Here is a 42787-nt window from a genome sequence, read left to right as displayed (position 1 = left end):
CTCCGTCTGCATGCGGAAGGCGAGTTCGAAGGACTCGATGCGTCCCCTATCGCGTGGAGGATTCTTCTCATGCCGTACAAGACCAAGCCATCGCGGCCGCGTCTCAGTCCGATGAAGACATTCCAAGTGCTCGCCGTCGCAGCACTCCTGGCCTTCACCGGCGCCTTCGCTCAGGAGGACGCGGCCGGCGAGGACATTCTCACACCCGAGGTAATCGGCACCGCCGCCCTGCCGCTGAGCGAAAGCGGCGCGGTCGCGCTTCTCGTCGACGAGCGCGTCGCGTGCGTAGCCGATTCCTACGAGACGCGGGTCCGCTGCGTGGATGTAGAAGGGACCGTCGTGGGAGTCTTTGGCCGAGAGGGGGAAGGTCCCGGCGAGTTTGAGAGCCCAGCCTACCTCGCTCGCGGCGCGGACGGGACGGTTGGCGTCCATGACCCCGGACTGGGCCGCTTCACGGTGTTCGAGCCATCGGGTGCTCATGTATCGGATGTGCCGGCACCACTACTGGATGTGACCTTCCGGTCATTCGGCACAGTCCTCTCGGGTGTGAAGGTGGACATCATGATGATGCTCGGCCGCGCGGTTTCCGGTTCGCTGATGACCCGGTACGACATGGACATCGCCACCGGGGAGGTCGTGACGGAGGAAGCGTCACCGGAGGGGCCTTGGGGTGTCGCGTGCGGGGAAGTCACCTGGGGCATCCCGGACCGGACTGGGGGTTGGGTTTTCCTAGCCTGCGAAGGTCATCTGATCTTCGTCGGCAACACCGGCAATGCCACAGTGTTGCGTGCCCCGACGTACCTCGCGGACCTCCCCGACGAACGGGACGTGGCCCGCTACGAGGAATCGCTCATGGCCTTGAACATTGCGAATGGGTTCCCGTCCTCCACGGATGTTGACAGGAACCTGGAGAGCTATCGAGCCACGCCGAAGAAGTATTTTCTGAGCACGGCCGACCAGTTGTTCGACTCGGCCAACCGCTACTGGGTCGCCACGCAGCGCGACACGCATGAATGGTCCTATCTGGACGTGTACGAGAACGCCGCGTACGTGGGGTCGGTGAAGGTCAGGGACCGCCTACGGGGCTTCGACGTCCTGGGCTCGACTCTGGTGGTGCTGGTTGAGCGGCAGGTAGGCCCGAATGATCCCGACGGGATTCCGGACCGGGCGCTGGACTGGTACGACGTCGGGGAATTGGGGTTGGGGCGCTGACGTGCTGCCGGATCCCGCGCCCCACGGCTCAGCCGCCGCTGGGGCTCTCCGCGCGGGACCCCAGCGGTAGCATGATCCCCGCTTGAACGAAGATGTGCTTGGTCTTTCTACCGTCGATGTCAATCTCACCCAAGCCAGGGGCCCAAATCAGGTCCGCGGCTAGCTTGGGCAAGCCGCCGATCCCAACCTCGAGCGCGACGCCCGCGGCGATGCCGTAGTCCATCGACTTGACCGCGGTAGCGACGACCACAGGCGTGCCTACGCTTCCTTCGCCCTCACGCAAACAGATCGCATTCAGCTCACCCTCGTCCGGCGCTTCGGCACTTGCCGAGCAGGAGAGCAAATGGCCGGCCCATGGACCGGCGAGCAGGCTGACCGCGACACCCTGCGACTGGATCGGCGTGCGCAGCCTGATGAGCGCACTCACCTGCAGGTAGTCGAGCCGTGCGCCGACAACAACCCGTCGGCGATCTCGAACGCTGTTCGAGCCTTTCTGCGCAAATGACCCGCCGAACCGGAGCCCCAAACTGGGCGTGAGTGCGAAGCCGAGTTCGGCCCCGGCTACGACTCCCGTGCGCGGGGAGGTCACAACGCCCGCCTCATCCGTGCCGAGCAAGGCGCGGCCGAGCCCGCCCTTTACGGCGAGCGTGGCCTGACCAGCCAAGGGTGCAACAGAGACCAATACGAGCGTGATGACGGTGAAAAGAACTCGCATGTGAGACCTCCCTTGGTTTGGTCTGGCTTGAAGGGCAGCTAACTCGGATCCGCGAACATTGACGGCTACGAGAACTGTCGTCCCCCGTGCGATCGGATGGCGTCACCGCACGTCGCATGGTTCATACGGCCGCATAAACTATCGGATGGGGTCGCGCGCTTCGAGGGCACCGAGAACGCTGGCTTGATGAACCGCGGCGTGAGAAGATATTGCGGACGGCGAGCTACCTTTCGAAGAGGGCTCGTTGCGCATCGAGTTGCCACCTTTGCGCACGCTTCGCCTGTCACGAGAGGCAAGCGCACGCAGGAGCGCCGGACGTGGCGAGGGGGCGTCCACTCGATCGCTTACGTCCGATGACGGTCACCGAGGGCCACGGGAATCCGGTTCTTCCCGGCGGAAATATTGGTGGGAGCAATGCCGCCGATACGACAGTAAATCATTTATTGAAAGCGGTTTACGAAAAACATCCAAGCAGTCCGCGGGAACGTTCAAACCGGATCGAGCGGTTCAACGGACCCGTCCGTAGCGGTCCTCGAGGCGCACCAGGTCGTCCAGTTCCGGCGTGCTCACCTCGAGGATGACGCTGTCCTCGAGCGCCTCCATGCGGTGCACGTTCCCGGGCGGGATCGAGACGACCTCGCCCGGGAGCCACTCGAAGACCGCATCGTTGAGCGTGAAGCGCATGCGCCCGGACTGAAGCAGCATCGTCTCGTGCTTCACGAGATGCTTCTGCAGCGAGAGGATGTGCCCCTTTTCGACTTCGAGAACCTTCCCCGCGTAGCGGTCCGTGCGGGCGTACCACACCTCGCGCCCCCAGGGCTTGTCCACAATGCGGGGCTCGCCGCGGCACGCCGGTTCTCTCTCCATGGCGGACATGATACGTGGGTGGGACGGAGGCTGCCGGATTTCAGGACAGGTCGGTCTCGAAGGAGTCTAGGGGAGCGATCGGGCCACGCGGAATCCGTAGTACATGTCCCGGCTGTCGGGGAGATTCATGGACCGGTTCGCGGACCGGAGGAACCACGCGCCGATGAACCAGGAACCGCCGCGGAGGACCCGGCGGTCGCAGTCTCCCGACTCCCGGGCGCTCCCATCCGCCGGAGCGCCCCGATGGCTGTCGTTCCAGCAGTCCTGCGTCCATTCCGACACGTTCCCCAGCACGTCGTACAACCCGAACGCGTTCGGCGCGAAGGACCCCACCGGCGCCGTCCCCCCGTACTCGTCGTTGCACGGTGCCGCTCCGGTCTCGATGCCGTACCCGCGGCTGAACCGGAGACCCCGGAACGACCGGGCTCTGGACCCGCCCCCGGCTCCGTTGGCGTAGCGGCACAGGTCCGATACGCCCTCGCCCCAGTACCGGGCGGTCACCGTTCCGGCCCGGGCCACGTATTCCCACTCCGCCTCGCTCAGAAGGCGGTACGGCTGCCCCGTCAGTCCGGAAAGCCAGGACACGTAGGCCTGCGCATCCTCCCAACTCACGTACAGCACCGGACGACGTTCCCGACCCCAGCGCCGGTCGGCCGGCGTGTAGCGGCAACCGCCCATCTGCACGCACGCGTCCCACTCCGCGAACGTGACCTCGTACGCGCCCACCGCGAACGGAGCCCCGATCGTCACCGAGTGCTGCGGACCCTCGACGGCTCCCCGGAACTCCTCCGACTCCGGGGAACCCATCGTGAACGTCCCCGGCGGCACCACGACCATCTCGGGACAGAACGCGCAGTCGCGGAACACGCCGAACACCTCGAACGCCGCTGCGGCCCGATCCGTGTCCCCGGGCGCCACCCCGTCCTCCACGACGCCCCAGCTTTCCCGGGCGACGACTTCGTAGCCGCCCCCATCGTAGTACCTCGCGAAATGGTCGTTGCCGGTCGTCGCGTTGGCCTCGGCCGCCGCCGCGCTCGCCCCGAACCCCACGGCGAAACGCCGGTACGCCGAGCCGTCCGGATCCGATGTCGGGGAGAGACGGACCGACGACGTGTAGCCGATGATCGCCACGTGACGGTCTCCCCGGTTCGACCAGGCGCACGAAGCCTCCGCGTGGTCGCCGAGTTCCGAGCGCAGGGCCCGTTCCACGCCCGGCCGGTCTGCGAGCGGGACGCCGACCCGGTAGGCCAGGGCCACGTCGGACCGATAGACCACGGTGATGCCCTCCCAGCCGAACCGGCGGTCGGGATCCGGAGTCCGCGGCGTGGACAGCTCGCTCCCCACGCACACCACCGCCCCCGGCGCGGACGGCGACGCGTCGGACTGCGCGGCGGCTGGGATGCTCGCCGAGAGCAGCGCGAGGCCCGCGACCGCGTGCGCCGCGGTGACGGCGACAAGGGTGCGTCGCGGCCCATTCATCCGGTGCCTCCCTGTACTCAGCGGTATTCGGCCTCCCGTTACATGATACACCGGTGGCGCGCCCTGGGCCGGACTGCCCCGGACTGACGGTGCGGAGCTCTCGACGCGCGGAGGAGAACCTGTGGGCGGCCGAGGGGTATGTCCTGGAGTCGAACCGCCAGCCGAGGAGGGCTCCCATTCGTACACGACGATCCGCTTTCTTCTTTCTGCCGGCCCTGGTCGTTGCCGGGTGCGGCGGTTCCGTGGGACCGGGCGAACCCGCGTACGTCGAGACGCTGGAGGTGACCGTGGGCCCCACGCTCGCCAAGTGTTACGGGGTGGGCGTGCGAACGTGCATGGTGGTCAACGGCGGGCTGTTCTACGACGGAATCGAGGGATTCGAATACGAGGCCGGCTACGACTACCGACTTCGCATCGGCAAGTACGATCCCTGGGGCGGGAGCGAACCGCCGCAGGATGCCGGCCGGTATGCGTACCGTCTCCTTGAGCAACTGGAGAAGACCCCGGCGCCATCCACTCCGGCCACCCTGTCGGCAGGTCCGGCGCGGGTCGTATGCACCCGGACGGACGACTTCTGCATGGTGCTGGACGGCGCGCCGTATGACGACATCGTCACGAGCTTCGAGTACGAGGCCGGCTACCACTACACCCTCGAGGCCGACCGGTACGCCGATGGCCGGTATGTACTGGGCGAAGTCGTCTCGAGAACCCGGGCGGCGGGCACGGAGGAGGAGATCGCCATCGATCGCCACCGGGTCGAGTGCGACGACGGCTATCCCGGGTACTGCAAGGTCGTCAACGGCGCCCCTTACCGCGGCGAGATCGTGGGCTTCCAGCCCCGGCACGAAGTCGACTACCGCCTGCGCGTCGAGCGGTTCGACATGTTCCCCGATGGCATGACCGGATCGCCCAATGTGCCGGCCTACGGCTATCGCTGGCTCGAAACGCTCGAGGCCACCCCGGGCACCTAGCGTCGCCAGCCGATTGCGCCGCCTTCATCAACGGCAGCCGCCGCCGCGGCCCCAGCTCATGGTGGGGGGCGGGTCGCGTCTGAGCGCCTCCAGGTACGCGAACGGGTCGGGCTCGGCGAGCCGATCGGTCGTGGCCGGGACCACCGTCCCGTGGCCCGGGCGGAGTTCGGGGCTCAGGCGCAGCGGGTACACGCCCCCGGCGAGCACGTTGTACGTCGCGCCGTCCTTCTGGAGCGTGCCGTCGATGTAGAGGAAGGGTTCGAGGCGGATCGCGGCGCGGCATTCCCGGTACACCTCGGGCCTCACGATCGCGTTGACGGGCCCGAATTCGTCCTCCATGAGGATGAAGATGTAGCCGCCGGCCGTGTGCGGGCGCTGGCGGGCCACGACGATTCCGGCCACCCGCACCTCGCTCCGGTTCGGAAGGTCGGGGAAGCGGGCCGAGGAGACGGTGCGCTCGGGGAGGTGGTCGCCCACGAGCGCGAACGGGTGGTGCTGAGAGGCGGCAAAGGAGAGGAGGCGGTACTCCGCGATCAGCTTCTCCATGTCGTGCGTGCCCGCGAAGCGGAGATCCGCGTAGGGATCGTCCAGCGCGAGTTCGGTCTGGCCCTGGTCCGAGCGGTCGGCGCTTCGGCGGCCCCGTACGGGGGGCGGCGCGTCTCCGCCCAGTCCCGCGGCGCTCGTCGCCAGTTCGCGGCGGCGGCGTTCCGCTTCCGTCTCGGCCTCCGGGCCCAACCAGAGGCCCGTCTGCCACAGCAGGTCACGGCGTTCGATCCCCAGCGAGTCGAGCCCGCCGACCCAGATCAGGTTCTCGATCGCATCCCGCTTGAGCGCGGCCGGGGTACGGCGCAGAAAGTCGGGCAGCGACGCGAACGGCCCGTCCCGCTCGCGCTCGGCCACGACGAGTTCGGCCACCTCCGTCCCCCAGTCGCGGACCATGCCGAGACCGATGCGGACGTCGCCCTCCTCGGCGGTGCAGGCGACCTCGCTGAGGTTCAGATCCGGGAGCCGGACGCCGACCCCGTGCCGGCGCGCGTCGCGGCCGATCGCGTCGAGCGAGTAGAACCCCATCGGCTGGTTGTTGAAGAGCCCGACGTAGTACTCGGGCGGGTAGCGGTCGCGGAGCCAGGCGGACTGGAAGGCGAGGAGCCCGAACGCCACCGCGTGCGACTTCGGGAACCCGAATTCCGAGAACGCGACGACCTGCTCGAACACCTTCTTCGCGGTGGGGCCGTCGACCCCCTTCGCCGCCGCGCCGTCCCGGAACGCGGTCCAGTACCCCAGCAGCGCCTCGCGCGAGCGCTTGCGGCTCATGGCGCGCCGCAGCCCCTCGGCCTGGCCGTCGCTGAAGCCCGCGAGCGCCCGGCACACCTGCAGCACCTGGTCCTGGAAGATGATCACGCCCAGGGTCTCGCCGAGCGCCTCCTCGAGCAGGGGGTGGTCGTAGGGGACGACGTAGTCCGGGTCGTTGCGCAGCTTCTCGCGCCGCCGGACGTAGGGGTTGACCGCCCCGCCGACGATCGGGCCCGGCCGCACGATCGCGACCTGGACCGCGAGGTCGGCCAGGTTCCGGGGCCGCACCCGCCGCAGCATTTGGATCTGCGCGCGGCTCTCGACCTGGAACAGCCCCACCGTATCTCCCGAACAGATGCGGTCGTAGATCTCCTCATCCTCGTAGTCGATGCGCGAGAGATCGGGAACCTCGCCGTGGCGCAGATGAATCGTCTCCACCGCCTCCTCGACGAGCGACAGCATCCCGAGCGCGAGGAAGTCGATCTTGATGAAGCGCGCGTCGTCGCAGGAGTCCTTGTCCCACTGGCAGAGGACGCGTCCCTCCCACGCGGCGGGCTCGAGCGGGACGATCTCCACCAGCGGCCGGCTCGAGATGATCATCCCGCCCACATGCTGGGAGATGTGCCGCGGGAGTCCCTTGATCTCCCCCGCCAGTTCGGCGAAGACCCGCCAGATGCGCGAGTTGGCGCGCGCTTCGAGGCCGGGGATGCGCTCGAGTTCGGCCATGAACCCGTCCTCTCCCGGCTCGGCGAGCTTGGCCAGCTTCTCCACGTCGCCGGCCGGGAGACTGAGCGCCTTGCCCAGTTCGCGTACGATCGAGCGCGTGCGGTAGGTGGGGAAGGTGCACACGAGCCCGACGTGGTCGTACCCGTAGCGCTCGTAGACGGCGAGGATCAGTTCCTCCCGGATGTCGCGCGCAAAGTCGATGTCGATGTCCGGGACGCTCTCCATGGCGTCGTTCAGGAACCGGCCGAGGAAGAGGTTCGTCCGCACCGGGTCGACGTGGGAGAGTCCGATCAGGTAACAGAGGATGGAGGAGACCGAGGACCCGCGTCCCCGCCCCGGCGGGAGCAGTTGGCGCGGCATCGAGTCGCCCCGCACGCGGTGCGCGACCTCCCGGGCCAGTTCGAGGATGTCGTGATAGACGAGGAAGAACCCGGCCAGGTCGTGCCGGTCGACGAGCGCGAGTTCGGTGGCGAGCCGCTCCTCGGCTTCGCGGCGGTATCTGCTGCCGGGGGGATAGCGGATCTCGAACGCCCGGCGGCAGACGTGGTGCAGGACGCGCATGGCGGGGGCGAAGCCGCTCCCCTTGAAGTCGGGGAAGCGATAGCCGAGGTCGGCCGTGAGATCGAACGCCCGGCAGCGCTCGGCGATCGCGCGCGTGTTGCGGAGCGCGTCGGGCCGTGACGCGAAGCGCCACGCCATCTCGCGGGGCGAGGCGAGGTGGAAGCAGGCGTTGGGGCGGCGGAGTTCGTGCGAATCGTCGACCGTCGTCCGGTTCCGGATCGCGACCAGGACGTCCTGGAGACGGTGCCGGTCGGCGACGTGGTAGTGGACGTTGCCCGTGGCCACGACCGGGATGCGGAGCCGGTCGGCCAGCGCGCCCAGCGCCCGTCCGCGCGCGAGATCGCCGTGGACCGCGTTGTTCTGGAGTTCGACGAAAAGGTTGCCGGGGCCGAACGCGTCGCGCAGGCGAGCGGCCAGCCGCTCGGCCTCGTCCGTCCCCCGTTCGAGCGCCGCGAGGAGGGGACTCCGGCGGCACCCGCTGAGGAGGATGAGCCCCTCGGGCCGCTCGAGAAGCGCGTCGAGGTCGAGCCTGGGCTCCCCGCGCGGACTCTCCATGTGCGCCCGCGTGATGAGCCGGCACAGGTTCGCGTACCCCGTCGCGTTCTCCGCCAGCACCGTGACGTGGCAGTCGCCCGTTTCCGCCCCCCGTTCCGCCGGCGCGCGGCCTCCGGACGTTCCCGCGGGAACGTCTCCGGCGGCGGCGAACGGCGAGGCGAGGGTGAGTTCCGCGCCGGTGATCGGCTGCAGCCCGTGGGCGCGGGCGAACCGCGCGAACTCCATCGAGCCGTACAGACCGTCGTGGTCGGTGAGCGCGAGCGCGGGATAGCCCAGTTCGAGCGCGCGCGCCGCGAGTTCCTCGGGCCGCGACGCTCCATCGAGAAAGGAGTAGGCCGAGTGCGCGTGCAGTTCGACGTAGTCGGCCACCGGCGGCTACTCCGGCTGCAGGAACCAGCGATCCAGCATCAGATCGTGGTACGCGGTGAGGTGGGCGCCGTTTTCGAGCACGATCGAGAAGTAGGCGCGCGAGATCGGTTCCCTCCACCACTCGTCATCGATCCGCCACTGGTCGGGCACGTCGCCGATCCGTCGCCAGCGCCCCCGGATTTCGAGGCTCACGGGCACCCCGGCGGCGCCGAGCCGGACCCGCACCGGACGCGGCCGGTTGAGCGGGCGCAGCTTCCCGGCAGGAGGTTTCGGCCTCGGCGGTCTCGGCGCCGCGCCGGGTTTCGCCACAGGCTGCTACGCAATTTCCATGAGCGCGTGCCGGCGCTCGGGAATTCGGGAGTTCGGCTCCAGTTCGAGCACCCGGAACAGCGCGGCGCCTCCCAGCCGCAGCCGCAGCAGGCGCGCCGCGCGGCGGAACGCGGGCAGGAGTTCGCCATCCTTCGTCTCCAGCGAACCGAGGACGCGGGCCGCGCCTTCCCTCGGGTCGAAGAGCCCCGTCTGCGCGCTCGCCGGACCGAAGCGGAAGAGTTCGAGCCGCAGCGTCTCGACCGCGCGCCGGGGCCGGTCGAGCGCGATCCGCGAGCGGAGGAACGCCCCGAGCCGTTCGGGCTCGCTCGTGGGTTCCCGGGCAACCGCGCGAATGGACCAGGAGCCGCCGTCCTCGAGGCTCGCCGACACCCTGAGGCCGCGGACGCTCTTGCCTCGCCGCCGCGGATGCTCGAGCGCACGACCGATGAGCCGGTCGAGCGCGGCGTGCAGCAGTTCGAGCTGTCCGATCGGGCTCGGAAAGTCGAGCGCGACGCGAATCGGCCGGGCCGGCGCCTCCGGCCGCACACGGTCGATGCGCGTCCCCCGCGCCCAGGCGAGCGCCCGGCGCCCATCGGCCCCGAACTGCGACACGAGCGCCGGCTCGGGCATGCGCACGAGCTGTCCGAGCCGGCGGACCCCGAGCCGCTTCAGCCGCCCGGCCACGCGCGGCGACACCGGCAGCACATCGACCGGCTGCGGCGCCAGAAACGCAGCGAGGTCGGCCGGTGCCACGCAGACGGCCGCGCCCGACCGACCGGAGCCCGCCGACCCCGTCGACCGGGCAGACCCCGCGGACCGCGCCGCGACCCAGGCCGCGAATTTCCCCGGCGCGCAGCCGATCCGGGCGCTCGCCGCGAGCCACGGCGACAGCGCCTCAAGCCGCGCCCGGAGCCCCGCGATCTGACGCTCCGGCGGGCCGTACAGGCGTTCGAGTCCGTCGACCCCCACGAAGAACCGCCCCCGATCCACCGACCGTTCGACGACCGGACTCCAGCCGCGGAGGACTTCCGCGATCCGGTCGCGCGCCGCGTCGTGAAAATCCGGATCCGGTTCGCAGAGGACGAGCGAGGGACAGAGCGCGATCGCCTGCGAGACGATCATGCCCGGTTCGACTCCGAAGGAGGCCGCGAGCGCGCACCCCATCTCGATGCGGCGGCGGTCTCCCACCGTCGGCAGCGCGAGCGGCGGGTCCGCGAGCGACGGCGTCCGGATCCGCTCCAGTTCCAGCTCGAACCCCGGCCACCAGAGGCAGAGCGCCCTCCGGCTCCCGCGACCTGCGTCCATGCGACCTTTCTAAACCCGAGAAAACCGAATAAAGACCGAAAATCGGGTCGGCTAACCTAGCGGATCACGGATGGGATGCAAGGGGGGACATCTTCCGTCAACGGACCTCCATCACCGCACCAGCCTCGGGATCTCCCAGCCGCTGACGCACATGCCGAAGCGTCTCGGCGTAGAATCGCCCGAGCTCGTCCTCCCTCTCCCGAACGTCGCTCAGCATGACGCCGAGGTAGATGACGGCGCCGGGCTGGTCCGTGGCCGCGAAGAACTGAGGTTGGATGATCCCGGCGGAAACGATCCGGTCGTACTCGTGGAGCGATTCCTGAAGGGCGTACGTGAGGGAGAGCGTGGAGAGAATCGGCAAATCGAAGTGCCGCACGGCTTCGGTCACGTCCTGGGTGAACGAAGCGTCGCAACGCCAAGAGGTTGAACCATTAGGTGTTCGCGGTCGTGCAACAAGAGGGCGGGTCGCGCGATGCACCGCCCGACGCCATCCTTGCGGCCGGACTCGAAATGAAGAGTGGAAGCGACCGACATGGACGACAGCAAACACTGCTCGGGCATCACCCGGCTGGAGGCGACGGCAACCGCAGTCGGCGGGACGGGGCGCTGATGCTGGTGAGCTGGCGGCCCAGAGGCCGAGGAGCTTGCCAGCGACGGCCCGGCCACCTCAGTCCGGGGCGGCGCGCAGAAGAGTTTCACGGAGTTTCACTAACGGCTGCCCGTCTTCCAGCCGAGAGCGTCGGCCGGCTATCCTCGCTTGGACTTGACACCGATCCTCTATCGGTGCTTGGGCGAAACACCGAGATTCCGCCACGAACCGACCAGTAGCCGATCCTTGTTTCAACACCAACCTCTGGAGGAGAATCGATGCGTGCCCGTCGCTGTTTCGTTATTCTCTGTCTCGTCGCCCCGGCGCTGACGGCCATCCCCGCCGCCGCCCAGGTCGAGGACCGTCCCATGCTCACCAGCGCCGCCGCCATGACCATGATTCACGGCTGCCTGACCAAGGCGGAGGAGGAGGGGTGGCGCATGCACATCGCCATCATGGACAACCACGGCAACCTGAAGGGTTACCACCGGATGGACGACGCGCAGCTGCTGTCACAGGACATCTCGATGGCCAAGGCCCGCAGCTCGGCCCTGAGCCCGCGGTCGACGCAGCAGTGGGGCGAGATCGCCTTCGGCAACGGCGTCTCCGCCGCCGCCTTCGTTCCCGGCATGAATTACTTCGAGGGCGGGCTGCCGATCATGACCGATGACGACCAGCACATCGGCGGCATCGGGGTCAGCGGCGACACCGGTGCCAACGACGCCATCTGCGCGCAAGCGGGCATCGAAGCCGCGGGCCTGAACTAGGCTGCGGCGGGGAGCAGGGCGACCCGGTCCGAGCGTTACCAGCGCAGCGTCGCCACCCGTCGGCGCTCTTCGCCGAGGTACGCGGCCCAGTCGCTCTCCGGGGGATCGAACGCAGCAGGGCTTTTGCCACGGGCTGCTAGACCTCGCTCCGTCGCCGGTCCGGTCGAATCCGGATAGGTTCGACTCATGAACCGGGAGTTGAAGGCGAAAGCGGCGCTCGCTCCGAGGAGCTGGGCCGCGTTCGTGGCGCGGATGATCCTCGGCTTCATCTTCTTCATGGCCGGGTTCTGGAAGGTGTTCGAACTCGGAGCCGTCCAGCACGCGCGGGGCCTGTTCGTGGAGGCCTACGCCGACACGTTCCTCCCCGCCTGGTCGCTGTGGGCCGCCGGGATCGCGATCCCGTTCATCGAACTCGTCTGCGGGGCGCTGATGCTGGCGGGCTGGCGGCGCCGGATCGCCGCGCTGGGGTTGGGCGGGGTCCTCATCCTCGTCACCTTCGGCCACCTGCTCGCCGAACCCCTCTACGTCTTCAGCGCGCACGTGATCCCGCGCACGCTCCTGCTCGTCATCGTCCTCCTCCTGTTCGAGGACGACCGCCTCAGCCTCGACGCCCGCCTCGCTCGCCGCACCGCCTCAGCATGACCGCCTCACGCCCCTCACCCCCAAAGCCCTGTTATCTTGTTCGGAACGCGCTCGCGAAGTCCGCGCGTCCGTGAACGGTCTGATGGAGGCGAGTATGGCTGACGCGAAACAGCCGGCGACGCAGAACGGCGGGTGCTCGGTCGATGACTCGACGCTGGACGAGATCATCCGGCGGATCGTCGCCGTCTCTCAGCCGGAAAAAGTCATCCTCTTCGGCTCCGCCGCCCGGAACGAGATGGGCCCGCACAGCGACATCGACCTCCTCGTCATCAAGCCGGCGCTCCGGGAAGGCCGAGTGATTTATGACGCCGCCTGAGCGTCATCCCTCGACGGATCCCCGCGAATGGCTCAACCGCGCGCGGAGCAATCTCGCCCAAGCCGGGAGCCGCCTTCCCAACGTCTACCTGGCCGAGACCGTCGTGAACTGGGCCGCCAACTTGTTGTAAAGCACCGGCACCGGTCCCTAGACCGGGCCACCCACGGGGGCGAGGGAGAGGGTCCCGGGGAATTCCGCGACGCGCACGGACTCATGCTTCGATCCGCAGGGTCGCCTCTGGGTCACGGATCCGTCCAACAGCCGCCTGTCAGTGTTCGATCCGGACACAACTCGCCGCCCTCATAACGGCCCTGCACCGGGTCGCACAGCGTCGGCTGCCGGTCACACTCATCGGATCCGGCCTGCCTCAACTCGTGGGCCACGTCGGTGTCGCGAAGTCCTATGCCGAGCGCATGTTCTCTTTCCCCGAGGTTGGTCCTCTTCCGCAAGGCCCGGCGCGGCAGGCCCTCGAGGCACCGGCGAACCGTCTCGGAGTCGCCTACTCCACCGCCGCCCTCGAAGTAATCCTGCGCACGACGGAGGGATACCCCTACTTCCTTCAGGAATGGGGCAGCGCCTGCTGGACGGTGGCCGACGGTCCAACAGTGACGCGTTCCGATGTGGTGGCAGCCTCGCCCGTCGCCATCGGCGAACTCGACAGCACCTTCTTCCGGGTACGTTTCGAGCGCACGACCCCGTTCGAGCGGCGATACCTGCGCGCCATGGCCGAGCTTGGCCCGGGTCCGCACCGCTCCGGGGAGATCGCGGGCGCCCTCGGCCGCCCGGTGCAGACGGTCGCGCCCACGCGTTCGAACCTGATCAAGAAGGGGATGATCTACAGCCCGGCCCACGGCGACACGGCCTTCACGGTGCCGCTCTTCGACCAGTACTTGAAGCGGACGATACCTACCAGGTAGACATCCTGCGGGCCGGTCGGTCTTGCAATTCAATTCCTCACGGGGGGCCGATGGTTACTTCGCGGGCGCCCGGGGGGACCTCGACGCGCGCGACGGCGCCTCCGGGCCACCGGACCTCGATCGCCAGGGGGTCGCCCGAGAGGCCGAGGATCTGCACGGGGTCGTCGTGGGAGCCGGTTCCGGATCCGGCCCTCACTTCGCGCGCGGGGCCGAGGCCGTCGGCGTACACCACGCGCAGGACAGCTCCGATTCCGTGGCGGTTCTCCGCCGTCCCGGCGACGCGGACCCGCAGGCCGGGCGAGGTTCCGGCGCCGCGAAACAGTCGCGCCGCGCCGCCGTTGATCCCCAGCACGAAATCGAGGCGGCCGTCGCCGTCGATGTCCGCGGCCGCGGCGCCGCGCTGGTCTCCGTAGGCGGCGACCCCCGACTCCTGTCCCGGGACCGGGCGGAACCCGCCGCGCCCGTCGCCCTCGAGCCACAGCCCCCGTCCCGCGTCGTAGCGCGGCGTGTCCTCGTCGGTGGCGAAGAAGTTCTGGGACAGGAACAGGTCCTCGCGGCCGTCGCCGTTGGCGTCCGCCACCAGGACTCCGAGCGAGGGGGCCTGCTGCGCCTCGGGCGGGAGCGGCGCCGCATCGAAGCGGTCGCCCCGGTTCAGGAACACCGTGTGCCGCAGTTCCGCCGCCTCCAGCCGACCCTCCGGCCACGCGCCCAGCACCTCGCTCACGTCTGCCTCGGCGTAGGCGGCGCGCGTCGGCAGGCGCCCGCCCACCGGCGGGATGTGCTCGGCGAGCCGGCCCAGCGCGGCCAGCGGCGCGGACGCGCCGAGCCGTTCGTCCCGCTGCGCCTCCACGAGATCGAGGGTGCCGTTGCGGTCCACGTCCCCGAAATGGAGTTCGAGCGGGGCCCCGGGCGTCGGGCGGTACTCGGTGTTGTCCCCCCAGGAGACCGCCACCAGGTCCGGGCGTCCATCGCCGTCGAAGTCGCCCGCGGACACGCCGTTCCAGCGCCCGGGGTGCTCGCCGAGTCCCACCTCCTCCGTGACGTCGGAGAAGCGCCCCCGATCGTTCCTGAGCAGCCGCACGGGGCCCCACTCGATGGAGACGGCGAGATCCGGGTCGCCGTCCACGTCGTAGTCCGTGAACACGGCCCCGGTCACCATGCCCAGGCGCTCGAAGGCCGCCGCGTCCCGCCGGTCCTCCTCGAAGCCGCCGCCCGGACGGCCCCGGAACACCCGGGAGGGGCCGGAGAGCGGGTAGCCGCCGGGCATGACCCGCGCGCCCGCGAAGAGATCGAGCCGTCCGTCGAGGTCGTAGTCGGCGACGGCCAGCGGGCCCGCCGACCCCGATGAGCCCGGCGCGACGCCGCGGTTGAGCGGGGTCACCGCCACGCCCGCCATCGCGGCCCCCGGCCACTCGGCAGACACGACGGCCGGCACCTGCGTCACCTCGGCCGGCGGCGCCTCGTAGCTGGACAGCCCGAGCAGCACCCTGGCCGTGTCCCCTGAAGGAAGCGGGATCACCGCGGCCTGGTCGACGGGCGCGCGCGGGCCCGCCAGCGTCACGCGGACCAGCGCCCCCCCGTCGTTCCGGAACAGCACCGGCGCCGCGCCGGCGCCCGAGCCCAGGAGCAAGTCGGGGTCCCCGTCGCCGTCCAGGTCGTGCCACGCCACGCTCGGCCCCATGCGGGACAGCCGCAGCGGGAGGAGCGGCTGGCGCGCCACCTCGGGGAACGGCGGCTCGTCGTGGATCGGCCCGAAGCTCTCGTCCAGTTCGAACCACGGCGCCGCGACCGGGGCGGGTGGCGGAGCGACGGCTCCCGCGCCGGACGCTTCCTGCCCGGAGGCCTCCACCTCGAAGATCTCGTACAGCCGGTTCGGGCCATCGACGCGCACCCGCGACCGGCCCCCGCCGCGCCACTCCACGCCCAGCGTGCCCTCGGCGGCCTCCCCCATCGCGAACGAGACGAGCGCCTCCGAACCCGAGAGATAGCCGCCGCCCGCCGCGACCTCCTTCGTCTGGCGCGGCAGACCCTCGACTTCGAGCCACACCGTGGCGCCGACCCCGGCCGTGTTCGGCGCCTCTCCCCGCAGGCGGACGGCGAGCCGGGGCGCCGCGGCATCGTTGCGCAGCAGCAGCGCCGGGCTCTCGAGCCGGTTCACCACCGCGTCCAGGTCCCCGTCCCCGTCGAAATCCGCCAGCGCCGCCCCGTGCGACACGTCCGGCTCCGGCGCCACGCCCCAGGCGCGCCCCACCTCCTCGAACCCGGTCCCGCCCAGGTTCCGGAACGCCACGTTGGGCAGCGGCAGGGGACGGTACAGGAGAGTGGACTCGCGCTCGCCCGAGAGGCCCGCTTCGCGGATGGAGATCTGCGTGTCCGCGTCCATCAGGTCCCGGATGTGGCCGTTCGGGATGAGGAGGTCCTCGAAACCGTCCAGGTCCACGTCGAGGAAGAGGGCCGACCAGGACCACCCGGACGCCTCGACCCCCGCCTGGCGCCCGACCTCGGCCCAGGTGCCGTCCCCCCGGTTGGCGAGCAGCGTATTGCGGTTCACCTGCTGCGCCCCCGCGGCCTCGCCGGGCGGCGTGTGCTCCACGCGCGACACCGGGTCCTGCGTCTTCCTTGAGCGCGAGTCGCGGGCCAGCATGTCGAGCACGAACACGTCCGCGTCTCCGTCCCGGTCGACGTCCGAGAAGTCCACCGCCATGGAGGAGGCGCTCGTCGTGGGCAGCGCGTGGGGCGGCGGCGGGCGGAAGGTCCCGTCCCCCCGGTTGATCCACAGCCGGTCGGGGCTGTGCAGGTCGTTCGCGACGTAGAGGTCCGGGTCGCCGTCGGCGTCCAGGTCCCCGAAGCGGGCCGCCAGCCCCCATTCGGTCGGGGCGGTCCCCAGCGGTGCGCCGTCGGCGTCGAGGAAGGCGCCGGAGGAGAACGGCACGTGCCGGAAGCCGCCACCGTCGCTCCCGTCCTCGTCGAACTCGTTCAGGTAGAGTTCGTCGGCCTCCCCCTTCTCGAGCCGCACGACGCCGTCGGCCCGCCACGCCAGCTCGTAGTGATCGGCGAAGCGTTCCACGACCTCGAACTCCCGCCCCACGCGTCGCACGGTATTCGGGAAGGCGACCTCGTCCCCGGCAAAGAGATCGAGGACGGAGCGGCTCTTGTAGCGCGTGAGGTAGAGGTCCAGATCGCCGTCTCCGTCGATGTCGGCCAGCGCACTCGACATCCCGCCGCGCGAGTCCCGCAGTCCGGCCTCCGGCGCCTCGGTGAACCGCCCTGACCCGTCGTTCAGGAAGACGGACTTCGGGCCCTCGATGGAGGTGAGCAGGAGGTCGTGGTCGCCGTCTCCGTCCACGTCCCCGAAGGTGGCGCCGGTCGAGAACCGGTCCGCCGCGGCGACCCCGCTCACCGCCGCGGCCTCACGGAACCGCCAGTCTCCGAGGTTGATGTAGAGGGCGTTCGGGCCCTCGAGGCGGGCCAGGTAGATGTCGGGCCGCCCGTCCCCGTTCACGTCGCCCGCCGCCACGCCCGAGCCGTTGCCCCGCATCTGGTTCTCGAGGAAGCTCGCGTCCGAGAGCGCGTTGCCGAAGTCCACGCCGGACCACGAAAGCGGAACGGGCGTGAACCCAGCGTCGGCGCCCTCCACTACGAGGGGCCGCCAGCGGGCGCCGGGCACGTCCGTCCACGCGCCGGGCTGCGCAGGCGCGGAGAAGTCCGGCGGGCCGCAAGCAACCGCGGCAGTCAGCAGCACGCAGGCGACGGCCGCGGCCGGCGGCGCGCTGGAGGCGCAACCGCCTGCGACCCGGAGCCCGGCGACCCGCGGCCCGGCGGCCCCTGACGGGTGCGACGCGGTCGCTCGCCGCGAGCTGCCAAGGCGAGTCATGAAGCGGGAGAGGCGCTCAGAATCCGGAGAGGATGGCATCCGCGCGGCCGACGAGGGCCCGGTTCAAGGACAGCCACGCCTCCACCGTCTCGGGATCCGCCCAGCCCGACGCGACCGCCGCCGCCAGCCCCGAACCCTCCGGCCAGGGACGGCCCTCGACGAACCCGAGCACCGCCTCGAAGGCGGATAACACGGTGGGGTCCACCTCGGCCCCGATCGAGGCGAGACGATCGGAGACGGCTCTCCACTCCGCCCGCGTCGCCGCGTCCGCGGCCAACTGAGGCAGGCGCACCGCACCGGCGAGCGAGCCACCCAGCGGGTCGCCGGAGCCCGCCGACGCGCCCGGCACGATCCAGGTCACGATCTGCCCCTCGAGCCCGAAGCGCCGGAACTCCTGCAGGCGGTAGAAGAGCGCGAGCGCGAGTTCGCGCTGCAGTTGGGCCGATTCGCCCGCCTCCTGCGTCAGCCGCCCGAGCCGCTCGTCCTGCCGCGCCGCCATCCCCGCCAGCAGATCCGCGGCCTCACCGTCAGTTCCTGAAGCCGTACCGCCCCCGCCGCCGAGTGCGATCCCGACGGCGCCGCCCACGACGAGGCCCGCAAGGAGACCCGCGACCGCGGCCGGAACCGGCTTCACCGGCATGCCGCCTCACGCACTCTCCGCGTTACCCGCCTCCGCATTACCCGCCTCCGCATTACCCGCGACCGCCCTCCGTCGTCGTGTGCGTGCCCTCGCCGGCTTCACCCTTCACGTAGCGGTCGAACCAGTCGATCCAGCGGGCCCACATGTCGAGGTTGTTCTCGATCGCGCGCGGCGTGTGCGACTCGAAGGGATACTCGAACAGCGCCGCCGTCTTCCCGAGTCCGGTGAGCGCCTGGATCATGCGCCTCGACTGGATGGGATAGGTGCCCGAGTTGTTGTCGTCCGCGCCGTGGTACAGGAGGAGCGGCGTGTTGATCTGGTCCGCCTTGAAGAACGGCGACATCTCCATGTAGACGTGGGGCGCCTCCCAGATGTCGCGCGGCTCGGCCTGGAACCCCATCGGCGTGAGCGAGCGGTTGTAGGCGCCGTCCCCCGCGATCCCCGCCTTGAAGAAGGGCGTGTGCGCGAGGAAGTTCGCGGTCGCGAAGGCGCCGTAGCTGTGGCCGCCGTGCCCGATCCGGTCCATGTCGACGACGCCGAGCGCGTCCACCGCGCGGATCGCGGCGTACATCCCGTCGACCATGTTCGAGATGTAATAGTCGTTGTAGTTCTCGCCCACGATGGGGATATCGGGATAGACGATCGCGTACCCCTGCGTGAGCCAGATGTCGGACCAGCGCAGCCACGTCAGGTTCGTGTACGCGTTGTGGTTGCGCGCGCGGATCGTCGCGTTGTCGAAGTCGTCCTCGCTCCGGTACTCGCGCGGATAGGTCCAGAAGACGGCGGGCACCCGCGTGCCTTCGACGTAATCGACGGGGAGCGACACCCGCCCCTGGATCTCCAGCCCGTCCCGGCGCGTGAACTCGAAGTCGATGCGGCGCGCGGCGGTGAGTTGCGGGAACGGATCCTCGTTCCGCGTCAGGTTCTCCATCCCGCCGTCCCGGGTCCACAGGTAACTGTCCGGGAACGTGTTCTTCCCTTCCCGGCTCACGACCATGCGCTCGAGATCGGCGTCGAGCGGGACGAGCGGCCGGTCGAAGCTGTCCCGCGAGCCCTCGAACAGGCGCTCGGTGGCTCCGTCGGGAATCGACAGCCGGTCGACGAAGGGCTGCGGCCGGAAGTCCTCCTTCCACCCGTCGCCGCGCAGGTAGGCGCTCTCCCCGCCGGAAGACACCCGGGCGTACTCGAGCCCGTTCCCGGTCCGGCCCGTGAGGAGATCGCCCGGCAACTCGACCGCGTCGCCCAGGTCGTGGAACGGGACGAGGGTGTGTCCCTCGGGGTCGGCGCCCCCCAGCCCGTAGTGTACGAGCGCCGCATCGCCATCCCGCCGCACGTCGGCGAAGGCGTGGCGGCCGTCCGCGGAGTAGGTGACGCCCGAGATCCGGTCGTCGCTGGTGGCCACGACCTCCGCATCGCCGTCGCCGAACGGGGCGCGCAGCCGCATGATGCGGTCGGGGCGGTCGTCGTCCCCGTCCGCCCCGTTTTCTCCGTCTTCCCCGTCGTCGGCCTCCGCGCGCTGCAGGTAGGAGATCCCGCTCCCGTCCGGACGCCACGTCCAGTCGCGCGGGTCCCCGCCCGATCCGCCGCCGCGTGCGCTTTCCCGCAGATCCCGCTCCTCCAGCGTGGCGAGCACGTCGCCGCTCTCCACCTCGATGACCTCCGTGACGCGCGGGAAGCCGGTGTAGCTCGCGATGTAGGAGAAGGGACGCGCGAGGCGCGTCGCCATCACGTGCCGCCCGTCGGGGCTCACCGACAGCGACTCGTACATGCCCGGCTCGCCCACCGCGCGCGCGGGGCCGCCAGGCGTCAGTTCCACGATCTGGCTGCGCGTGTAGTACTCGAACAGGTCCGCGCCGTGCTCGTCCTCGAGCAGGAAGGGCATCGTGCGCGTCGGCGTGGCCTCCGCCCGCGTGTGGCGGATCGTGGGGCCCGACGGCAGCGCCGGAGACACGGGCGGGGATCCGCGGTCCGCCGGGGCCGCGAGGGTGAGGACCGAGCCCGAAGGCGTCCACTGCAGCATGCGCGAAGGCGCGGATCCCTGGCCCCGCGACGCGGTCCCGATGGAAGTGATCACGTGTACGTCGCCAGCCGGCGTCACGCTCCCGTCGCCCGTGTCCGCGACCCAGACTTCCGTGCGCTCCTCGAGGTGCGCGAGGAAGGCGAGCCGCGACCCGTCCGGCGACCACGTAAGGTCGCTCACATAGATGCCGTCCGGCAGGTCCACATCGATGTAGGTGCGTTCGCTCAGCGAGTAGAATCGGAAGCCGTACAGGCCGTAGATGTCGAGGTGCCACGGGCGGTCCGTACGCGCCCGGATCTCGAGCATCCCGAGCCGCAGCGTCTCTTCCCCCACCTCGGCCAGCGTCGAAAGCTCCGTGGAGAGCGGCACGACGAAGTGATCTCCATCCGGACTGACGTGGTCCAGCGTCGCGTAGTTGGGGTCGGTCGCGAACAGCGCCTGCACCGTCGCATCGGGCAGGATGTACCCCAGCGGGAGGTCGAGTCCGACCTGCTCCTCCTCATCCTGGGCGGCCAGCGGCGGAGGCACGGCGTCAGCCGACGCCGAAATCAGAGCGAAGAGGACGGGAAAGGTGCGGAAGATCCTCATCATCGAACTCCCGGGACGAGGTGGGGATGGGCGAAGGTGCAAGCTGGACCCCCCCGACGACACTCCGCAAGCGGGTATGCGCGACGCGCCGGGCACGTCTACGTTGCGGCGGCCCGCAACCTCGGCCGCACCATCGAACCACCCTGACACGGGAGGACAAGTGAGGCTTCAGCCGCGCCCGCATCATCCCCGCCTGCCGCCAGGCGTGTATCTGGCCGGCCTCGCCATCTGGCTGGGCTTCGGATGCCAATCGGCCCCCGCCTCGTTGACGGAACCACATGCCGCGGCGATCCGCGACAGCGTGGCGGCGGCGCTGCAGGAGTTCCGAGACCTCGGGACGGCGGCCGACTGGGAGGCCGTGGGCGACTTCTACTCCGAATCCCCGCATTTCCGCTTCTACGAGAACGGCGCACTCCAGTATCGGAGCGCGGCCGATGTCCGGGCCGCCCTCGGAGCGTTTCCTCCGGAGACGCGCATCCGGACGGACTACCGGGATACGGATGTCGTGGCGCTGGCGCCGGGACTTGCCCACGTCCGTGCCCGCTTCGAGAGCACCTTCACGGGCGCCGACGGGTCGGCCTTCGGCTTCGGCGGAGCCGTGACGATGATCTGGGCGCACGAGACCGGAGGCTGGCGGATCCTGAGCGGCCACTCCTCGGCTCCGGTTCCACGAAGAGGATAGACACGATGACGGACAACGTGAACCCGGAAACCGGCGCGGCGCTCCGCGACGTCGTCGAGTCGCTCGTCCGGAAGGGGATGACCGCCCGGCTGGAGGACCGGCCGGACGATGCGATGCGGCACACGAAGGCGGCCGTCGCGCTCGCCCGCCGCGGCGAGGATCCGCTCGCGCTCGCCCGCGCCCTTCACGGGCAGGCGAACGTCGAGCGGGACAGGGGGGAAGCGCGCGCGGCCGTCGCTCTGTACCTGGAAGCCGTCCCCCTCTGCCGCCAGGGGGACGACCCGCTCGCCTTCGCCCACACCGTGCGTCACCTGGGGGACGTCCTCCGGGAACTGGGCGACCTCACGAAGGCGGCACGATGCTACGCGGAATCGCTGGCCGCGTACCGGGCGGATCCGGCCGCCCCGCCGCTCGATGTCGCCAATGCCGTGCGGTCCGCGGCCATCCTGTGCGAGGCCCAGGACGATCCCGACCAGGCCCGCCTGCTATGGATCGAGGCCCGGGACCTGTACCGCGCCGCCAACGTCGAAGCCGGCGTGTCCGAGAGCGCGACCCGCCTCGAACGACTCGGCTGAGCGCCCGCCGGGGCGACGCCCTGCGCCCCTCGTCTTGCCAGAGCCGAACGTTTCGACCACCGTGAATCGGATTGGCGGTCTCGATCCGCCGCGAGGGAAAATTCCGAGGAGGGCGCGCAAATGCTGCGGAATCACGGTCTGAACCGTCGGGCGTTTCTGAAGAGCACGGGAGCCACCGCCGTTCTGGGCGCCGTGGGCGCGCGTTCGGCGCTCGCGAGCGAGGTCGCCGCGACCGATGTCGCCCCCGCCGCGTTCGGCGGCGCCCGCGAGGAATTCGACTTCGACGAGGTCTACGACCGCCGCGGGACCGACTGCGTAAAGTGGGATCGCGCCATCGAGCAGTTCGGCCCGGAGCTCGAGGTCGGCATGGGGATCGCCGACATGGACTTCCGCGCCGCACCCTGCATCACCAGGGCGATCGCCGAGCGCGCCGCGCATGAGAACTGGGGCTACCAGCACCGCGACAGTTCCTTCACCGACGCGGTCGTGGCCTGGAACCAGCGCCGTTACGACCTCGACATCGACCCATCGACGATCGTCTGGACCAGCGGCGTCCATCCGGGGATCATCGCGGGGCTGCACACCTTCGCCCCTCCCGGCAGCCGGGTCCTGATGACGACCCCCACCTACAACGGCTTCTACTCGGACCTCCGCTTCGCGCGCAATGTCGCCGAGGACAGCGAGATGAAGGTCGTCAATGGCGTCTACGAGATCGACTGGGACGACTTCGAGCGCCGCGTGCAGCGCGTCCACGCCTTCATCCTCTGCAACCCCCAGAACCCGACCGGAAACTGCTGGTCGGCGGAGGACATGACGCGCATGGGCGAGATCTGTCTCGAGCACCGCGTGCCGGTGCTCTCCGACGAGATCCACTGCGATTTCGTGACGAAGGGACAGAAGTACACGCCGTTCGCCAGCCTCGACCCGAAGATCGTCGACAACAGCGTCACCTTCAAATCCAACAGCAAGACCTTCAGCCTCGCCGCCAACAAGGTCGCCTGGTACTTCTCGACCAACCCCGCCTTCATGGCGCGCCTGCGCCCGTACACGCGCGCGGACCTCAGCACGCTGGGCATGTACGCCGCCCGCGCCGCTAACAACGAGGGCGATGAATGGCTCGACCAGCTTCTCGTCTACCTCGACGGCAACCACGACCTCACCGAGTCCTACATTCGGGAGAACGTGCCGGGCGTGAAGTACACGAAGGCGCAGGGCACCTTCCTCGCCTGGCTCGACATGGGCGGGCTGATGGACCGCATCGACGCGCAGGGAAAGGCGGACCATGAGAACCGCACCGCCGCGCAGCCGGTGTCGCCCGAGAGCGTCCTGCAGCGCTGGCTGGCCGAGAATGCGCGCATCTATCTCAACAACGGGCCCAGCTACGGGACCGGGGGCGAGAGGCACATGCGGATGAACATCGCGACCTCGCGCACGCTCGTGAAGCGCGCCCTCGACAACCTGTCCAACGCCGTCGCGGAGCTCTAGGAGAGAGCCCGGCGGCAACGCGGTAACAGAGAAGCCCGGCATGGCGCGCGCGGTCGCCTCCTTCGACGTCACCGGCTGGGACCAGGGCGAACCGGAGTCCGGCGCCGGGGGGCCGACCCTCTCGCACGCCACCGTGCTCAAGCGGTTCAGCGGGGATCTCGTGGCCGAGAGCGAGGCCCGGCTCCTCATGTGCCAGGCGGATGTGGCGGATATCACCGCGGGAGCGGGCTACATCGCCCGCGAGGTCGTGCGGGGGGCGCTCGGCGGACGGGAAGGGACGTTCGTCATGCAGCACTGGGGGCTGAGCGCGGATGGCCGCGAACGGACGGGCGGACAGATCGTGCCGGGTTCGGCGACCGGCGATCTGAAGGGACTCACGGGCTCGGTCGAGATCGCCGTCGACGGCGACGGAGCGCACACGCTGACGATCGACTACGAACTTCCGGACGCGTGAGGCGGCGGGCGACGCCGCGACCCGGCGTGACGCCTTGCCGCCCGCTTCCGGTTTTGACACCGTAACTTCAGCGCAATGCCGGACGAGGCAGGCCGGCGTTTCTTCCTGAGAGGGATAGTACGATGAAAAGATGGTCCATGATGCTTCCGGCGTTCCTCCTCGGCGCGATGCTGTCGACGGTTCCCGCGCAGGTCGAGGCACAGTTCGACGAGGTCGGATCGATCACCTTCCCGACCTCCGCGACGGGCGAGGCCCAGCAGCACTTCCTCCGGGGCGTGGCGATCCTGCACAGCTTCGGCTGGAAGCAGGCGCGGGAGCAGTTCCACGCGGCACAGGAACTGGATCCCGACTTCGCGATGGCCTATTGGGGCGAGTCGCTCGCCTACAATCACCCGCTCGTGTCCCAGATGGACCCGACGGATCCGAGGAAGGCGCTGCAGAGACTGGGCGAGACGCCAGCCGAACGCATGGCCAAGGCACCGACGGACCGGGAGAAGGGCTTCCTGAAGGCCGTCGAGATCCTGTGGGGCGAGGCCGACCACACGGAGCGGCGCGTCGGGTACATGGAGGCGATGCGCGACCTGTACGAAGCCTATCCCGAGGACCCGGAGATCGCAGCCTTCTACGCGCTCTCGCTGCTCGGGGCGACGGCGGCGACGCGCGACCTGAGCCAGCGCTGGAACGTGATGGCGGGCACGATCGCGCTCAAGCTGTTCAATCAGAATCCGATGCACCCGGGCGCGGCGCACTACACGATCCACTCGTTCGACAACCCGATCATGGCGCCGCTGGCGCTCGACGCGGCCTACGCCTTCGCGGACATCGCCCCGGCGGTTTCCCACGCGCGGCACATGCCGACGCACATCTTCATCCAGCACGGGATGTGGGAACGCGTGTCCGGCAACAACCAGTCTGCCTACGACGTGGCGCAGGAGCTGTGGCAACCCGGCGACGCGGTGGGCGACGCGGTGCACTCGCTCGACTGGGGCCAGTACGGCGACCTGCAGCGCGGCGACTACGAGAAGGCGCGGCTGTGGATGGATCGCCTCGCCGACATGGTCGACAACGAGGGCTTCGCGACGACGGGCGGGGCCCGCGGCGCGGCCGGCATCGCGCGGGCGCAGAACGCGGTCTCGCTCCTCAAGGCGCGCTACATCGTCGAGACCGAGCAGTGGGAGACTCAGCCGATTACGGAGGACTCCCCGGCGCACGAACTCCTGGCCACGGGACTCAGCGCCCACCGCATGGGCGACCAGGCGACCGTCACCGAGGCGGAGGCCGCCCTGAAGGAGCTGTCGGACGGCGAGGGCTACACCCACGTCATGCACAAGCAGGTCGGAGCGCTCCGGCACGCGGCGATGGGGCATCCCGACGTGGCGACCGGCCTCATGGACGAGGCGGAGGCGGAGGTCATGAGCATGGCGCCGCCGCGCGGCTCGGCGAGCCCGGTCAAGCCGCTGCACGAACTCTACGGCGAGCTGCTGCTCGAGCTCGGCATGCCCGACAAGGCAGTCGGCAAGTTCGAGATGTCGCTGCTGCGGATGCCCAACCGGCCGCGTTCGCTCCTGGGCCTGGCCCGGGCGCACGCCGCCAGCGGCGACGCGGTTCTCGCCGCCGAAGCGTACGCGAAGGTCGCGGCTCTGTGGAGCGGTCTCGCGCACGCCGGCCTCATGGAGGCCGAAGCCTTCCTCAACGAGGCCGAGAGCGAGGGGAACCAGGGGAACCGGTAGCGACCCTTCCCCCCCCACCGGGCCCCGTTGCGAAGGGGCCCGGGACGGGATTCGGCTCAGTAGAGCGCGAGCAGATCCAGTATAGGGACCCTCAGTAGCGCCGACCGGCCCGTCCGGACCCTCACGAGCATGTCGAGGGTCTGGAGGGGCCGGAGTTCTTCCACCACCGCCAGCAGTTCCGGCGGGACGGCGATGTAGACCAGACCGTCCCCGGGATCGGGCGCGCGCGCGAGCAGGAAGGGTTCCCCCTCGTAGAAGTCGATCCGCTCCGGTTCGGCCCGTTCCAGCGACAGGAACCGGACGGTCCAGCGGAGGCGCGCGCCGGCATACTCGTCCGGGTTCGCGCGCAGCGCGGCGGCCGAGACGCCGGCCAGCACGCCAGCTTCGACAGCGGCCGCGTCGCTCGCCCCGAGCGCGGCCTCCCGTACCCAGCCCGAGCGACGAATCCGGCTCCACTCCGCCCGCTCCTCCAGTCGGTCGACGAGAAAGCCCTCGAGGAGGAACCCGGTCACGGATCCGGCGGGCTCGGATCTGAGACGCTCGCCTCCCCGGCTGGAAATGACGCCGTTGTGGCCCTCGCGCGTGGACGGCGCGATCGAGCCGGATGGGACCCAGCCCTCGATTTCGACTTCCGCCCAGACCCCTTCGGTACGCCTGAGGATGACCGGTGTGCGCAGCGCGAGTTCCGCCAGCCGGCGGCCGTCCGCCGTCCTCCGGAAGACCTCGCCGTCGATGACGACTTCGCGCACCTGCGCGGCGGCGGGGGGCGGCCCGTACGCACACGCCAGGATGACGGGCAGGAGAAGCGGCCGTCGCAAGCGACCGCGACGAGACGTTTTTCTGGTAAGGACCCGGTCCTCCACCTACATTCCTTGCGCAGCGACCCCGTCGTGAGACTCGTGAGACGGGGCCGTTTCCGTTTCGAGATCCGACTCACCCCAAGATATGGAATTCGCGTCAACCCAGTGTCAAACAGACTGATCTTCGTCGTCGGACTCGCCCTGCTCGCCGCAGTTCCGTCGACGCTCGAGGCGCAGGCGGAACGCATCGATTCACCCTTTCGCTGGCGCGAGAAGGGCTTCCGCGTCGGCCTTTTCGGAGGACACCACGCGGGGAACCGGGGGCGGCTCGAGTTCGCGCAGGGGCCTACCGCCGTGGGGGGCGTCAGAATGCGCGTCCGGGCATCGAGTCCCCTCTCTCTCGAGCTGGGAGCCACGTACGGGGCGGCGGACCGATGGACGTTGGACGTCCTCGACGAGGCCGGACCGATGGTCGTCGACACCGTCGCCGCGGGCTGGCTGCGGGCCGATCTCGGCGCGCAGATCGGCCTCACCGGGGCGCGGACGTGGAACGGGATCCACCCCTACGGGCTCATCGGCGCCGGCTTCGTGTTCGGGGTCGACGAGGGCGCCTCCGAGTTCCTCGCCGACCAGGCGCTCGAACCCTTCCGGTACGACATCTCCACCGCGCCGCACATCTTCGTGGGGCTGGGGTTCGAGGTCTTCCCGTCGGAGACGATCGGGATCGGCTTCGAGGTCCGCGACTACCTGGTCCGCGTGACGTCTCCGGACGGATTTCTCTTCGGCACTACGCTGGATCTGTTCGAGGCCTCCGGGGCGCCGGCGCCGCGGGGTTCCGTCTGGGGCCACAACCCGGAGTTCAGCATCTCCATCTGGTACTACTTCTAGCCGAGCCATGAACGACGCCGACTGGATCTCCTTCGACGAAGCCCTCGCTCTCGTGCTGGACGCCGTGTCGCCGCTGGAAACGGCACGCGTTCCGCTCTCTGCCGCCCTCGGTCGCTCGCTCGCACGCGGCGCGGAAGCCGTCGCCCCGCACCCGCCGTGGGACAACAGCGCCATGGACGGTTTCGCCGTGCGAATCGACGAGGTCCGCGGCGCGAGCCCGGAACGGCCCGTGGTCCTCCCGATCTCCGACGACATCCCGGCCGGCGCCTTTCCGCGCGGGCCGCTGGAGCCCGGCTCGGTGGCGCGCGTGATGACGGGGGCGCCGGTACCGGAGGGCGCCACGGGCGTCGTGCGCGTGGAGCACACGGACGGAGGTCCAGGCGTGCGCGTGAGCATATTCGACGACGCGGACGGAGAGCGGCACATCCGCTTCCTCGGGGAGGATGTGCAGGCTGGGGACACGATGGTGGAGCGTGGCGAGGAGCTTGGAGCGGCGGCGGTGGCGCTGCTTGCGACGGCCGGCCTCCAGCAGGTGGACGTGGGCCGGCGACCCCGCGTCGGCGTGCTTGCAAACGGAGACGAACTCGCGGATTTCGATGAATTCGAGGAGGTGCGCGCCGGGCGGCGGATCATGAATTCGAACGGGTACGCACTGGCCGCCCAGCTCGCGGATTCCGGGGCGGAGCCGGTGCCGCTCGGCATCGCCCGGGACGACCCCGGCGACCTGCACCGTTGTCTCGCGCGGGCCGAGTCCTGCGACGCGATCGTCTCCGCGGCCGGCGTGAGCGTCGGCGAACACGACTACGTGAAGCAGGTACTCGACGAGCTCGGCTTCCAACGCTTCTTCTGGCGCGTGCGGATGCGCCCCGGCAGCGCCGCCGTCTTCGGCCTGCTCGGCGGCCGGCCGTTCTGGGGCGTCCCGGGCAATCCGGCCTCGGCGCTCGTCACGTACGAGACCCTCGTGCGGCCGGCGATCCGCAAGATGGCGGGTTTCGCGCGCCCCTGCCGGCGCCCGTTGCGGTGTGTCGCGGCCCAAGACCTGCGCGGGCCCCGGGACGTACTCTCGTTCCTGCGCGTGGTCGTCGGATCCGCCGAGTCGGGCACCCTCACGGCCCGCCTGAGCGGCCCGCAGGGCTCGGGGAACCTCGGGTCGATGCTGGCCGACGGGCTGCTCGCGATCCCCGTCGGGACCGACGCCATAGGCGCCGGCGATCCCGTCGACGTGATTCCGCTCAGGGAGTGGGCGAGGCCCGCCTGACGGACGGTCTGCCTCGCGCTGCCCGGCCTGTCAGATGCGGACGACCGCGGCCGCCATCGTGTAGCCACCCCCGATCGAGGTGAGGACGATCGTTGCCGGGTCCGGCACGGACCCGTGCTTGCCGCGAACGACTTCGTCGAGCGTCACGGCGACCGTCGAGGCGGACATGTTGCCGTAGTCGACGATGTTGTGAACGACGCGCCCCTTCGGAAGTTCCAGCCTCTGGTCGAGACCCTGCGTGATCCGCGCGTTCGCCTGATGAGGAATCACGAAATCCACGTCGGACCAGTCGAGACCCGCCTTGTGAAGCGCCTGTTCGCCCACTTCGGCCATCTTGACGATCGCGTTGCGGACGATTCGCGGTCCGCCTTCCATATGGAGAATCGGGGCCCGGTCCCCGTCTTCCCGCCAGCTCTGCCCGACGAGGTACAGCGGATCGCGCGCGAACCAGCCCGACGACGCCATCGGACCGAGCACGCCGTGATCCGTTTCGCTCCGCTCGAGCACGACCGCTCCGGCCCCGTCGCCGAAGAGCACGGCGGTCCGCACGTCCGTGTAGTCGACGAGCCGCGTGAGGGCATCGCCCGAGACCACCAGTACGCGTTCCGCCATGCCGCTGACGATCGCCGACCAGGCCGCCCCCACGCCGTACACGAAGCCGGCGCAGGCCGCGTTGATCGCGAATCCCCCCAATCGCGGATTCCCGAGCTTCGTCGCCACGGTGCAGGCGCTGTTCGGAACCTCGTCGGACGGTGAGACGGTCGCGACGTAAAGCTGGTCGATCTCGTCCGGCTCGCGTCCGGCCGCCTCCAGCGCGGCGAGCCCGGCCCGGGCGCACATGTCTTCGGTCGTCAGGTCGCTGTCCGGCGGGATTCGCCGGCGCGACCTGATGCCGGTCAACTGGTACGCCCACTGATCGAAGACGTCGGGCGCCGACAGCCCGTTGACACCCTCGACACCCCGGAGCGCGGACCGCGCCTGCCCGACGTCGAACGAGTCGCTCAGCGTACCCATGCCGAGAAGCTGGAAGTTGTCGATGCTGTCAGGCGGCAGGTAGCTCCCGGTACCCGTGACCGCCGCGGTCACTCTGGCTGCCAAGGCCTTCTCCATCTTCCGTGGGCAAGATCAGTGGGCCATCGCCCGTGGAAGAACTCCTGCTACAGGGTCGTGCCACGGGCTGCCAGGCGTCGGCGGGCTCAGCCGCCGGAAAGTCCGAGAGTATACGGCAGACACCGGGAGGGTTGCCAGCCTGCGCTAACTTGCGGCCGATCGGAAGGCGGAAGGCGGGGACCGGGCGAGCAGGAGTCGTTCCGCGGCCGAGCGGGCCGCCTCCGCGAGCGTTCGCGTCGGGCACGGTCGCGTCGGCATCACGCGGGCGCACTCCCTTATGCTCGCCTGCGACCAGCAGGAGTCGGGCTGACCATTGCTGCACTCCCGGATGAGCAGTTTCACGCTGGCTGGCAGTCGGAGCACCGCATCGCTGTCGAACTCCTCGGCCACTGCGTAGCGCACGAGGTCCTCGGCCAGACCCAGTTCCACGCCGGCGTCCAGCAACTCCTCGAGGGAGACGACGAGGAGGGGAAAATCGGGTCGGTCGCGTCCCAGCCGCATCAGAAGCTCGCGCCCCACGCCGCGGCGAAGGGCATCGGCGGCTTTCTCGAGCGCGACCGGCTCCGCCCCCGGGCCGACGACCGACGCCGCATCCCGCAACTCCGCGGCGAAAGTGTCGACTGCGGCGAGGACGACTTCCGGAGGCATCCCCTTCGCCACGCCCTCCATGGCCTTGTCGATCAGGAGACCTCGGGGCAGACCCTCGCGGACGCCCGCATCTATGACGGAAAGGGTGCGTGCCGCGTAGACCGCGCCCAGATGACGGCTGAAGCGGGCGCGCGCGTCCTGACCCGCGGCCGGCGATCCGGGCGCGAGAAGCACCGCGCCGAGGAACACGACCGCGAGAGAACGGCGCAGCGGGGCTCTTGCCACGGCTGCTGGCCGACTAGGGGGCCAGCGAGCGGGCGCCCGCCCCGCCCGTGATGGCGATCACGGCATTCTGGTTGCCGTAACCGTCCTCCACATACCGTTCCGCGTGCGGATCCGTGATCCAGGTCTCGCCGTCCACGAGGAACATGTACTTGTGCACGCCGGGCGGGAGCTTCACCCGCCCGGTCCACACGCCGGTGCCGTACGGATCGGCCAGCGCGACCTCCGGCTGCCAGTCGTTGAAGTCGCCCGCGACGTGGACCGACGCCGCGCCGGGCGCCTCGAGACGGAACTGCACGTAGTGGACTTCTTCGCCCACGAGCGCCGTCGCCGCCCCCGCCGGCTCGGTGACCGCGTTCTCCCGCGGCAAGAGGAAGAACGTCGCAAGCACGGCGGCGGCCGCGAGCCCCAGCCACGGCCGGACGCGCACGGAGCGGGGATGCACCCACCAGTCGACGAGACCGGACAGGGGCCGGCGCTCCTCCTGTCGAACCGTGGCCATGACCCTCGACTCGAGTCCGACCGGAGCTCCCTGCACCCCCGAATCCCGCACGTCCGAAAGGAGGGCATCCCACCGTGCCGCTTCCCCGCGAAGCTCCCGCGAGAGCTCCGAACGGTCGATTTCTCCATCGAGGTACAGCTTCAGATCGTCGTTCATCGGTAGTTCTCTAACAGCACCTGTAACTGATCCCGAGCCCGGTGGACGCGCATCTTCAACGCGGACACCGAAGCTCCAAGTCTCTCCGCCATCTCTTCGTATGACCACCCCTCGACGTGCTTGAGAACGAAGGCTTCACGCTGCTCGTCGCTCAAGGACTGCAAGGCCCGGTATATCTGCTCCCGTATCTCCGCCCGTTCGGCGCGCGCCTCGGGGAGCCCTCTCGTCGCTGTGAGGGGGCCGGCCGCCTCCAGCGACACCTCCCGCCGTGCCCGTCCCTTCAACTGATCCTTGCACAGGTTGACGGCGATCCGAAACAACCAGCCTCCTACCCGTTCCCGGTCACGGCATCGGTCGAGGCTCCGAAAACCGCGGATGAACGTGCGCTGCACGATATCCGCGGCGTCGTCCGCGCGACCGGTCATGCGCTCTGCGTAGCGGTACAGCACGTCCTTGTACCGGCGCACGAGCACCCCGTACGCCTCGCGGTCGCCTTCCAATACGGCGGTCACGACCTCCGCGTCGCTCGGTTCATCGTCCGGAACCCGACCTTCCGGCCCGATCCGAAAGATCTTCTCTTCGTGAATAAGACGACCTCTACCGCTTTGCGGTCACTGGTGCAGCCCGCGGCCCTCGTCGTTTCGTGCTCGGGATCGTCGGTTACAACTTAGCGGAACCGCGATCCCCCAACTACCTTGAGCGCGTGAACGCCGGGAACGCTGCCACCCACGCGCCGGACCTGCTCGGTCTCCGCACTCCGGCCCTTATCCTCGATCTCGACGTCCTGGAGAACAACCTCCGGGTCATGCAGGAACGCACGGACGCCCTTGGCGTTCGCCTTCGCCCCCACGTGAAGACGCACAAATGCGTGGAGATCGCCGAACTGCAGCGATCGGGCGGGGCGTCGGGCATCGCCGTGTCCACGCTCGCGGAGGCCCGGGTCTTCGCAGAGGCGGGTTTCGACGACATCCTGTGGGCCTTCCCGCTGAATCTCTCCCGGATCGATGAGGCGGCCGCGCTCTCCGGGCGCGTCGAACTGGGTGTGACCGTGGACTCCCTCACGGCCGTCGAGGCCCTCGAAGCCGCGAGCGTCGCCTTCTCGGTATGGCTCGAAATCGACTGTGGCTACGGGCGCTCCGGCGTCCCCCACGACAGCGGCCGGGTCGTCGAGCTCGCAAGGCGGATCTCACGCGCCGACCGGCTCGCGCTCGGCGGCTGCCTGACGCACGCCGGCCACACCTACGGCGCGGATTCGCCCGCCGCCATCGCCGCGCTGGCGGATGAGGAGCGTCGGGCGATGGTCGAAGTGGGGCGCGCGCTCCGCGCGGCCGGGATCGAGCCGGGAGTGCTCTCGCTCGGGTCGACCCCGGGCATGAGCCGGGTCGAGACGCTGGAGGGGGTCGACGAGGCCCGGCCGGGGAACTACGCGCTCTACGATTACACGCAGACGCGGCTGGGATCGTGCGCGGTGAGCGACTGCGCCGTCGCGGTGCTCGCGACCGTCGTCTCCGCGCGCGACGGATCCGGCGGGGCGATCGCGGACTGTGGCGCGCTCGCCCTGTCAAAGGATGTGGGGCCGGACGATCCGCCTCACTACGGCCGCCTCTTCCGTGACGCGTCGGGAAGGGCGCTGAGTGACCATCGCGTGACCTCGGTGAGCCAGGAACACGGGCGCCTGTCCGGCCGGTTCGCCGTCGGCGAGAAGGTCCGCGTCCTTCCGAATCACGCCTGCCTCACGGTCGCGCACTTCGATCGTTTCGAGGTCGTGCGGGGACGGCGCGTGGTGGATCGCTGGAAGATCCGGCGCACGCGCGACTGATCCGGCGCCGCGCGGCCCCGAGCCGACGTCGGCAGTCCGCAGGGCTTTGCCACGGGCGGCTAGGGAGCCCTGTCGAGGGCGATGAGCTGCGCGAGGATGGAGACGGCGATCTGCGCGGGCGAGCGGGCGCCGATCCGCAGCCCGACCGGACCATGGATACGGTCGCATGCCGCCGCGTCCAACCCCCGCGCGAGGAGCGCCTCTCGGCGTTGCCGCTGCGTCCGGCCTCCGCCGAGGAGACCGACGTAACCGCAGCGGGAGGCGAGCGCGGTCTCGAGGGCGGGCTCGTCGAGCTTCTCGTCGTGCGTGAGGATGACGACGCTCGTGCGAGGGTCGAGATCGAGGGCAGCCATCGCCTCGTCCGGCCAGCGCGGATCGAGCGACGCGGCATCCGGAAACCGCTCGGGCCTCAGGAAGGCCTCGCGCGGATCCACGACGACGACCTCGAAGCCGGTCCGGTGCGCCATGGCGCACAGCGCATGCCCGATCGGGGTCGCCCCCACGATGACGAGCCGCGGGGGCGGGGCGAAGGACTCGACGAAGACGAGGCTGTCCGGGTCGTCCCGCACGAGTTCGACGGCGCGGGCGTCCGACCGGCCGAGCCAGTCGTCGACGCGGGAGCGGGCCGCCCGGTCGAGCTCGGCGGACCCGAGCGTTCCGAGCGACCGGTCCGGTTCGAGGAGGAGTTGCCGCGATCGCGTGGGCGGCGCCGCGCCGGTGAGGAGGACGCCCGGGGCGCCGGCCTCCTGGAGCTGCCAGAGGCGGTGCCAGACGGGGTCGCCGGGATCGTGGCGGTCGAGGAGGACGTCGATCTCCCCGCCGCAGGAGAGGCCGACGCCCGCGGCCATCTCGTCCGTGATCCCGTACGTGACGGAGGCCGGCGCCCCGCCGCCCAGCAGCGCGGAGAGCCGTTCGTGCAGGTCGCCTTCCACGCAACCGCTCGAGATCGAGCCGCTCAGCTCCCCGGCGGCCGAGATCGCGAACCGCGCGCCCGGTGGCAGCGGGGCCGAACGGCGAACGGCGATGAGCGTCGCCATGGCGATCGGATCACCCTGCTGCGCCCAGCGTGCGATGTCCTCGCGCACAGCCCGGAGACTCATGCCGGCCGACCCGGACCCGCGCAGCGCGGCATGACGCTAATCGCCCCGGCGGGCTTCGCGAACCGCCTCGGTGAGCGCGGGCAGCACTTCGAACGCGTCTCCCACGAGACCGTAGTCCGCCACCCCGAAGATCGGCGCGTCCGCGTCGCGGTTGATCGCCACGATCACCTTCGCCGTGCGCATCCCGGCCAGGTGCTGGATCGCTCCGCTGATTCCGACCGCGAAGTACAGGTTGGGCGACACGGTCTTGCCGGTCTGGCCCACCTGCTCGCCGTGCGGCCGCCAGCCCGCATCCACCACGGCCCGGCTCGCGCCGAGCGCCGCCTCGTCGCCCAGCGCCTCCACCAGCGCCTCAAGGAGCGGCCAGTGCTCCGGCCCCTGCATCCCGCGGCCGCCCGAGACGATGGTCGTCGCCTCGCTCACATCCAGGCGGTCGCGATCCCCCTGCTCGAGGGCGGCCGTCCGCACCCGGCCGTCGAGGCCATCGAGGTCCAGGCTCGAGATCTCGCCCGCCGCGGTCTCCCCGGCCGGCGCGAAGACGTTGCCCCGGATCGTCATCACGGCCGGGCCCGGCGTGAAGCGCAGGGTCGCGATCGCCTTCCCGGCGTACATGGGCCGGCGGACGACGATGGCGTCGTCCTCCCGCCGGCACTCGATGACCTCCGAGGCCACGCTCCGCCCGAGCCGCGCCCCCACGCGGGGGGCGATGTCCCTCCCCTGGGCGGTGGCCGCGAAGATCACGGCGTCGTAGTCCCCCGCCTCGACGAGCCGGGAGATGGCCGCAGCGGCGATGTCCGGCTGGGACAGCGCGAGAGCTTCCGACTCGCCGACCCAGGTGCGGTCGGCGCCGAAGCCGGCGAGTTGCGCGGCCGCCTCGGCCGTACCGGGAGGGCCGAGCGCGACGACGTGGGTCTCCCCTCCGACGTCGGCGGCGATCCGCCGCGCGAGCCCGACCGCCTCCCGCGAGGCCCGGCTCACCGCCCCTTCCCGGACCTCGGCGTACGCCAACGCCCCGGGCATCAGAGCACCCCCGCTTCGTCGCGCAGCGCCCGCACCAGTTCCGGCACCGCGTCCACGCCCTCTCCGACGATCCGGCCCGCGGCCGGTGCCGGCGGTTCGTCGAGGCGGAGGAATTCGATGGTCGGCGCGTCGAGCGTCACCTCCCGTTCCTCGAGAGGCTTCCGCTTCGCCGCCATGATCCCCTTGAGGCTCGGATACCGCGGCTCGTTGAGCCCCTTCTGCGTCGACACGACGGCGGGCAGCGGGAACTCGACGACCTCGTGACCGCCTTCGACCTCGCGGCGGGCCGTCGCATCGCTCCCGGATATCTCGAGGCCGACGACGACGGTCGCGCACGGGAGGCCCAGAAACTCGGCCACCATCTGCGGGACCTGCATGTTGTCGTCGTCGATCGCCTGCTTCCCGAACAGCACGAGGTCGTATTCCCGGCCCCGAATCTCGTCAGCCAGCGCGCGCGCCACCGAGAGCGCGTCGTGCGAACCCGCGCACGCGAGCAGGACGCCCTCATCCGCCCCCATCGCGAGCGCCTGGCGGATCGATTCGGCGGTCTCGGGGGGGCCGAGCGCGACGACCGTCACCTTCCCCTCCCCCGCTTCTTCCCTGCGGCGGATCGCATCCTCGAGCGCGAACTCGTCGTACGGGTTCACGACGTACTTGACGCCGGCCGGGTCCAGTCCCGCGCCGTCGGGCGTCACTCTCACCCGCGTGGCCGAGTCCGGCACGCGTTTCATGCAGACTATTGTATTCATCCGTCTTGTCTTCGAATGGAGTCAGGCGTTCTGGTAGGTCTCGATCTCGTCGGAAGTCAGTGCGCACACGCGAAACGCGATGAGGTCGATGAGGGAGTCGGTCACGTTCTTCTGGCGGAGGTTCCGCGCCCGCGCGTCCTCCTCGGAGGGTCGCGCCTCTCGCAGCGTCACGAGCCGGGCGGCCAGCCAATCCAGAAAATCGTGCACGACGTCGCGGTGTTCGCGGTCCCGGTCCGGCTCCCCGTTCGGAGCCTTCGGAAGGAACGCGTCGATGAGCGCGAGCAGCCCGGGGAAGATCATCTCGGTGAGTTCCTCGTCGCCGATGAGTTCCTCCTGGGTGATCTCCTCCCAGCTCATCTCGTTCCAGTACAACTCGCACGCTTCCTCGAACAGATGGCGCCGCACTTCGGGAGACGCCCTCCTGAGGACGATGTCGCCGGGCGAGAGCCTTCGCCCCACGACTTTTCGCATCCCGCGGATGCGTTCCTGGATGAGGGTTCGGCCCGCCAGAGCGTGGGCTCGATCGGGCGTTTCGGCGGCGGCGGGCCGGGCTTGCGTTTCGTTGTTCACGGAGCCGAAGATGCGACGGCCACGGTGAAGGAACAAGCGCCGGGGCGAACGCGGACGGTAGCCGGTGCAACGGCCGGCTTCGAGGGCGTGTTACCCAAGCGATGGGGACGTCTTTGGCGGAGGAAACGCGAACGCGCAGCGGATCGCAGGGCGACGCAGCCGGTCCCGGTTCCGGACCCGTCGAGCCGCCGGATCCCGGCGCCGACGAGCCCGGCCTCGTGGAAGCCGTGCAAGCCGGCGACCCGCAGGCGTTTTCCCTGTTCGTGACGAGATACACGGACCCGGCCTACGCCGTGGCACTGTCGATTCTGCGGCACGAGCAGGACGCGGAAGACGCGGTGCAGGCCGCGTTCATTCGCGCGCTCGAGCGGATCGGGCAGTTGCGGCCGGGAAGCCGTTTCGGCCCGTGGTTCTATCGCGTGCTGAGGAGCACATGCCTGAACCTCCGGCGGCGCGAGTTGCTGCGGACCCATTCGGAGCTGAAGGACACGGCGGCGTCGCGGGACGATCCGCACCGGGAGTTCGAGCGGAGATATGCCCGGAAAAGGGTGCTCGATGCGCTCGAGCAGCTTCCGGAACGACAGAGAACGGCGGTCATGATGTACGACCTCGAAGGGTACGACCACGCGGAGATCGCGGAGATCCTCGGGATCGCGGTCGGAACTTCGAGGGCGAACCTTCATCACGGCAGGCACGCGCTGCGCCGCCTTCTCGGCGAAGCGCCGGCGCCCGGCGCCGGAGGAGCAGATGAGGATGAATAGGAGAGATCAAGGTCGGAACGGCGGGCCCGGGCCCGCGTGGGCCGAGTATCTCGAGCCCCTGCGGCCCGACGAACTCACGCGACGGCGCCTGCGCCGGAACGTGATGGCGGCGGCGGAGGCGCTGTTCCAGCGACGGCCGCTTTCCTGGCTCGACGTGACGGCAAACTGGTCCGCGGCGCTCGCGCCGCTGGCCGCCGGGCTGCTCGTCGCCGCCGGCGTCCTGCTGTATCGCATCTCCGTGCCGGACGCGCCGGAGCTCGTCGCCGAGCCGGACGCGGCGCCGGTCGGGCTGGTGCGTTCGCTGGCGGCGGACGCCGAAGCCCCGCCGGCGCTGCTCATCGACCTCGCCGAGCCGAGTCGCGACGCGGTGCTGACCGCCGCGCTCATCAATCCGTAACTCGCTGAAACGCGACACGAACCGAGTGCGTATGGACACTTCAAGCTTCCGGGCGATTCTGCTTCTGACGCTCGTGTTCGCGGCGGGCGCCGCGGTCGGCGTGGCGGCGGACCGCCTCGATCTTTTTTCCGACGCAACCGCGGCCGAACCGGCAGCGGAGGCGACGTCTCCCGAGACGCGGGATCGCGACGGCGGGTCGCGGGGGCGGCAGACCACGATCGAGCAGTTCGCCGATGAGCTGGGTCTGACGGCCGACCAGCGGTCGCAGATCGAGGGCTTCCTCGATCACTACCGCGACGGGCTGCGGACGTTGCGCGGGAGCTACTGGGCGTTGATGGACTCGGTCCGGACGCGAATCGAGTCGGTGCTGACGGAGGAGCAGGGTGAGGACTATCGGGGGTTGCTGCGGCAGCGCTACGGAGACGGGCGAGAGCGCGGTGGCGAACGGGGGTCCCAGGGGCGTGACGACCCGCAGCGAAACAACTGACAACCGAGAGACGTCAATCCGCCCCTCGGGGGGCAAGGGAAACGATGACCATTCGACATAGATGTGGGTGCGGAGACCGGCCGAGCGCCGGTTTTCGTCGATGGGGGTTCGTCCTGCTGCCGGCGGTCCTGCTCGCGGGAGCGTCGCCCCGGATGGCTGAGGCGCAGGTGCAGGCGAGCGACAACGCCCGCCAGATCACGGTCGACGAAGCGGTCGAGATCGCGCTCCGCCGCAACCCCCGGCTGATCCAGGCCTATTCGACGATCGAGATGGCGGAGCACAACCGGCTGAGCGCTTACGGGGCGCTCCTCCCGGGAGTGAATGCCTTTTTCAGTTACTCGAACTCGTCCACCGGTCGTCTCGACGCGCTCAGCCAGGGGATCGTCGCGACGAGTTACTCCACGCGGCTCCAGGCCAACTACACGCTGTTCGACGGATGGGGGCGTTTCACGAACCTGAAGAGCGCCCGGCTCGGCGTGGTCGAGCAGAACGCCCGCTATCGCGAGGCCGAGTTCCAGGTCATTCAGCAGGTGAAACAGGCCTACGCGGCGGCCGTGGCCACACGCGATCTCGTGGCCGTGGAAGAACGGCGCGTCCAGCGGCAGGCGGACCAGCTCGAGTTCGTCAGGCAGCAACTGGAGCTGGGGCGGGCTACGCGCTCGGACTCCCTCCGCTCGCAGGTCGACCTCAACAACGCGCAACTCGCGCTTCTGACCGAACAGAACAACGCGCGCACGCGGACCTTCGAACTCACCGAGGTCATCGGCTCCGAGACCCTCGTGGGGCCGACCGCGGAGGCGGAACTCGCGATGGCCGCGATGCCCTACACGCGCGACGAACTGTTCGCGATGGCCGATGTGACGGCTCCCGCTCTGGAGGCGGCCTCCCTGGCCGTCGAAGCCGCCGAGGCAGCCGTGTCGGGTGCGCGCTCCAGCTACCTGCCCACGATCTCGCTCGGCGCCGGCTACGGGTGGGCAAACCAGGAGTTCCCACCCTCCAACCGCTCGTGGTCGATCGGGCTCTCGGGCAGCTACCCTCTCTTCAACGGCTTCCAGCGCGAGACGCAGCTGTTCCGCGCGCGGGCCTCGGCGGACCAGGCCCGGCAGGAAGAGCGGGCGGTGCGGCTGAACATCAGCTCGCTGCTCGACGCCCGCTACGCGACGGCGCAGTCCGCGCTCGCCGGTGTGGACCTCGCCGAGCGGAACGTCGAACTCAGCGAGGAGAGCCTCCGGGTCGTCCAGGAGCGCTACCAACTCGGCCTCGCCACGATTCTCGAACTCCAGGACGCGCAGATCACGCTCACGCAGGCGGAGGTCGATCTCGTCAGGGGTCGGTTCGACTACGAGGTGGCGGTGGCGGGGATCGAGGCCCTCCTCGGCCGGAGGCTCGACCAGCAACCCTGACGGCTAGCAGCCCGTGGCAAAACCCCGCGTGAGCGCCGAGAGCGGTGAAGCGCTCGCCTGACAAGGAGCGACGAGGGAGAATAGCAGCGCTATTCTGCGGATATTTCGTAAGTTGCATATATTGCAATGGTTTACGCCAATCGTTCTATCTCTCATCCCCTTTTTACATCCCCATTCCTAAACGGGACTCCATTCGACTTTGGTGGACATCGGCGGACCTCGCGGATTGCTCTACCCTTGCGGTTCCAAGGCAACCAGCCTGATCACGCGGACGGTCTGCACCCCCAACTCGTCGCTCTCGATGTAGGCCATCAACCCGCCGGGGCCGAAGGCGTCCGGTATCCGCAGACCCTCCGGCGGCAGGGTGCCGATGTAGTCCCCCTCGGGTGTCACGATGTCGGTCGGACCGTCGTCGTCGCCTGTCGGACCCCAGCGTTCCAGCCAGATTCGGTCCGCCCAGTCCACCTCCAAGTCATACAACACCGGCAACTCGTCGGCGAATGTGCGGCCCTCCACACCCTCCCGCTGAAGCTGGACGCCGGCAGCGGCTGCGCTCTCAAGCGCCGACTCCTCGCTTTCACGGTAGCGCTCGCGCTCCGCCTCCATGATGGCATCGTGGACCGGCAGCGGGGCGATCGGCCGCTCGATGGTTCCGGTGACGCTTCCGTCGAGCCCGATGAGTTTGACGCGGTAGCCGATCGAGTCGATCAGCGCGAGGCGGCCGTCGGTCAGTAGGTCGTATCGAAGGCCGGGCTCGAAGGCGCGGCCCGCTGGCATGCTTATGCGCCTTCCCGTCGACCCCGACCCGCTGATCTCGATTTCGTCTTCGTCCTCTTCGGGCAGTTCCCAAGCGGTGTAGAGGAGTTGTGGCTCGTTGCCGTCGAGTGGGAAGAGGTGGATGGGACGGCCACCTTCCTCGTAATGATCTTCACCGAAGCGCATAATCTGGCTGGCGATCAGGCGACCGTCGGGAAGCGCCTCGCTAGCCATGACGATGCCAGTCGTCATCGGGTCCTGGGTTATGCGTCGTACGTATTCGCCGCTTGGTTCGAGAAGGTCGATGTGCGAGAATCCCATCACCGTGTAGGAGCCGTCGCGCCCGACGATCACCCCGGTGACGTTACCGAACTCGCCGGGTCCCTCGCCCCGTCCGCCGACCGTACGGACCAGCGACCCGTCCGGCCCGACCACGAGGATGTGATCGAGTTGGCTATCGAAGACGTGAAGGTTGGCCTGCGCGTCGAAGTGCACCGAGCGCACGCTGCCGAAGGTGTCCCAAGTGTCGCCTATGACGGAGCCTACGGTGAAGACCTCCTCGGTCACGGCGTTCACGATCACGTCCGGTCCGTCCAGGGTTCCGGCTGCACCGGTGGCCGATCCGTCCCCGACATCGCCGCAGGCCACCAAAAGGGCGAGAGGGAGGAGCGCCGCGAGGTATCGCGGTCGTGGTGTCGTCGTCAGCTTCGGCATTTCGGTCCGTCCTTCACGCCAAGAGATGGAAGGAGTCACGCACGAGCTCGATAGAGGCTCATGGAAGCGACCGAACACATCACAGCGAGCGCTCGGCACCTTCGGATTCGTCCCATTCAATGTAGGCAAGAAGCCTGCCGGGGACGACATTGCAGCGCCGTTCGCGTGGCGAGCACGCGTCGGCAATGCGATCTTGGATGCGGCGGGCGGCGCGAGGTGGCCCGCTTGTTGCGCTGATGGCGAGATGGAGTTGAACGATGTACGACCGAACGCGAGCGATACTGATGATACTGATCGCCGGGGCGTGGTTGGCCTTGGCCGGTTGCGGGGACTCAGAAGATCGGAGTGACTGGACCACGCTACGAGTCACGCTGCCTTCCGGCACGGTCCACGTCACGAACATCCCGGCGGCGAACGCATCTCCCACTTGGACGCTTGTCGAGGAACTCCGCGTCGGCACGCTCGAAGGCACCGGACCGGACGCGTTCGCCTATCTGAAGGGCCTCTTGGCGCTGGACGGCGGGGGATTCGCCGTCTTGGATTCCCAAGTGCAGGAACTGCGCGTCTTCGGCCCCGATGGCGCTCACATCGCGACCCATGGCGGCAAGGGAGAGGGACCCGGCGAGTTCGCGGACGCGAACGGTCTCATGCTTGGCCCCAGCGGACGCATCTGGGTCCCGGACGGGCGCAACGGGCGCATGTCGGTTTTCGATCCCGATGAAGGCTTCATCGAGTCCTTTCCGTTTGACGACGGCAACTACGGCTGGGTGTGGAATGGCGCGATGGTGGACGGGAGCCGCATCCACCGGCCCTGGTGGGACGGGACCCGGAGACTGATTCGCGTCTACGATCTGACGATGACGCTGGTGGACTCGATTCCGTTGCCCAGCGATGAACCGGAGGACGAAGAGTACGATCCGGAGCGTCAGCCGGGCACGTTCTACCAAGCGCTGGACCGCGGATACATGCTGTACGGGATCCCGTTCTTCGCTTCCGAGGCCGCGCACCTTGATTCGCGAGGCACGGTGTGGTCCACGCGGGACGGCGATCCCGAATACCGGCTGTCGCGGTGGGAACCGGGCGGGGACACGACTCTCGTGGTCGAGACCCGCCGACCCTCCGTCCCCGTGCCGGGGGTCGAACGCGATTCTGTGATCGCCGCGATGCGGCAAATGCTCGAGGACAGGGGAGTGACCAGCCAATGGGACTGGTCCCGGATTCCCAACGTCAAGCCCGCCGTCGAGGCGATCTTCCAGTCGGCGGAGGGCAACCTGTGGGTACGTACGCCGTCAGCGGACGGGGGAATCCTGTTCGATGTCTACTCGGGGGACGGCAGCCATCTTGGAACGGCGAGCTTGGGAGCGGGCCTCAGTCTTTGGGATCAGGTCGCCCCGGCTGTGCGGGGCGACTCGGCATGGCTGATCGTGACGGACGAGTTCAACGTAAACTATGTCGTCCGTGCCCGGCTCGCTCCAGAGAGCACGTCGATTAACTGACCGCGAAACCGCTGTCGTCCGCTGCGTCCGAACCGCCCGAATCGAGTTCAAAGCGAGCGCCAAGATTCGGAACCCGGGTCGGTTTGGCGAGCAGCTGGCTCAGGACCGCTACTGATCCTGAGCCAGCCGACTCCACGTTGAACGTGGCGGACTGGCGAGGGGGACGCTGCGCCCCCCTCAAACCCCCGGCAATTCCCGCGCCGCTCCGGAACCGTTGGTGCGGATTCGGGCGGATCTATCGCCCGGCGGGCTGCCGTTCGAGCCGCCACACGTCAACATGGTCCAAGTCC

General features: G+C 69.6%; 38 protein-coding genes and 1 pseudogene. 19 read left to right on the top strand and 20 right to left on the bottom strand.

The features are described from left to right. Positions 1-1212, top strand: a 1212-nt coding sequence (locus OXN85_01650; protein MCY3598665.1) for a hypothetical protein, incomplete at its 5' end; no start/stop codon positions are given. 28 nt (positions 1213-1240) lie between these two features. Here the strand turns inward: OXN85_01650 and OXN85_01645 are convergent. The 3 genes from OXN85_01645 to OXN85_01635 form a co-directional block, all read right to left on the bottom strand. Further along, positions 1241-1927: a hypothetical protein gene (locus OXN85_01645; protein ID MCY3598664.1), complete on the bottom strand. Its 687-nt coding sequence runs from the start codon at positions 1925-1927 to the stop codon at positions 1241-1243. Between the two features lie 507 nt (positions 1928-2434). After that, positions 2435-2794 (bottom strand): cupin, encoded by a 360-nt coding sequence (locus tag OXN85_01640; protein ID MCY3598663.1) that lies wholly within the window; start codon positions 2792-2794, stop codon positions 2435-2437. 66 nt (positions 2795-2860) lie between these two features. After that, positions 2861-4273: a formylglycine-generating enzyme family protein gene (locus OXN85_01635; GenBank protein ID MCY3598662.1), complete on the bottom strand. Its 1413-nt coding sequence runs from the start codon at positions 4271-4273 to the stop codon at positions 2861-2863. Between the two features lie 89 nt (positions 4274-4362). Between OXN85_01635 and OXN85_01630 the strand changes: the two genes are divergently transcribed. Continuing rightward, positions 4363-5244, top strand: a complete 882-nt coding sequence (locus OXN85_01630; GenBank protein MCY3598661.1) for a DUF4377 domain-containing protein — start codon at positions 4363-4365, stop codon at positions 5242-5244. A 27-nt stretch (positions 5245-5271) separates the two neighbouring features. Here the strand turns inward: OXN85_01630 and dnaE are convergent, their stop codons facing one another. The 4 genes from dnaE to OXN85_01610 all read right to left on the bottom strand — a co-directional run bounded on the left by dnaE (position 5272) and on the right by OXN85_01610 (position 10738). Further along, complete coding sequence (dnaE, locus tag OXN85_01625) at positions 5272-8748, bottom strand: DNA polymerase III subunit alpha (protein MCY3598660.1); 3477 nt, start codon at positions 8746-8748, stop codon at positions 5272-5274. Between the two features lie 6 nt (positions 8749-8754). After that, complete coding sequence (locus OXN85_01620) at positions 8755-8973, bottom strand: hypothetical protein (GenBank protein MCY3598659.1); 219 nt, start codon at positions 8971-8973, stop codon at positions 8755-8757. A 90-nt stretch (positions 8974-9063) separates the two neighbouring features. Continuing rightward, complete coding sequence (locus tag OXN85_01615) at positions 9064-10362, bottom strand: DNA polymerase Y family protein (GenBank protein MCY3598658.1); 1299 nt, start codon at positions 10360-10362, stop codon at positions 9064-9066. A gap of 97 nt (positions 10363-10459) precedes the next feature. Next, entirely contained in the window at positions 10460-10738 is a 279-nt protein-coding gene (locus tag OXN85_01610; protein MCY3598657.1) for a hypothetical protein, read from the bottom strand. A gap of 491 nt (positions 10739-11229) precedes the next feature. Between OXN85_01610 and OXN85_01605 the strand changes: the two genes are divergently transcribed. From OXN85_01605 to OXN85_01590, 4 genes and pseudogenes are all read left to right on the top strand, one after another. Then, a complete protein-coding gene (locus tag OXN85_01605; GenBank protein ID MCY3598656.1) occupies positions 11230-11718 on the top strand; it encodes a heme-binding protein in 489 nt (162 codons plus the stop codon). Positions 11719-11904: 186 nt separating this feature from the next. Then, complete coding sequence (locus OXN85_01600) at positions 11905-12360, top strand: DoxX family membrane protein (protein ID MCY3598655.1); 456 nt, start codon at positions 11905-11907, stop codon at positions 12358-12360. 94 nt (positions 12361-12454) lie between these two features. Continuing rightward, the gene (locus tag OXN85_01595) at positions 12455-12676 is read left to right on the top strand and encodes a nucleotidyltransferase domain-containing protein (protein ID MCY3598654.1); all 222 of its coding nucleotides are present in this window, start codon (positions 12455-12457) and stop codon (positions 12674-12676) included. A 287-nt stretch (positions 12677-12963) separates the two neighbouring features. Next, positions 12964-13593 (top strand): annotated as a pseudogene (locus OXN85_01590) (ATP-binding protein). A gap of 37 nt (positions 13594-13630) precedes the next feature. On the opposite strand, the gene OXN85_01585 reads toward OXN85_01590, so the two are convergent. The 3 genes from OXN85_01585 to OXN85_01575 form a co-directional block, all read right to left on the bottom strand. Then, on the bottom strand, positions 13631-17335 hold the full coding sequence (locus OXN85_01585; protein ID MCY3598653.1) for an FG-GAP-like repeat-containing protein: 3705 nt from the start codon (positions 17333-17335) through the stop codon (positions 13631-13633). 148 nt (positions 17336-17483) lie between these two features. Then, on the bottom strand, positions 17484-18107 hold the full coding sequence (locus OXN85_01580) for a hypothetical protein (GenBank protein MCY3598652.1): 624 nt from the start codon (positions 18105-18107) through the stop codon (positions 17484-17486). Between the two features lie 52 nt (positions 18108-18159). Further along, positions 18160-20718, bottom strand: coding sequence for a prolyl oligopeptidase family serine peptidase (locus OXN85_01575; GenBank protein MCY3598651.1), 2559 nt, complete (start codon positions 20716-20718; stop codon positions 18160-18162). A gap of 262 nt (positions 20719-20980) precedes the next feature. Between OXN85_01575 and OXN85_01570 the strand changes: the two genes are divergently transcribed. From OXN85_01570 to OXN85_01550, 5 genes are all read left to right on the top strand, one after another. Further along, positions 20981-21397: a nuclear transport factor 2 family protein gene (locus tag OXN85_01570; GenBank protein ID MCY3598650.1), complete on the top strand. Its 417-nt coding sequence runs from the start codon at positions 20981-20983 to the stop codon at positions 21395-21397. 5 nt (positions 21398-21402) lie between these two features. After that, positions 21403-21972: a tetratricopeptide repeat protein gene (locus OXN85_01565; GenBank protein ID MCY3598649.1), complete on the top strand. Its 570-nt coding sequence runs from the start codon at positions 21403-21405 to the stop codon at positions 21970-21972. A gap of 120 nt (positions 21973-22092) precedes the next feature. Beyond that, a complete protein-coding gene (locus OXN85_01560; protein ID MCY3598648.1) occupies positions 22093-23457 on the top strand; it encodes an aminotransferase class I/II-fold pyridoxal phosphate-dependent enzyme in 1365 nt (454 codons plus the stop codon). A 40-nt stretch (positions 23458-23497) separates the two neighbouring features. After that, positions 23498-23911, top strand: a complete 414-nt coding sequence (locus OXN85_01555) for a DUF3224 domain-containing protein (protein MCY3598647.1) — start codon at positions 23498-23500, stop codon at positions 23909-23911. A 122-nt stretch (positions 23912-24033) separates the two neighbouring features. After that, positions 24034-25641 (top strand): hypothetical protein, encoded by a 1608-nt coding sequence (locus OXN85_01550; GenBank protein ID MCY3598646.1) that lies wholly within the window; start codon positions 24034-24036, stop codon positions 25639-25641. A gap of 56 nt (positions 25642-25697) precedes the next feature. Here OXN85_01550 and OXN85_01545 read toward each other — a convergent pair whose 3' ends face one another. Beyond that, positions 25698-26459, bottom strand: a complete 762-nt coding sequence (locus OXN85_01545) for a hypothetical protein (protein ID MCY3598645.1) — start codon at positions 26457-26459, stop codon at positions 25698-25700. 147 nt (positions 26460-26606) lie between these two features. Here OXN85_01545 and OXN85_01540 point away from each other — a divergent pair, with 147 nt between their 5' ends. Together OXN85_01540 and OXN85_01535 are read left to right on the top strand one after the other, a co-directional pair. Next, a complete protein-coding gene (locus tag OXN85_01540) occupies positions 26607-27329 on the top strand; it encodes a hypothetical protein (protein ID MCY3598644.1) in 723 nt (240 codons plus the stop codon). Positions 27330-27336: 7 nt separating this feature from the next. Continuing rightward, positions 27337-28587, top strand: coding sequence for a molybdopterin molybdotransferase MoeA (locus OXN85_01535; protein ID MCY3598643.1), 1251 nt, complete (start codon positions 27337-27339; stop codon positions 28585-28587). 30 nt (positions 28588-28617) lie between these two features. Here the strand turns inward: OXN85_01535 and OXN85_01530 are convergent, their stop codons facing one another. The 4 genes from OXN85_01530 to OXN85_01515 all read right to left on the bottom strand — a co-directional run bounded on the left by OXN85_01530 (position 28618) and on the right by OXN85_01515 (position 31737). Continuing rightward, complete coding sequence (locus OXN85_01530; GenBank protein ID MCY3598642.1) at positions 28618-29685, bottom strand: beta-ketoacyl-ACP synthase 3; 1068 nt, start codon at positions 29683-29685, stop codon at positions 28618-28620. 156 nt (positions 29686-29841) lie between these two features. Then, positions 29842-30570 (bottom strand): hypothetical protein, encoded by a 729-nt coding sequence (locus tag OXN85_01525; protein ID MCY3598641.1) that lies wholly within the window; start codon positions 30568-30570, stop codon positions 29842-29844. Positions 30571-30583: 13 nt separating this feature from the next. Then, positions 30584-31225, bottom strand: a complete 642-nt coding sequence (locus OXN85_01520) for an isoamylase early set domain-containing protein (GenBank protein ID MCY3598640.1) — start codon at positions 31223-31225, stop codon at positions 30584-30586. Beyond that, positions 31222-31737 carry a sigma-70 family RNA polymerase sigma factor gene (locus tag OXN85_01515; protein ID MCY3598639.1) on the bottom strand — a complete coding sequence of 172 codons (516 nt, stop codon included), beginning with the start codon at positions 31735-31737 and terminating at the stop codon, positions 31222-31224. Before OXN85_01515 ends, OXN85_01520 begins: the two co-directional genes overlap by 4 nt. A 191-nt stretch (positions 31738-31928) precedes the next feature. Here OXN85_01515 and OXN85_01510 point away from each other — a divergent pair, with 191 nt between their 5' ends. Continuing rightward, on the top strand, positions 31929-33044 hold the full coding sequence (locus OXN85_01510; protein ID MCY3598638.1) for an alanine racemase: 1116 nt from the start codon (positions 31929-31931) through the stop codon (positions 33042-33044). 59 nt (positions 33045-33103) lie between these two features. Here the strand turns inward: OXN85_01510 and OXN85_01505 are convergent, their stop codons facing one another. The 4 genes from OXN85_01505 to OXN85_01490 are packed head-to-tail and all read right to left on the bottom strand — an operon-like array spanning position 33104 to position 36372. Next, the gene (locus OXN85_01505) at positions 33104-34144 is read right to left on the bottom strand and encodes an XdhC family protein (protein MCY3598637.1); all 1041 of its coding nucleotides are present in this window, start codon (positions 34142-34144) and stop codon (positions 33104-33106) included. A gap of 36 nt (positions 34145-34180) precedes the next feature. Further along, positions 34181-35164: an electron transfer flavoprotein subunit alpha/FixB family protein gene (locus OXN85_01500; protein ID MCY3598636.1), complete on the bottom strand. Its 984-nt coding sequence runs from the start codon at positions 35162-35164 to the stop codon at positions 34181-34183. Beyond that, positions 35164-35913 carry an electron transfer flavoprotein subunit beta/FixA family protein gene (locus OXN85_01495; GenBank protein MCY3598635.1) on the bottom strand — a complete coding sequence of 250 codons (750 nt, stop codon included), beginning with the start codon at positions 35911-35913 and terminating at the stop codon, positions 35164-35166. The genes OXN85_01500 and OXN85_01495 overlap by 1 nt, the downstream gene beginning before the upstream one ends. 21 nt (positions 35914-35934) lie before the next feature. Beyond that, positions 35935-36372, bottom strand: coding sequence for a hypothetical protein (locus OXN85_01490; GenBank protein MCY3598634.1), 438 nt, complete (start codon positions 36370-36372; stop codon positions 35935-35937). A 224-nt stretch (positions 36373-36596) separates the two neighbouring features. Between OXN85_01490 and OXN85_01485 the strand changes: the two genes are divergently transcribed. The 4 genes from OXN85_01485 to OXN85_01470 all read left to right on the top strand — a co-directional run bounded on the left by OXN85_01485 (position 36597) and on the right by OXN85_01470 (position 39531). Beyond that, a complete protein-coding gene (locus OXN85_01485) occupies positions 36597-37244 on the top strand; it encodes a sigma-70 family RNA polymerase sigma factor (GenBank protein ID MCY3598633.1) in 648 nt (215 codons plus the stop codon). Next, a complete protein-coding gene (locus tag OXN85_01480; GenBank protein MCY3598632.1) occupies positions 37237-37641 on the top strand; it encodes a hypothetical protein in 405 nt (134 codons plus the stop codon). Before OXN85_01485 ends, OXN85_01480 begins: the two co-directional genes overlap by 8 nt. A gap of 31 nt (positions 37642-37672) precedes the next feature. Beyond that, positions 37673-38128 carry a hypothetical protein gene (locus OXN85_01475; GenBank protein ID MCY3598631.1) on the top strand — a complete coding sequence of 152 codons (456 nt, stop codon included), beginning with the start codon at positions 37673-37675 and terminating at the stop codon, positions 38126-38128. A gap of 152 nt (positions 38129-38280) precedes the next feature. Further along, positions 38281-39531 (top strand): TolC family protein, encoded by a 1251-nt coding sequence (locus OXN85_01470; GenBank protein MCY3598630.1) that lies wholly within the window; start codon positions 38281-38283, stop codon positions 39529-39531. A gap of 231 nt (positions 39532-39762) precedes the next feature. On the opposite strand, the gene OXN85_01465 is transcribed toward OXN85_01470, so the two are convergent. After that, complete coding sequence (locus OXN85_01465; protein ID MCY3598629.1) at positions 39763-41001, bottom strand: hypothetical protein; 1239 nt, start codon at positions 40999-41001, stop codon at positions 39763-39765. Positions 41002-41285: 284 nt separating this feature from the next. Here OXN85_01465 and OXN85_01460 point away from each other — a divergent pair, with 284 nt between their 5' ends. Then, entirely contained in the window at positions 41286-42497 is a 1212-nt protein-coding gene (locus tag OXN85_01460) for a hypothetical protein (protein MCY3598628.1), read from the top strand. Positions 42498-42787 lie beyond the last annotated feature (290 nt).

Source organism: Candidatus Palauibacter australiensis (assembly GCA_026705295.1).
Lineage (GTDB): Bacteria > Gemmatimonadota > Gemmatimonadetes > Palauibacterales > Palauibacteraceae > Palauibacter > Palauibacter australiensis.
This window is presented reverse-complemented; position numbering and strand designations above follow the sequence as displayed.

Coding starts and splice junctions, on each gene's coding strand:
- OXN85_01645 (MCY3598664.1), bottom strand. CDS start 1,927: ATGCGAGTTCTTTTCACCGTCATCACGCTCGTATTGGTCTCTGTTGCA.
- OXN85_01615 (MCY3598658.1), bottom strand. CDS start 10,362: ATGGACGCAGGTCGCGGGAGCCGGAGGGCGCTCTGCCTCTGGTGGCCG.
- OXN85_01575 (MCY3598651.1), bottom strand. CDS start 20,718: ATGATGAGGATCTTCCGCACCTTTCCCGTCCTCTTCGCTCTGATTTCG.
- OXN85_01580 (MCY3598652.1), bottom strand. CDS start 18,107: ATGCCGGTGAAGCCGGTTCCGGCCGCGGTCGCGGGTCTCCTTGCGGGC.
- OXN85_01460 (MCY3598628.1), top strand. CDS start 41,286: ATGATACTGATCGCCGGGGCGTGGTTGGCCTTGGCCGGTTGCGGGGAC.
- OXN85_01565 (MCY3598649.1), top strand. CDS start 21,403: ATGACGGACAACGTGAACCCGGAAACCGGCGCGGCGCTCCGCGACGTC.
- OXN85_01595 (MCY3598654.1), top strand. CDS start 12,455: ATGGCTGACGCGAAACAGCCGGCGACGCAGAACGGCGGGTGCTCGGTC.
- OXN85_01635 (MCY3598662.1), bottom strand. CDS start 4,273: ATGAATGGGCCGCGACGCACCCTTGTCGCCGTCACCGCGGCGCACGCG.
- OXN85_01475 (MCY3598631.1), top strand. CDS start 37,673: ATGGACACTTCAAGCTTCCGGGCGATTCTGCTTCTGACGCTCGTGTTC.
- OXN85_01500 (MCY3598636.1), bottom strand. CDS start 35,164: ATGCCCGGGGCGTTGGCGTACGCCGAGGTCCGGGAAGGGGCGGTGAGC.
- OXN85_01505 (MCY3598637.1), bottom strand. CDS start 34,144: ATGAGTCTCCGGGCTGTGCGCGAGGACATCGCACGCTGGGCGCAGCAG.
- OXN85_01535 (MCY3598643.1), top strand. CDS start 27,337: ATGAACGACGCCGACTGGATCTCCTTCGACGAAGCCCTCGCTCTCGTG.
- OXN85_01560 (MCY3598648.1), top strand. CDS start 22,093: ATGCTGCGGAATCACGGTCTGAACCGTCGGGCGTTTCTGAAGAGCACG.
- OXN85_01495 (MCY3598635.1), bottom strand. CDS start 35,913: ATGAATACAATAGTCTGCATGAAACGCGTGCCGGACTCGGCCACGCGG.
- OXN85_01605 (MCY3598656.1), top strand. CDS start 11,230: ATGCGTGCCCGTCGCTGTTTCGTTATTCTCTGTCTCGTCGCCCCGGCG.
- OXN85_01600 (MCY3598655.1), top strand. CDS start 11,905: ATGAACCGGGAGTTGAAGGCGAAAGCGGCGCTCGCTCCGAGGAGCTGG.
- OXN85_01555 (MCY3598647.1), top strand. CDS start 23,498: ATGGCGCGCGCGGTCGCCTCCTTCGACGTCACCGGCTGGGACCAGGGC.
- OXN85_01640 (MCY3598663.1), bottom strand. CDS start 2,794: ATGGAGAGAGAACCGGCGTGCCGCGGCGAGCCCCGCATTGTGGACAAG.
- OXN85_01550 (MCY3598646.1), top strand. CDS start 24,034: ATGAAAAGATGGTCCATGATGCTTCCGGCGTTCCTCCTCGGCGCGATG.
- OXN85_01480 (MCY3598632.1), top strand. CDS start 37,237: ATGAATAGGAGAGATCAAGGTCGGAACGGCGGGCCCGGGCCCGCGTGG.
- OXN85_01520 (MCY3598640.1), bottom strand. CDS start 31,225: ATGAACGACGATCTGAAGCTGTACCTCGATGGAGAAATCGACCGTTCG.
- OXN85_01465 (MCY3598629.1), bottom strand. CDS start 41,001: ATGCCGAAGCTGACGACGACACCACGACCGCGATACCTCGCGGCGCTC.
- OXN85_01470 (MCY3598630.1), top strand. CDS start 38,281: ATGGCTGAGGCGCAGGTGCAGGCGAGCGACAACGCCCGCCAGATCACG.